Below are 57671 nucleotides of genomic sequence, written 5' to 3' on the forward strand. Positions count from 1 at the left end.
GCTTCAGGTGTTAGTGTCCTTACGGACGTGGGGGTTCAAGTCCCCCCCCTCGCACCAATTATCTTTACTTCCTTTCTTGTTTCTTCCTTGATTTTTCATCCCTGATTCAAATTCATTAGCATCAGCATGATGCCAGCACTAAGCGCCAGGCACGATGGTAGCAAAACGTAATGCCGTAACTGTTTGTGATACAGCATCACCGGCGTCAATACTAATCCCATCAGAATGACAATCCGCCACTGATCCGGCGATAAATCCGCATACATCAGCCCTGCAATCAGCAATCCTGGCAGCAACACTCCCCAGCCACTGCCCAGCGTACGTTGCAACATGGTTTCATCTCTTTCATTGATAATGATAACCAATATCATATGATAATTTTTATCATTTGCAAGCCAGAGAAATCCCTTGCTATCGGGTAAACCTATCGCTAGGATTAGCAATCATTATCATTTAGATTACTATCACGATTATGGCCTATCGTTCCGCACCGCTCTATGAAGATGTTATCTGGCGAACGCATCTCAAGCCGCAAGATCCCACGCTTGCACAAGCGGTTCGCGCGACGATCGCCGAACATCGTGAACATTTGCTGGAGTTTATCCGTCTGGATGAACCCGCCCCGCTTAGTGCCATGACGCTGGCGCAATGGTCCTCTCCCAATGCGCTAAGTTCTCTACTGGCGGTCTATTCCGATCATATCTATCGCAACCAACCAACGATGATCCGCGAGAAGAAACCGCTGATCTCACTATGGGCGCAATGGTATATCGGCCTGATGGTGCCGCCATTAATGCTGGCGCTGCTGACGCAGGATAAAGCGTTAGATCTTTCCCCGGAACATTTCTACGTTGAGTTTCACGAAACCGGTCGTGCTGCCTGTTTCTGGGTCGATGTATGTGAAGATAAAAACGCAACATCACATTCGCCACAGCAGCGAATGGAAACGTTAATCAGCCAGGCGCTGGTTCCGGTTGTGCAGGCATTAGAAGCGACAGGTGAAATTAACGGCAAACTTATCTGGAGTAATACCGGTTATTTGATTAACTGGTATCTGACCGAGATGAAGCAGTTGCTTGGCGAGGCGTTAGTTGAATCGCTCCGCCATGCCCTGTTCTTTGAGAAAACGCTCTCCAGCGGCGAAGATAATCCATTGTGGCGCACAGTCGTGCTGCGCGACGGCCTGCTGGTGCGCCGCACTTGCTGCCAGCGTTATCGGTTACCGGATGTGCAACAGTGTGGGGATTGCACGCTGAAATAAGCACGCTGCCGGGAGGATAAACCCGGCATTAAGTAGATTAATATGGATGCAACACATTACTTGTTTCTGAAATCCGCATACATAACAGAATATCTGCCGCCTCAAGCAATCCGGCATCAGAACTGACACCCAGTTTCGACATCACATTAAATTTATGCGCGCGGATCGTTTTTATATTCCGTTTAAGCTGTTCAGCAATTTGCGTCATTGAGTAGCCACGCGACATAAACCGTAATATTTCCCTCTCCGTCGGGCTCAGCGTCCGGCTTTGATTAATATACCACTGGTTGTTCAGTCGATCGGTCGCCTGACGTACGCCATTTAATGACAGAAACAGCTCCTGGTGAAAAACATCCAGCGTTGATGCTTTACTTAACACACCATCCAAAGGAGAAGGCGATAATGAGCCAATCAACCGCGCTTCAATATCATCATCCGCAATAACCAAACGCCGGGTACGTGGAAATTTAATTGCCAGCTCAGTCAGACAAGATAATCCCTCCCTGCGCTCAGTTCTCATGGCAGAAAAAGAAAAAATGACCGCCGCAAATGAAACCCGCGACATAGCATCCTGAAAAGCCTCCTGGCTGGTATACGTATAGAGTTTATAAGGATTACCCGCAAACTTTCTGAATAAACTCTCAATCCCGATACTGCTCATGACGCACTTTTCTATGAGTGCGACATTTCTCTTCTTAATTCGGTTGTGTTCCATTCCGCGGCATCTCCATAAACAGAAGGCAAGTTAAGTTCCCTTGCCCCCTGTGCGCTATTAATCCATGCATACATCTCAGCGTTACTGTGAATTGCCAGCCGACGCATCGCACTGTTTTTTTGTGCGCTGATGGTTTTATTGCTTTTCTTAAGCAATGAAGCTATTTGGTTGATGCCCCATCCTTTACCTAACAGCCGCAGTACCTTGCGTTCAGAAAGGGTAAGAATCACGGTGCGATAACCAAATTCCTGGATTTCCGGCATTGCAGGCGAAGTCAGCATGGCGCTGATGCGATCTGCATGGACATTGCCGGAACGAACGGTCTTGACCAGATTCTCAATGGGCTCGATATCGGACAGTAACGTCGCAGTTGGACACATGAGCAGTTCCACCGCCTGAGAGTACCAGGCTCGCGAAACCATGAAAACCCAATGAATTTCCCGGTATTGTGAGATCAATGAATAGTAATGTTCACAAACAGAACGCGGGTCTTCTGTTTGTCCGGCTAAATCGGCAATAACTAACCCAGCACGACGTAATTGTAATATGGTCAGCTCCTCCGCAGAGGTGCTACTCGTTATATCGTATTCAGGGAGATGGGTCCTCATGACCTCTTTTAACCCTGCCTGCATAACGGGTATTTTACTGATAACAATTCCATTTTTGCAGCATCCTGGCAACATATATCCTCCATATCCACTGTCTATAAATTATGATGGTTTATTCAGGATATTCACCCTTCAAATGATTCCAACAAATTAATAGATTGAGCGAATAATTTATCCTTAGCATTCACTTCATATCAGTTTACCCCAGCCACACAAAAAACCCTTTGTATGTTTCAGGAGACTAGCATCAAATAATAACCTGGAAAAATACCTCTGACACATTTAAAATATCTAAATTATGTTGTTAGAAATACTTAATCAAAACCCTCAAAATCAATCAGTTTAAGATATCATTTAAAATAACGAATAAAAGTTAAATGAAACGCCTTTAGCCAGAATATCAAGAAAAAAAACCAATAAAAACTGAAGGGTATTTCTTAACAGAAACCGAAAAAAATGATTTCACCGGCCATTACTCAAACGCGTAAAAACAAAACGATAAATTCATTTTAATGATAATATTCATGGAATTATTTATTCCACTCAAAACTTGCATCGCTTCCCTTCGGCGAACTCATCACCGCAACAAGGATTAATCAGCGCAATTTTGATCTTAACCTACGTCAAAACAGCCATGCTTCGTGATACAAAAGGGGTCTCATTTTTTGAAAAATACGCAACGCGTCTATGACAAAGGGCGAGTTATGCAAACAGAGCAACAGCGAGCCGTTACACGGCTATGTATCCAGTGCGGGTTATTTCTTTTACAACATGGTGCGGAAAGTGCGTTGGTTGATGAGCTTTCCTCACGACTGGGTCGGGCGTTAGAGATGGACTGCGTCGAAAGTTCTATCTCTTCGAACGCCATAGTGCTGACCACCATTAAAGATGGTCAATGTCTGACATCTACGCGCAAAAACCACGATCGCGGCATTAATATGCATGTGGTTACTGAGGTACAACACATTGTGATTCTGGCGGAACATAAGCTGCTGGATTACAAAGGTGTTGAGAAACGTTTTAGCCAAATACATCCCCTGCGCTATCCGCGTTGGCTGGTCGCTTTGATGGTGGGACTCTCTTGCGCCTGTTTCTGTAAACTGAATAACGGTGGTTGGGACGGGGCGTTGATTACATTCTTCGCCAGTATGATCGCCATGTATATCCGCCAGCTACTGGCACAACGCCACCTCCATCCACAAATAAACTTTTGCATCACTGCCTTCGCCGCCACCACAATTTCTGGCCTCCTTCTACAACTTCCGACATTCAGTCATACGCCTACTGTGGCAATGGCGGCCAGTGTTCTTTTACTGGTGCCAGGTTTTCCGTTGATAAATGCTGTAGCCGATATGTTTAAAGGTCATATAAATACCGGGCTGGCACGCTGGGCGATTGCCAGCCTGCTGACACTGGCAACCTGCGTAGGCGTGGTGATGGCACTCACAATTTGGGGGCTACGCGGATGGGTGTAATCGAATTTCTATTAGCATTAGCGCAGGATATGATTCTCGCGGCAATCCCAGCGGTCGGCTTTGCGATGGTGTTCAACGTGCCAATCCGGGCATTACGCTGGTGTGCGCTGCTTGGCGCGATGGGTCATGGTTCGCGAATGATTTTAATGACTACCGGACTCAATATTGAGTGGTCGACGTTTCTGGCTTCGCTACTGGTCGGCACCATTGGTATTCAGTGGTCGCGCTGGTATCTGGCGCACCCGAAAGTCTTTACCGTGGCGGCTGTCATTCCGATGTTCCCGGGCATCCCGGCGTATACTGCAATGATTTCAGCGGTAAAAATCAGTCAGTTGGGTTACAGCGAGCCGTTAATGATTACCCTGTTAACTAACTTTCTTACCGCTTCATCAATTGTTGGCGCGTTATCCATCGGTCTTTCCGTTCCTGGATTGTGGTTGTACCGCAAGCGCCCCCGCGTATAAAATTGCCTCGCTTAAAGCACATGGATGAGAGGCTGCCTGGCCTCATCCGTGTGTTACTATAAAAGTAATCTCCCTTCTCGTTCATCGTTCCATATTGAGAAACAGTATGTCCTCCAGAGTTTTGACCCCGGACGTCATTGGTATTGACGCCCTGGTACACGATCACCAAACCGTTCTGGCAAAAGCAGAAGGCGGCATGGTTGCCGTATTTGCCAACAATGCCCCGGCGTTTTATGCCGTTACGCCCGCGCGTCTTGCTGAACTGCTGGCGTTGGAAGAAAAACTGACGCGTCCGGGAAGTGACGTGGCCCTGGACGATCAACTCTATCAGGAACCGCAAGCCGCCCCCGTTGCCGTACCCATGGGCAAATTCGCCATGTACCCAGACTGGCAACCCGATACCGACTTTATCCGTCAGGCGGCATTATGGGGCGTGGCGCTAAAAGAACCGGTGACCGCCGAAGAACTGGCGTCATTTATTGCTTACTGGCAGGCGGAAGGCAAAGTCTTCCATCATGTGCAGTGGCAACAAAAACTGGCGCGCAGCCTGCAAATAGGTCGTGCCAGCAATGGCGGATTAACGAAACGAGATGTGAACACAGTCAGTGAACCTGACAGCCAAATTCCACCGGGATTCAGAGGGTAACGATGAAAAACGTTGGCGACCTGATGCAACGTCTGCAAAAAATGATGCCAGCCCATATCAAACCCGCCTTCAAAACGGGTGAAGAACTTCTGGCATGGCAGAAAGAACAAGGGGCGCTCCGCGCCGCCGCTCTTGAGCGCGAGAATCGGGCGATGAAAATGCAGCGTACCTTTAACCGCTCTGGCATTCGTCCACTGCATCAAAACTGCTCCTTTGAGAACTATCGTGTTGAGTGCGAAGGGCAGATGAATGCGTTGAGCAAAGCGCGCCAGTATGTCGAAGAGTTCGACGGCAACATCGCCAGCTTTATCTTTTCTGGCAAGCCTGGAACTGGCAAAAACCATCTGGCGGCGGCAATCTGCAACGAACTGCTGCTACGCGGTAAGTCCGTATTGATCATCACCGTGGCCGATATTATGTCGGCGATGAAAGATACCTTCAGAAATAGCGGTACCAGCGAAGAACAACTGCTTAACGATCTGAGCAACGTTGATCTGCTGGTGATCGATGAGATCGGCGTGCAGACCGAATCGAAATACGAAAAAGTGATCATCAACCAGATCGTCGATCGCCGCTCTTCTTCCAAACGCCCGACCGGGATGCTGACCAACAGCAATATGGAAGAGATGACCAAGTTACTGGGCGAACGCGTTATGGATCGTATGCGACTGGGTAACAGTCTGTGGGTTATTTTTAACTGGGAAAGCTATCGTAGCCGGGTAACGGGTAAAGAGTATTAATCCTCCTTTCCGGCGCTATACTGCGACACAATTCCACCTTGAGTAATGATGATGAAAACTATTAAACACCTTCTGTGCTGTGCAATTGCCACCAGCGCATTAATTTCCACCGGGGTGCATGCCGCGTCCTGGAAAGATGCGCTTTCCAGCGCCGCCAGCGAACTTGGCAACCAAAACAGCACCACACAGGAAGGCGGTTGGTCGCTCGCCTCATTAACTAACCTGCTTAGTAGTGGCAACCAGGCGTTAAGCGCAGACAACATGAACAATGCCGCAGGCATTTTGCAATACTGCGCGAAGCAAAAGCTGGCTTCCGTTACCGATGCGGAAAACATCAAAAATCAGGTCCTGGAGAAGCTGGGCCTGAACAGCGAAGAGCAGAAAGAAGATACCAACTATCTGGATGGCATTCAGGGTTTGCTAAAAACCAAAGATGGTCAGCAGCTTAATCTGGACAACATCGGTACGACTCCTTTGGCTGAAAAGGTAAAAACCAAAGCCTGCGATCTGGTGTTAAAGCAAGGTCTGAACTTTATTTCCTGATCCGCATAACGCCGCGTTTTAGCTATTAAAAAGCTAACGCGGCCCTTCCCCGCTCTTTTCCCTGTTTCTGGTCGTCTTTCCCTCTGTTACACGGGAAGCTTTCTTGCGCAAAAAAGCCTGTTTATAAACTAATTCCTAACAACATCGCATTTTTTTGACACTAGAATTGCAGCTATATGGCAGCACCATTACATTGTGTTTCTCAAAAAATCTTAAACATCGGCTAACCGGCCTGTTTTAGTGAGGATCGCCCGTTGTCAGAACTATTCTCTTTCGCCCTATTTCTCGCCTCTGTGCTGATCTACGCATGGAAAGCGGGACGTAACACCTGGTGGTTTGCCGCCACGTTAACGGTACTGGGGTTATTTGTCGTTTTAAACATTACCCTGTTTGCCAGTGACTATTTTACTGGCGACGGCATTAACGACGCGGTGCTCTATACCTTAACTAACAGCCTGACCGGTGCTGGCGTCAGCAAATATATCCTGCCGGGAGTGGGTATCGTGCTGGCACTGGCGGTAGTTTTCGGCGCGCTGGGCTGGATCCTACGCCGACGCCGTCATCATCCTCACCATTTTGGCTACAGCCTGCTGGCGCTCTTACTGGCGCTGGGTTCTGTGGACGCCAGCCCGGCGTTTCGCCAGATAACGGAGCTGGTAAAATCCCAGTCACGCGACGGCGATCCTGACTTTGCGGCTTATTATAAAGAACCGTCGAAAACCATCCCTGCCCCCAAACTTAACCTGGTTTATATCTATGGTGAGAGTCTGGAGCGGACCTATTTTGATAACGACGCTTTTCCGGACCTCACTCCCGAACTGGGCGCACTGAAAAATGAAGGGCTGGATTTCAGTCATACTCAACAACTGCCAGGAACGGATTACACTATCGCGGGCATGGTGGCGTCTCAGTGCGGGATTCCACTGTTTGCCCCGTTTGAAGGTAACGCCTCTGCCTCGGTTTCTAGCTTCTTCCCGCAGAACATCTGTCTTGGCGATATCCTGAAAAACTCCGGTTATCAGAACTATTTTGTGCAAGGGGCTAACCTGCGTTTTGCGGGTAAAGATGTGTTCCTGAAATCACACGGTTTCGACCATTTGTATGGTGCAGAAGAGCTGAAAAGTGTGGTGGCGGATCCGCATTATCGCAACGACTGGGGATTCTACGACGATACCGTGCTGGATGAAGCGTGGAAAAAGTTTGAAGAGCTTTCCCGCTCTGGTCAGCGATTCTCACTGTTTACTCTGACGGTCGATACCCATCACCCGGATGGTTTTATCTCTCGCACCTGCAACCGCAAAAAATATGATTTTGACGGTAAGCCGAATCAGTCATTCAGCGCGGTAAGTTGCAGCCAGGAGAACATCGCGACGTTTATCAATAAAATCAAAGCGTCACCGTGGTTTAAAGATACCGTCATCGTCGTCTCATCTGACCATTTAGCGATGAACAACACGGCGTGGAAATACCTTAATAAACAGGATCGTAACAACCTGTTTTTCGTCATCCGTGGCGACAAGCCACAGCAAGAGACGCTGGCGGTGAAGCGCAACACCATGGATAACGGCGCTACAGTGCTGGATATTCTTGGTGGCGATAACTTTATCGGCCTTGGGCGTAGTAGCCTCTCTGGTCAATCCATGTCGGAAGTGTTCCTCAACATTAAAGAGAAAGTGCTGGCGTGGAAGCCCGATATCATTCGTCTGTGGAAATTCCCCACCGAGATGAAAGAGTTCACCATTGATCAGAATAAAAACATGATCGCCTTCTCGGGTACCCATTTCCGTCTGCCGCTGCTGTTACGCGTGTCGGATAAACGTGTGGAACCACTGCCAGAAAGCGAATATTCTGCACCACTGCGTTTCCAGTTGGCCGATTTCGCCCCGCGCGACAATTTCGTCTGGGTTGATCGCTGCTACAAGATGGCGCAGCTATGGGCGCCAGAGCTGGCTCTCTCCACTGACTGGTGTGTTTCCCAGGGGCAGCTTGGTGGTCAGCAAATTGTTCAACATGTTGATAAAACAACGTGGAAGGGCAAAACCGCATTTAAAGATACCGTCATCGATATGGAACGCTACAAAGGCAATGTCGATACGCTGAAGATTGTCGATAACGATATTCGCTACAAAGCCGACAGTTTCATTTTTAACGTCGCGGGTGCACCGGAAGAAGTGAAACAGTTTAGCGGGATTTCTCGTCCGGAGTCGTGGGGACGCTGGTCCAACGCGCAGCTGGGCGATGAAGTGAAAATCGAGTACAAACATCCTCTGCCGAAGAAATTTGACCTGGTGATCACCGCCAAAGCATACGGTAATAACGCCAGCCGTCCCATTCCGGTACGCGTAGGCAACGAAGAACAAACCATCATGCTGGGCAATGAAGTGACCACCACCACGCTGCATTTCGATAACCCAACCGATGCCGACACGCTGGTAATTGTTCCGCCAGAACCTGTCTCAACCAACGAAGGGAATATCCTCGGACACTCGCCGCGTAAGCTCGGCATTGGCATGGTGGAAATCAAAGTGGTGGCGCGTGAAGGGTAATCACTGACTGATTTGTAGGTTGGATAGACGCGCAAGCGTCGCATCCAACATTGAGTACATAATGCCGGATGCGACGAAAACGCCTTCTCCGACCTACAAAACATTATTGAGAAACAGAAAAAACAGCGCCCAACATTTCCCCGGGCGCTGCATGGCAACTCGCATTATCAGAAAGTAATCACGCCCTTAATCAACTCACGATTGTTAATCACATCGCGCTCATAGATTTCTGCCAGCGTGGCGAATGGATAGCGATGGGTTAACATCATGTCGGCAGTAATTTTCCCTTCCGCCATCAGCCGCCCGACTTTCGCGAAATCTTCCGGCGTGGCATTTCGGCTGCCCATCATTGTGGTTTCTTTTTTATGGAATTCCGGATCAGAGAACTGCAACTCGCCTTTAAACAGGCCAACAAATACCACCGTGCCGCCATGACGAATCAGATTAACGGCGTTATTCATCGCATGTTGATTACCTGTTGCGTCGATCACTTTCTGCGCCAGCGAACCACCAAATTGCGCCCGCAACTGGTTGTCAAAATCCTCGGCTGACGGGTCCATCACGGGCAACTCCAGACGCGTTGCCACATGCTCACGCCGCGCCGGACTGGTATCCGCCACCACCACCTGTGCGCCATCGGCTTTGGCGATTGCTGCCGCGCCCAGACCAATTGGTCCCGCCCCGACCACCAGCACCTGCTCGCCGGGAGCAATGGCTGCGCGACGCACCGCATGAGCGCTAATAGCGAAAGGTTCAATCAACGCTGCCGCCTGCGGATCAATACCATCCGCAGGCAAAATGTTCGCCACCGGCACGCTCAAATACTCACTAAAACCGCCATCCTGATGCACGCCAATGACCGAAATTTTTTCACAGCAATTGGTGCGACCGCTTTTACACGCCGGACATTCCTGACAAGAAATATACGGAATTACCGCAACTTGCTGTCCAATATTAAAATTGTGAATGTTTTTTCCTGATTCAATAATTTCCCCACATATTTCATGGCCTAAAACGCGTGGATAACTAAAAAATGGCTGATTACCTGCCCAGGCATGAATATCAGTACCACAAATCCCAACAGACTTAATTTTTATTAATGCCTCATTATCACCCGGAATAGGTATCTCGCGTTGTTTCCAGATTAATTCTTTCGGCTGCTGGCAAATTAAAACATTCATCGTAGACATGATTCGGCTCTCCATTTTTTGTTGCAATAGATATCAATGAAAATTAAAAATGGCAGCGAAACAGAAAATCTATTTTGTGAAAACACACACATAAAAATGTTTTAAATATGGTTTTAATGGACTCACAAGGAGAAAATATGAGTCGTTCGCAAAATTTACGCCACAATGTGATTAACCAGGTCATTGGTGATATGGCGCGTGGTCATATCCCTTCACCACTTCCATCGCAAAGCGCGCTGGCGGAAATGTACAACATCAGTCGCACCACAGTGCGGCATATTCTCAGCTACTTACGCGAATGCGGCGTCCTGACACAGGTTGGAAATGACCATGTTATTACGCGCAAACCTGACTACGATGATGGTTTCGCCTGCACTATCGCTTCAATGAGTGAGCAAAACAAAGTGTTTGAGCAGGCTTTTTTCACAATGATAAACCAGCGCCAGTTACGCCCTGGGGAAACTTTTTCTGAACTGCAACTGGCGCGAGCCGCGTGTGTCAGCCCGGTGGTAGTGAGGGAATACCTTTTAAAATTCGGTCGGTATAATCTTATTCAAAGCGAAAAACGCGGTCAGTGGAGCATGAAGCAATTCGATCAATCCTACGCCGAGCAGCTGTTTGAACTGCGTGAAATGCTCGAAACACATTCACTTCAGCACTTTCTTAACCTGCCTGATCATGACCCACGCTGGCTGCAGGCGAAAACCATGCTCGAACGCCATCGCCTACTACGAGACAACATCGGCAATAGCTTTCGTATGTTTTCCCAACTGGACAGAGATTTTCACTCCTTATTGCTTTCAGCCGCCGATAATATCTTTTTTGATCAATCACTTGAGATAATATCAGTCATCTTTCATTTTCATTATCAATGGGACGAAAGAGATCTTAAACAGCGAAATATCATTGCCGTCGATGAGCACATGACCATTCTCAGCGCCCTGATTTGCCGCAGTGACCTGGATGCTTTACTTGCATTACGCACACATCTCGATACAGCAAAACAGTCAATGGTTCATTCAGTAAGACAAATTTGCGATTAAATTAAAAACACATTAAATACAGAAAAATGTAAATTGCACCACATTATTATAATCAGTTCACATTTCATTGTTTTGCGCACACATAAACTGAAGACGTCTTTTAGTTTTTATATTTTTTAATAGTAAAAAAACATCAATACAGGAGTCAGTATGGCAATTACTATCAAAGATATCAGCGTTAAGGACATTCGATTTCCAACATCCAGAAATTTGGATGGTTCTGATGCAATGAATGCAATTTCTGATTACTCTGCGACTTATGTTACCTTAATTACCGATTATTCTGATGATTTAAAAGGTTATGGATTGACATTTACGATTGGACGTGGAAATGACTTATGTGTAAGTGCCGTTAAATCATTAGCAGAATTGTTTGTAATAGGACGAACTCTAGAAGATATAACAGAAAACTTTGGGCAGTTTTGGCATGAACTAGTTTCAGGAGACTGTCAGTTGCGTTGGGTAGGTCCAGAGAAAGGAGTTATTCATCTGGCCACCGCTGCAATTATTAATGCACTTTGGGACCTTTGGGCCCGTTCTCAAAATAAAACAGTCTGGAAAATGCTGGTAGACATGTCACCAGAAGAAATCGTGCGTTGCATTGATTTTACCTACATTACAGATGTATTGACTCCAGAAGAAGCCATTGCATTACTTCGCCGTTCTGAAAAAGGTAAAGCACAGCGTGAAAGAGAAATGCTTGAGGAAGGTTTCCCTGGTTATACAACCGCAGCAGGGTGGCTCGGTTACTCTGAAGAAAAAATGCGACATCTGGCACGCCAGGCTGTTGCTGATGGATGGACTCACCTGAAACAAAAAGTAGGTGCAGATCTCGAGCAGGATATCCGCAGGGCGACAATCTTACGTGAAGAACTGGGCTGGGAACGCAAACTCATGATGGATGCTAACCAAACATGGGGGGTTGATCAGGCCATTACTGCAATGAGGAAATTGGCAAAATTTGATCCTTTATGGATTGAAGAACCTACTAGCCCTGATGATATTCTTGGTCATGCTGCAATCAAATCACGCATTGGTAATATTGGTATTGCTACTGGTGAACATGCACATAACAGAGTTATGTTTAAACAATTTTTTCAGGCCAATGCAATGGATTTTTGCCAGTTAGATCCCGCGCGACTTGGTGGTTTAAACGAAGTACTCGCAGTTGTACTTATGGCCGCAAAATTCAATATTCCAGTTTGTCCTCATGGCGGAGGGGTTGGTTTGTGTCAGTATTCACTGAATATTGTTCTTTTTGACTATATCTCAGTCTCAGCAACATTGGAAAATAGAGTTCTCGAGTATGTTGACCATTTACATGAGAATTTTGAAGAACCTTTGGTTATTAAGCGAGGCCGGTATTTCCCTCTTTTACAACCAGGATATGGTGTAAAAATGAAACCAGAAACTTTGGCATGTTACTCATGGCCAGATGGTCGTGAATGGGTCAATCAATAAAAATTAAATATCTAGCAGATGCAAAATGTTTATATTTTTTCATAACAAGAGATTATCCAGTAATACATAAAGATTACTGGATAGCAAAAATGTCCACCGTTTATTCGGAAGCACAATTATGAGTCAAACTGATGATGAAATTGTTGTCAACTCTGCAGTGCGAAAGTCAATAATAAGACTTCTACCTTTCTTAGCTCTTATGTACGTCATGGCTTATCTGGATCGTGCCAACATTGGTTTTGCTAAGGATGCTTTTCAGGTCGACACGGGATTAAGTAACGCTGCTTATGCATTTGGTGCCGGCGTATTTTTCATTGGATATGCGATTTTTGAAGTCCCCAGCAACATATTTTTATACAAAGTGGGAGCTCGCTTGTGGCTTTCACGAATCATGTTCACATGGGGACTTATTTCAGCAGCGATGATGTTCGCCCATACGGAAAAAACATTTATCATTTTGCGTTTTTTCTTGGGTGCTTCGGAAGCAGGATTCATGCCGGGCGTTATGTTATATCTAACATTTTGGTTCCCTCTTAATATACGAGCAAAAGTTGCGGGTTATTTTTGGTTTGGTCCACCGATTGCATTTATTCTTGGCGGCCCTATTTCTGGTGGTTTATTAACAATCCATGACCTATGGGGACTGCATAACTGGCAACTCATGTTTTTAGTCGAAGGATTATTAGCTGCGTTAGTTGGAGTAGTCGCATTTTTCTACCTGGACGATAAACCATCCGACAAACGTTGCACTTTCCTCACACCACAAGAAAAAGTAGCGCTCAGTCGCATAATGGAAATGGAGGAAAAAACAAAAATAAGTCACGGCCCTCAGGGTGTATTAAAGGCACTTTGCGATCCTCGCGTACTTTATTTATGCCTGATTTGTTTTACGATTCAAGTTGGCTCATACGGCATTGCCTTTTTTCTGCCATCACAGGTAGCAGCATTATCAGGGCAGGGAATTGGCTTTATTGTCGGTGTTTTATCCGGTATTCCATGGTTATGTGCCCTATTTGCGGCATGGTACATTCCTCATCTTTCAACAAAATTGAAAGAACGGCGTTGGATTAGCACTATTACTTTACTACTCGGAGGCTTTGGTGTTGCTTTATCAGGAATGCTTGCGGGAACGCCAATCCTGGCTTTTATCGCATTATGTATTGGATGTGCAGGTTTATTAGCCGTTCAACCTATTTACTGGACTTTCCCAACAAGCTATCTCGGTGGAGCAGCAGCCGCCTCAGGAATAGCTTTGATCAACTCACTTGGAAATCTCGGTGGATTCGTTGCTCCTAACATCCGGGTTTGGGCTGAAAATGTATTTGATTCAAATGTTGCAGGATTGTATTTACTTGGAGGTATAGCAATCATTGGTGCTCTCATGCTTGCGGGAATTTTCCAGATTGGCATCAGGCGCGATCTGGATTCATCAGATACAAAAAGCAATAAGACATCACTTACGAGTGCAAACGCATCAACAACAAAATAACTAAATAAACAACACATTGCCCGATAAGCCATCGCTTATCGGGCATTTTTCACGGCGATTAAAACGTTTCCCAGTTATCCCCGCTATCAGCGACGGCAATTTTGCGCGGCACAACCGGCAACGCTGCGTTTAACACTGGCAAAGCTTCATGCTGACGCTGTTGCGTTTGCTGTATACGGAACACCGCCACGGCTTCGGTCAGACGGCTGGCCTGCTCTTCCAGCGCGGCGGCAGCGGCGGCAGACTCTTCCACTAACGCGGCGTTCTGTTGCGTTACCCTATCCATTTCGACAACCGCTAAACCAACCTGATCAATGCCACGGCTTTGCTCATCAGAGGCTGAAGCTATTTCTCCCATAATGTCAGTAACGCGTGTTACGGCGCTGACAATCTCTGTCATGGTTTCCCCGGCACTTTCGACCTGCGTAGATCCGACATCCACTTTACCTACAGAGTCTTCAATCAGGCTTTTAATTTCACGGGCCGCCTGGGCGCTACGCTGCGCCAGGTTACGCACTTCCCCCGCAACTACCGCAAAACCACGCCCTTGCTCACCCGCGCGCGCCGCTTCAACCGCCGCGTTCAAAGCCAGAATGTTGGTCTGGAAGGCAATACCATCGATAACGCTGATAATATCGGCAATCTTCTGCGAACTGGTGGAGATATCGCGCATCGTCTGCACCACGTTATCCACTACCTTGCCGCCACGTTGCGCAGTTTCAGAAGCACTTAACGCCAGATGACTGGCCTGACGCGCGTTCTCGGCGTTCTGTTTCACCGTTGCAGTCAGTTGCTCCATGCTGGCCGCCGTCTCTTCCAGTGAAGCCGCTTGCTGCTCAGTACGTGATGAGAGATCGTTATTACCCGTGGCAATTTCGCTGACACCGCTATAAATGGCATTAGCACCGTTACGTACATCTCCGACAGTACGCATCAGTTCACCTTGCATATGGCGCAAACTCTGAGCCAGTTGTCCTACTTCGTTAGAACCATCCACCTCAATGGGTTTTACCAAATCCCCGCCAGCAATATGGCAGATGCTTTCGATCAGGCGATTCATTGGTGCTACCAGCGAGGCTTTAATACCAAACCAGACGGCCACAATGACGGCTAACACGACGATCAACACGCCCACCAGCACCCACATCGCCTGGTTGTAGGAAGCATTATTATCGCTGACGGCAATATCGTAGAGACGATCGTTTTGCTCCATATAAGCCATATACAGCTTCTCGAAACCGTCCTGATATCCCTGAGTCGGCTGCTCAAAGAACTCATTGATTTTGCCTGCGCCTAACAGCTGGATCAGCTCCGCCAGCGCATTGTGGTAAATATCGTAGTTACGTTTGATGTCCGCCGCTGCGGCTGTGCTCTGACGCGGGTCACGCGGCAATGCTTCGTAGTCCGCCCAGTTTTTTTCCGCTTGCTTCAGCGAAATACTGGCACTCTGCATCAGCTCGGCGACGGTTGAACCGCTGCCAATATTGTTCTGATCCATCATGTAGCGGATACCCGCGCGGTTGAGAGTGTTACGTGTCTGCAACAACGCGACCCAGCTGCCATTCAGCGTGGATTGCTGCTGACGAATGGTTTGTAAAACGGAGAAATTTTCTTTGTCATTTTTTAAGGCATTAAAGAACAAACCGCCTGATGTCAGTTGTAAAAGGCCAAAAACGGCCAAAACCAGCAATAAGCTGGTCACGATCTTAATACGTTTTAACATGGTTTCTCTTCCCTCCAGACCGGATACTCAGGTTGTCGGCCTGGCGGTAGAAAACTTTATGATCTGGAGCGGTGTTGAGCGTTTTTTTGTCGCTGCGTACTTACATTTTTTATGAGGGTCACACTCTGGAGCGATTTTTATGGTACAAAGTACCAGTTTTTACTGAATCAGTGATACTCCCATGGCTTATAGCATCGATATCATCTCCTGTATTACCGAGCGGTTTATGGCGTTAACCGCCACTGAAAAGCGTATCGCACAATTTATTCTTGATGACGTCTCCGCAGCCGTGGAACTGCCAATTGCCGAGCTGGCGCGGTTAACACAAACCAGCCAGGCGTCGGTGACGCGTTTTGCCCGTGCATTGGGTTGCAAAGATGTCCGCGAACTGAAAGTCAAACTGGCGCAGTCACTGGCTATCGGGCAGCGGTTTATTCTCGATGTACCGGATCTTGACGGCGTTCAGGGGATCTACGAATCAATTATCAGCGTGCTGGAAACGCATCGTCGCTCACTGGATATGAACGCCATCAGTCAGGCGGTCAGTTGGTTAAGTCAGGCGCGACAAATTCTTGCATTGGGAACGGGCGGCGGTTCTACCATCTGCTCGCAGGAGATCCAGTACCGTCTGTTCCGTCTGGGATTGCCAGTGGTCAGTCAGAACGATGCTCTCATGATGAGAATGATGTGCTCAGCCGTGATGCCGCAGGATGTGGTGATAGTTCTTTCACTCGGCGGCTATACGCCAGAAATCATCGAAAGTGCTGCTATCGCCCGTCAGTACGGCGCGCGAGTTATCGCCATTACGCCTGCACAAACACCACTGGCAGAACAGGTGGATCTGGTATTGCCGTTGCTGGTTCAGGAAAGTGATTACATTTTTAAGCCCACCCCTTCCCGTTACGCCATGCTCGCGATGATCGATGTGCTGGCAACAGAGCTGGCTATGGCAAATAAAGCGCAGGCGAAAGATCGCCTGCGGCGGATAAAACTGGCATTAGACAGCCACCGGGGTGGCGCTAACCGCCAGCCACTTGGCGATTAGCACTATTGGTTATGCCTCTTCAGGTTTGGTGATCACGACACTCTGGTTTTCACGCTCATTGGTGATAATAGCCAGAGCTTCTTCCCGGCTGATCTCGCTTGCTGGCGTTACCAGCGTCACCAGTACACCAGCGACCAGGCTTCCCAGCACTGACGGAATACACGGGTTACCCCAGTAAGCCAGCCAGTCGGCATTCATCAGCACCACAATTGACATCACCATACCGCTCACTAACGCTGCCAGCGCGCCCTGCCAGTTAAAGCGTAGCCAGAAGCGACCGAGAATCGAGCAGATAAATAGCCCGGACATCAGCATCGAAATCATTTTGGTAATGTAGCTGATGATGTCGTTAGAGGTCAGAGCAAAGACCAGCGCCAGGCCAATAACAAAGGTCAGCATCCAGCGTGAATAAGTGATTGCCTTGTTCTCCGGCGGCATTCTGCCGGTAATCATGGTGTAGACATCGCGCATCATAATCGCCACCGCTGCGATGGCATCGGAGCTGGCAGAAGACATGGTGGCAGAAAGCCCGGCAATCAGTACCACCAGGCCAAGCAATGGCGGCAGAAAACTGGTGGCGAACAAGAAGGCATAGTTACTGTTTTCCAGATTCGGGTTCATGGTGAACGCCGCCATGCCGATAATGGCAGGCAGAATCGAGAAGAACAGATACAACACGCCAGTAATAACAAACGAACGGCGTACAGAGGGAACATCTTTACCCGAGTAAATACGCTGGCGATAAGACGGTGTGGCCAGTACACCAACGCCAATAACCAGCGCCAGCGAAAGCGCAGGCAGTACGCCCATTTTATCAATCGCAAACAGGCTCATCGCTTTTGGGTCCATCGCCTGTTCAATCGCACTCCAGCCGCCAACGTGAACAACGGCAAGAATAGCCATCAATATAAAGCCAAAGAACAAAATTAAGGCCTGAATGGTGTCTGTCCACACCACCGCCGAATAACCGCCGATAATAACGTATATCGCAAAGGCTAAGGCGATAATTAATTTTGCCACAGTAAGATCAATACCTGTCGCCCAGGCAAGATACATACTGCCACCTAAAATATGTGCTCCCAGCCAGCCAATAGAAGCAATAAATATCATCAGACCGACAATATTTTTAATTAAATGACTCCCGCCAGTATAATAAGAGAGTTCTTCACTCATGGTCATAAAACGTAATTTACGTACCGGTGCAAACAGCCACGCCACCAGCAATATACCTACGGCCCCACCGACGCCATAAAGCATTCCGGCCCAGCCATTGCTGTAGCCAAAGCCCACTGCGCCCATACTGGAACCCGTGCCAACCATCGTGGCAACGGTTGAGCCCAGCGTCAGAAACAGCGGCAGCGAACGCCCGCCCAGCAGAAAATCTTCTCCGCTTTTCTGATTACGAGAAACAAACCAACCAAGCCAAATCATGGCGATGGCATAAATAATAAAGCCGACTAAAAAGATATGACTGTTCATAATTCACATCCTGCCAGTAGAGAGAAAATAATGTAAGAGTTCCCGGAGTGCTGAATGTATTCAGCACTCAATTGCGGTCTGTTTTTTTAATTCTTAAATTTATTAGCGGGTCGCGTTATAACAGGTCACATCGACTTCGACTTTACAATCGACAACCAGATCAGCCACACAACAAATACGTGCAGGCGGATTTTCGCCAAAAAATTCTCTGAATACTTTATTAAATGACTGGAAATAGCGGGCGTCGGTCAGGATCACTTTCACGTGAACCACATCCGCCAGGCTATAACCGGCTTCAGTCATGATGTCGACACAGTTTTGGATCGCCAGTCGTGACTGTTCAACGATACCGCCTTCTACCACTTCACCATTTTTCATGGGTGTTTGCCCGGAGACGTACAGCCAGCCGCCCGCCTCAACCGCCCTGGCAAACGGCAAATGCTGCCCGCCAGTGCCTGTTCCACCTTCCGTACCGTAACGTTTGATGCTCATATTCACTCCTTAATGTGAGGTCTGGCGGCGCAGGAAACGCCCCGCACGGCCTGTAATGTGTTTATCGCGACCATAGCTCATAACGCCATTTACCATCACCGCTTCAATGCCATCTGCCGGGCGTTTGGGATCAGAAAAACTGGCAACATCACGAATGGTTTGTGGATCGAACAGCACCAGGTCCGCAAAGTAGCCGACTTTCACCAGCCCACGCAGGGGCAGACGAAAACGGCTGGCAGAAAGCCCGGTCATTTTGTGGATAGCCGTGGTCAACGGGAATAAGCCTTCATCACGGCAATAGTGACCCAGCACGCGAGGGAAAGCGCCCCATAAACGCGGATGCGGCATGGGATCATTAGGCAGGCCGTCAGAGCCAATCATACTAACCGGATAACTCAACACTCGGCGGACGTCGCGCTCGTCCATGTTGTAATAGATAGCCCCGGCAGGCATCAGCAGCTTCGCGGCCTCCAGCATACTCATCTGCCAGTCGATGGCGATTTGTGCCAGTGTCTTCCCGGCCTGCTGCGGATGTGTTTGTGACCATGTGATCACAATATCGAATTCGTCGGTGACTTGTTTGAGATCCAGCGTTGAAGAGCTGGCCGAGTAAGGGTAGACATCGCAGCCAATTTCCTGGTGTTGACGCATTTGGTCAAAAAAAGCCAACGTTTCTTTTGTCCGCCCCCAGTTTTTCGCCCCAGCGCATTTATGGTGGGAAACCACGACAGGCACTTTGCCATGACGCCCAATACGAAACGCCTCATCCAGCGCATCCAGAATCGGTTCGAATTCAGAACGCAGATGAGTGGTATAAACCCCCTTCTCACCTGCCAGTTCTTCCGCCAGCGCCATCACCTCTTCGGTAGTCGCCTGAAATGCGGTGGCATAAGCCAGTCCGGAACTTAACCCCAGCGCCCCCTGACTCAACGCCAGACGTAAGTCGGCACGCATGGCGGCAATTTCATCCGCCGTCGCCGGGCGAAACAAGTCGTCCATATGATTATTACGCAGCGCCGTATGACCAATCAGCGTGCCAACGTTCAGTGACGGTCTGGCTGCTTCCACTGCCTGGGCATAGCTTTCAACGGTGGGATAAATAAAGTGCTCCGCTTCCCCCAACAGATTCATCGGGTCAGGGACTTCGCCTTTCATTTTCGCCGACGCTGCACTGATCCCGCAGTTGCCGACAATCACCGTGGTGATCCCCTGGCTGATTTTTGGCAGATATTCCGGGATACGGATAACGTTGATATCGTCATGGGTATGAACGTCGATAAACCCTGGTGCCAGCACCCGTCCTTCACCGTCAATGACCTGCTGCGCCGTAACGTTAAGCGCAGGGGCAATATCAACAATCCGATCACCTGTTATTGCCACGTCACCGCGAAATTCAGGGCCGCCGCTGCCGTCGATAACCGTCACATTTTTGAATAACCAGTCAACCTGCATGTTCGTCACTCCATTTCTGCAATGGTGACAAGTTAACCATTTACAAGGATGAAAAACAGTGGAAAACTACGCAAAAGCCAGATGATTTTCTGATACTTTTATTCATAAATCATAAGATAAATAAACTAAATATTTATATTTCATTTAGTTATAAATGATACTCACATCCGATACGGTGAAATCTTTAAAAGGTGAATGTTATGAAATACCACTCTGAGCCTCTGGTTCCCCATAAATCTGCACTGATGCAAATGCCCGCAAATATCCTTGCCGAAGATGTTTGTTTACCTGCCGCGATCATTAAAAAGCAGGCCCTGGAGAACAACATTACGTGGATGCAGCGTTATGCTGACGCGCGCGGCGTTTCACTGGCACCGCACGGTAAAACCACCATGACGCCGTGGATTTTTCAGGCGCAGCAGGCGGCAGGCGCCTGGGCAATAGGTGTCGGTAGCGCGTGGCAGGCTGGTGCAGCAATGGCGAGCGGTATTCAGCGAGTGCTGATGGTTAACCAGTTGGTCGGCAAGGCGAATATGCAATTGATTGCCCAGTTGCAACGGCATTACCCGACGGTCGATTTTATCTGCTGTATCGACAGCATTGAGAACGCCCGCGCTTTGTCCGCCTTTTTTGCCAGCCAGCAACAGACGCTGAACGTGATGATTGAACTGGGGGTTCCCGGCGGGCGCTGTGGTTGCCGCTCAACGGATGCCGCACTGGCACTGGCTAAGCAGGCGGCCCAATTACCAGGATTACGTCTGCGAGGGCTTGAGTTATATGAAGGTGTTTTACACGGTGACGATCCGCAACCGCAGGTAGAAGCTCTGCTGCGGGATGCCGCACAACTGGCCTGTGATATGGCGAGTCTGGTTGATGGCGAGTTTATTCTCACCGGAGCAGGCACGGTCTGGTATGACGTGGTGTGCAATATCTGGCTGGCGGCAGAAAAACCGACTAACTGCCGGATCGTCATTCGCCCAGGCTGCTACATCACCCATGACGCAGGGATCTACGACATCGCGCAACAGCAATTGATCGCCCGCGATCCTGTGGCTTGCGATCTGGCAGGCGATCTCACATCTGCACTGGAACTGGTCGCCATGGTGCAATCGGTGCCAGAGGCCGATCGTGCGGTAGTTAATTTTGGTAAGCGTGATTGCGCCTTCGACGCCGGACTGCCGCAACCAGTCGCCCACTACCGCAACGGCAAGCCACTGGCGTTTGATCCTGAGGCTATTCGCAGTGTCGGCATTATGGATCAGCACTGTATGTTGCAACTGTCAGCTAATAGCGACGTGCAGGTGGGGGATATTCTGGTGTTTGGCACATCGCATCCGTGCCTGACCTTCGACAAATGGAAAACGTTGTTATTAACTGATGACGACTACAACGTACTGGCAGAGCTGGATACGTTGTTTTGATAGCGCAGATGGCGGGATCCTTCCCGCCATTAATTGTATGTATATCCTTTAATATCTATCAGCTACTTAAGGATCGAATATCGTCATAGAGTGATTGGCTGATCTCTACACCCTGTTGCTCACTGCGCAATCGTGCCTGGTAGCGGCGTTCTCCCGGCAGGCGCACGCCCTGTGCCTGCATCTGACTAAACAGCGTTTCCGCCCTTGCCAGATGTCTCCCGGCATCCTCACCAAGAAAACGCTGCGGATCGAGTGCCAGGATCAACTCTCCACCATATGGCAAACCACCTGCACCGTTATCCCATGCAAGAGACTCAGCACTGGTCATATCGCCAATCAGTGGCCCCGCAATCAGCTCCACCATCGCTGCCAGTGCCGAACCTTTATGACCGCCGAAGGTTAACATTGCTCCGTCCAGCACAGCTTGTGGATCGGTGGTGGCATTGCCATTACTGTCGATCCCCCAACCTTCAGGAAGTGATTTCCCGGCTCGCTGATGTAACTGAATCTCCCCGCGTGCCGCCGCACTGGTCGCCATATCAAAAATAAATGGCGGCTGTTTGTCGCGCGGCCAACCAAACGCGATTGGGTTAGTACCAAAAAGAGGTTTGCGCCCCCCTTTCGGCGCAACCCAGGCATGGCTTGGCGTGGTCGCCAGCGCCACCAGTCCGACTTCAGTCAGCGGTTCAACATCCGCAAATAAGGCGGAGTAGTGAACACAATGATTAATCGCCAGTGCTGCAATCCCGCACTGACGCGTTTTCTCGATCAGTAACGGCAGTGCCTGCTGATAAGCCAACAGCGAATAGCCACCTTTGGCATCGGCCTTAACGATTGCCGGCGCCTGAGATTCCACTGTCGGCAGAGCATCGGCAGAGACTTTCCCTTTTCGCAGCGTGTCAACAATCCCCAGCAGTCGCCATAAACCGTGCGAGGCACAGCCGTCGCGCTCCCCGGCGGTAACGTTTTTCGCAATCACCACCGCATGTTGCTCACTAAATCCGTTACTGATGAGCGCATGATAGGCTAGTGCGTAAGCCTCTGATAATGAGAGGATTACTCTATCCATTTTCTACTCCTTTATTCTTCTTCATCCCCGTTAAAGTTCGCCCGAGGAAGACAGGTGTATGCGCCCCAGTAATAAATTCCCAACGACATCAGCGCGACGACGATAGTATCCCACGGGTGACCTATAATGCCGCTACCGCCAAAACTACCCAACCAGGAAAACAGCATAATCAGGGCATAGAAGGCAATAAGCCACAATGAAGATTTAATCTGCTGCGCCAGGCTGACATGCTGAACAGGCACTTTCGACTTACAAACCACGTAAACCACAAACATTACGATTTGTAGCCCCAGCAGCCAGGAAAGCGTTCCCCAACCAGACCAAAAAACAATCAGCGCGGAAATCATAAAAGAGAGTGGGCCGAGGACCGCAAAACCACGAACGCGGAACGGGCGCGGCATATCTGGTGCATTACGACGCAGCCCGGCAGCTGTCACTGGCGCGATGGCGTAGCTCAGTACCAGAGCCGCAGAAACCACGCTAATCAATTGCTCCCACGACGGGAACGGCAGCGTCCAGAAGATAGATAAACCAAACGTCAGCCACAGTGCCGGACGTGGAATACCTGACTCCTTATCGATATGAGTAAAGGTTTTAAAGAATGTTCCCGCCTTCGCCCAGCCATAGATCACGCGCGGTGTCGCATTCATGTAAATATTGCCAGTGCCGCTGGGAGACACAATAGCATCACATACCACCATAAATGCCAGCCAGCCCATCCCAAGGGTAATGGCGATATCACGATACGGCAGCGAATAGTTCTTACTGATCTCCGCCCAACCCCCACTTAGCGATTCAGTAGGAATGCTGCCCAAAAAGGCTATCTGCAGCAGAACGTAGATGATGGTCGAGAGAATTACCGAGAGGATCAGCGCAAATGGGATGGTACGTTGCGGATTTTGCGCCTCGCTGGCAACGGAGATAATCGGTGTCAGCCCAAGGTAAGCGAAGATAATCCCACCCGCGCTAATTGCCGCTTCCACTCCCGACATACCAAATGGAGCCATACCCTGTATATGCAGATTCTCCGGTTTGAAGAAGGCAAATAACGTTATTACCACCAGCAACGGCACCAGAAACTTCAGCACACTAATAAAATTGTTCGAGCGGGCGAACGTTTTGACACTGTAGTAGTTCAGGGCAAAAAAGAAGCACAACAGTAAGAACTGCACCACCCAGCCTAACAGCGTCGGGTCACTGCTCCCCGTCTGCGTCAGCGCCGGAAACCAGGCGGCAGCATATTGCCGTGCGGCTACAATCTCAATGGAGATCAGGCTGGAGAAGGCAATCAGGGTAATAAAACCCAGCAGATAGCCCATCAATTCACCGTGCGAAAATACCGGGTAACGAATAATACCGCCCGCGCGGGGAAGCGCCGCCCCCAGTTCGCAGTAAATAATCCCCAGTAGCAACACCGCAAAACCGCCAATAACCCAGGAAGCAATCCCGGCTGGGCCAGCGATCGATGCGACATGGCTGGCAGCAAACAGCCAGCCAGAACCAAAAATCGCCCCCAGACCAATAAAGGTCAAGTCGGTGAGCGTTAACTGCTTTTTAAACTTCCCCGACTCAACAACGACGGTTTGCGTGCTTTGGGTAGAAGGAATTGTCATAGTGATGCCCTTCAATGAGTCAACAAGGAGGAAATGGCTTCCCGGGTCCACTGGCCGTTAACCAGGCGCAGCAGGTTTAATGGATTACTGTCCTGCAACGCAGGCGGTAATAGCGCAGCGGGTGCATTTTGCAGGCATACCGGGCGCAGAAAACGAGTAATGGACAGCGTGCCTACGGACGTGCCGCGCGCGTCGGTGGTTGCCGGGAACGGACCACCGTGTACCATGGCATCGCAAACCTCGACGCCGGTGGGATAGCCGTTGAACAATACGCGTCCGGCTTTATCAGCCAACAACGGCAATAAACGACCAGCCAGTTGCCGGTCATCCTCATCCGCCTGAAGTGTGGCAGTAAGTTGCCCTTGCAGAGCGTTAATCACCTGCAACAACTCCGCTTCATCAGCGGCTTCAACCACAATCGCGAGCGGCCCGAACACTTCCTCCTGCAACAGAGGATCTTTTTCAAGTACGCTTGCCACCTGAGCCTGATAGAGACGAGCTTCTGCACGTCCGGCCTGATGATTATCGTCCCCCGCCAAACACTGAATTGTCGGATGTCCTGCCAGTTTCTCTACGCTGTGGCGATAGTGCTCAAGCGTGGAGGCGTTAAGCATGAGTTGCGGTGAGGCGGCATTCACTTTCTCAATCAGTTGCTGCAAAAAGTCCGCGTTTTTCTCCCCCTTCAGCAACACAACCAAGCCTGGTTTAGTGCAGAACTGTCCACATCCCAGCGTGAACGACGCGACTAAATCGCGGGCCAGCGTATCGGCACGTACTGATAGCGCCTGCGGCAGAATGAAAAAGGGATTGAGAGCCGACATTTCGGCAAAAACCGGTATCGGCTGTGGACGCTGTTGGGCCAAACGAAAGAGCGCCATGCCACCACGTAATGAGCCGGTAAAACCCACCGCCTGAATTGCGGGATGTTTCACCAGTTCAGCACCGATATCAGTACCGAAAATCATATTGAATACGCCTGCGGGCATGGCGCATTTAGTCACGGCACGAGCGATCGCTGACGCGATAATTTCTGCCGTTGCCATATGCCCAGGATGCGCTTTCACCACTACCGGGCATCCTGCAGCCAGTGCCGCTGCTGTATCACCACCGGCGGTAGAAAAAGCGAGTGGAAAGTTGCTGGCACCAAATACCGCCACCGGCCCGAGAGCCGTTTTATACTGGCGCAAATCCGGTCGAGGCAAAGGCTGACGCTCCGGCAACGCAGTATCAATTCTTACCTCAAACAGATCGCCCCGACGTAATAACCCGGCAAACATGCGCATCTGCCCGCTGGTTCTTGCCCGCTCTCCCTGTAAACGCGCCAGGGGTAACGCTGTCTCCTGATGTGCCGTAGCGAACAGTTCGTCGCCTGCCGCATCAAGTTCATCGGCGATGGTTTCTAAAAAATCGGCACGTTGCCCGGCACTGGTCTGTGAATAGCGCACAAAAGCCTGTTGCGCCGCAATAGCCGCCTGCGCGGCCTCCTCCACGGAGGCCGGGTAAAAACGTTGCCCGGTAGGTTCGCCATCCTGCGCTCGCAGGCTGACCAGCGACGGTTCACCGCTGGCAACACGTTGCCCGGCGATGAACTGTTGCCCGGTGAAAGGGAAAGTTTCAGTCATAGTCTCTCCCCACCTCAAAGGCCCACGTCCGGCAGCGCAGGGCGAGTCGCCAGCGCTTTCTCAACTATCGCCACAACCTGGGCACGCGTTTCACCTTCCAGCGCCAGACGCGGCGGGCGAGTAACCTCACTGCCACGCCCCAACAGGGCTTCGCACAGCTTGATACACTGCACCAAGTCAGGACGCGCATCGAGATGCAGCAGCGGCATAAACCAGCGATACAGCGCCATAGCCTCGTCAAAACGCTGTTGTTTTGCTAAACGGAACAACGTCTCACCTTCGCGTGGGAAGGCGTTTGACATCCCGGAAATCCAGCCTTCAGCGCCCACCGCAATGCTCTCAACCACGACATCATCCAGCCCTGCAAACAGCACAAAGCGATCTCCTACCGCATTGCGAAGATCGATAAAGCGACGAGTATCACCAGAGGAATCTTTAAAGCAGACAATATTTTCGCAATCAGCGAGTGTTTCCAGGATATCAGGGGTGACATCGTTTTTATAAATCGGTGGGTTGTTATAGACCATGATCGGCAGGTCGGTCGCCATTGCCACACTGCGGAAGTGCGCTGCAGTTTCATGGGGCTTAGACGAGTAAACCAAAGCAGGCATCACCATAACGCCATCAACACCGACCTTCTCGGCCTCTTTTGCCATCGTCCGGGCAAAGGCGGTGGTGAACTCAGCAACCCCGGCAATCACCGGAATTTTTCCGCCAGCAGCATCTTTCGCGACTTCGATGATTTGCAGTTTTTCCTGAGTGGTAAGTGACGTGTTTTCTCCTACGCTACCGCACACTACCAGGCCAGAAACCCCGTCTTTAACCAGGTTTTTCATCACCGCATGGGTGGCATCCAAATCAAGTGAGTAATCACTACGGAACTGAGTGCTAACCGCCGGAAAAACGCCACTCCAGTTAATCGCTTTATTGCTCATCTTTGGTTTCCTTATTGTCAACCTGTTGCGTTAATGTGAATTAAAAGTGAATTATCATTAACAGATTGACCTCTCCTTGCGCTGGCGGCTTGTCGGTTTTCTTTCCCCAGGATGACGAAATTAGCACAATGCCCGGTTGCGATTTGTCGTGCTACCCGACCAACGTCATCCGAAAATCACGCGGTGTTGAGCCTGTCATCGCCTTAAATTGACGGCTGAACGCACTGTGGTCGGTATAACCGCACTGCAAAGCGATATCGGTAATCGGCGTAGTTCCGGCAAGCAACTCCGTGGCCTTTTCCAGTCGAACTTTGTGGATCATCTGGCGAGGAGTCAGGTGAAAAATCCGCTTACAGTAGCGTTCAATTTGCGCCACAGACATTCCGCTCATTTCAGTCAACTCTTCCATAGAGATCGCGCGGTGGTAGTGATTGCGAATGTGCTCATCGATGATCGCCAGACGTTGCCAGGCAGGATGACGCGCATGTGCCTCCTGGAGATCATGTGATATCCCCGCCATTCCGATCACACGCCCCTGCATATCGCGCAGTGCCAGTTTCTGTGTCAGGCACCAGCCGCGTTCGCGCCCGTTATAGAGATGCATCTCCAGTTGATCACGTAACGCAACCCCTTCGCGTAGCACACGCAGATCCTGTTCGGTATATCCTCGTCCCAGCGCAGAAGGGAAAACATCTGCCGATGTCTTCCCCAGTAGCGATGTCACGTTTTTAAACCCGCAGCGTCGCGCCAATGTCATATTGACTAACAGATAACGGGCCTGCACATCCTTAATAAAAAACACCACATTAGGAATGGCGTTAAGAAGTGGCGCAATCAGCGCCAGTGCATTTAACAATGCCTGAATATTTTGTGGACGCTGCCGCGCCAGCCCCTCGCAAATTTGACTAAGTTCATCAACGGCCAGCGCAGTTTCTTCACAAGGGGAAAACTCAATAGTCTGATGACATATGCTGGACATAGCTGTTCCTCATAGCGATTGAGGATGAATGTTTATTAACCTTTAGTTAACATGACAAGTACTGAACGCGCATTTTGCGATCCTTCCGTGTATTTCCACTTTCCGTTGCTCTCACTACTGACGAACGCTTGTTCTTGGTCTAACACATCACTAACAAGATGATTAATATTAAAAAAATATGACCACTCCTGGTGTCGCGAAATAATTCACTGTGCTGATTTCGTCATTTCCCTTGCAGAAACCCTTCAAGCGATAAAGTTGCAATTACGCCAGCATTTAGAAACATTTCGTTAACCACATGGAGCCAGAGCATGCATGTTCCTCACCAAATCACTGAACTCAGGGCTATCGACTCCCATACCGGAGGCGAGCCGACCCGGTTGATTATTGATGGCTTTCCCGATCTCGGTAGCGGCAGCATGGCCGAACGGCGCGAACGTTTTGCCCGGGAATTTGACAGTTGGCGCAAAGCCATAATTCTTGAGCCACGCGGCAACGACGTGCTGGTCGGCGCGCTACTGTGTGAGCCGGTTTCCCCTCATGCCACGGCGGGTGTCATCTTTTTCAATAATGCCGGATACCTGAATATGTGTGGGCACGGCACTATCGGGCTTGTTGCTTCACTGGCCTGGTTAGGTCGTATTAAACCAGGCGTTCATCGCATTGAAACCCCTGTTGGAGATGTAAACGCCACATTGCATGACGATGGCAGTGTGTCAGTTGAAAACGTTCCGGCCTGGCGCTGGCAAAAACAGGTAAGTGTGGAAACGGCGGTGGGTACAGTTACAGGTGATATCGCCTGGGGTGGCAACTGGTTTTTTCTTATTAATGATCATCCATTTGATATTGTGCCGGAACAGATCCCGCAGTTAACTGAATACGCCTGGGCGGTACGGGAAGGACTCGATAATGCGGTGATCGTCGGTGAAAATGGTGGCATTATCGATCATATCGAACTTTTTGCCGATGACGATCAGGCGGATAGCCGTAGCTTCGTCCTTTGCCCAGGCAAAGCGTGGGATCGTTCTCCCTGTGGCACAGGTACCAGCGCCAAGTTGGCCTGTCTGGCAGAGGACGGAAAACTCGCCCCCGGCGATATCTGGCGCCAGGCCAGTATTATTGATAGCCAGTTTACGGCTCACTATGCCCGCCATGGCGAGAAGATTATCCCCACCATTCGTGGAGAAGCCTGGGTATGTGGCGACAATCGCCTGCTCCTTAATTCGGACGATCCCTTCTGCTGGGGGATTAGCCTGTGAACAGCACGGAGGTCATTGTCATCGGCGCAGGCATTATCGGGGCCGCCTGCACATGGCAACTGGCAAAACGTGGGGTGAGAGTCACGTTAATTGACGACGGCCGAGCCGGAGCTACGGCTGCAGGAATGGGGCATCTGGTCTGTATGGATGATGATCCCGCAGAACTGACGCTCTCTGCCTGGTCGCTGGAACTGTGGCGCACGTTGACGCCTCAGTTACCGGAAAGCTGTGCCTGGCGCGGCTGTGGCACATTGTGGCTGGCGGAAACACCAGAAGAACTGGAAATTGCCCGAGAGAAGCAGCGACGTCTGGCATCGCAGAAAGTAAACAGCGAAATGCAAAGCGCCGCACAATTGGCCGAGCGAGAAGTTATGCTACGCCCGGGGCTATCCGGCGGGTTATGGGTGCCGGGCGATGGCATCGTCTATGCCCCAAACGTTGCCCGTTGGTTTATTGCCAATGCGGGCGATAAGCTGACACATCTGGTTGATCCCGCCATTCGTCTGGAAGAACCAACAGTGACATTACAGAGCGGTCGCCAGGTACGCGCCGACGCGATCGTCATCGCCAGTGGTCTGGGGGCCAATACGTTACTGGGGGAGCCATGGCTGCGCGCGAAGAAAGGCCAACTGGCGATTACTGATCGCTATGGTCCACTGGTCAATCACCAACTGGTTGAACTTGGCTACGGCGCCAGTGCTCACGGCGGCGGCACGTCAGTGGCCTTTAATGTGCAGCCTCGTCCCACCGGCCAACTGCTGATTGGCTCTTCGCGTCAGTTCGATAACCAGGATCGCGAACTGGACCTTCCACTCCTGGCCGCGATGCTGTCCAGAGCGCAACACTTTCTGCCGTCTCTGGCAACGCTCAATATTATTCGTTGCTGGAGCGGTTTTCGCGCCGCCTCGCAGGATGGCAATCCCCTTCTCGGCCCGCATCCTTCCCGTGCTGGCGTCTGGCTGGCTCTTGGTCATGAAGGGCTTGGCGTGACCACTGCCCCCGCCAGCGCGTCGCTGTTAGCCGCACAGTTGCTGGGTGAACGTAGCCTCGTATCTCCTGCCCCCTGGCTACCCGCCAGACTTATCTCCCTGGAGGCCAGCGCATGAGTGGCACCATTCGAATTTTTATTGCCGGACAGCCCTGGTTTGTCCCGACGGGTATTAGCGTAGCGGCGGCACTGGCCTTAACTGATAACCCCATTACGCGCCTTTCGGTGAGCGGGCAACCACGTACACCCTTCTGCGGCATGGGCGTTTGCCAGGAGTGTCGGGTGAGCGTTAATGGTCGTCGGGTACCAGGTTGTCAGACCCTTTGCCAGCCAGACATGCAGATTGAAAGGAGCGGATATGCAGACCTTACAGTGTGACATTTTAATACTCGGTGCAGGCCCGGCGGGGCTATCAGCTGCTCTGGCCGCAGCAAAGTGCGATAAGCAGGTCATCATTCTTGATGATAATCCGCGTCCTGGCGGTCAAATCTGGCGCGATGGCCCACAAAGTCAGCTTCCTCCACTGGCCCGCCATTACCGCGATGCCGTTGCCAACGAATCGCGGATTCGTGTGCTCAACGGAGCGAGGTTAATCGCCCGCCGCAGCGAAAATTGTATACTGTTCGAAACTGCAGAAGACTACGGCACAGTAAGCTGGAATAAGCTGATTCTCTGCTGCGGTGCTCGTGAACTTGCATTACCGTTTCCAGGCTGGACGCTGCCCGGTGTCAGTGGCGCGGGTGGGTTACAGGCACAAGTGAAACAGGGGCTGCACATGGCGAATCAAAAAGTGGTTATTGCCGGAAGCGGGCCACTATTACTGGCCGTTGCTGACACCGTTCGCCGTGCCGGAGGCGAAGTGGTGGCGATTGTGGAACAAGCCCCACGCGCAGCGCTATTGCGCTTTGGCCTCGGGCTATGGCGTTGGCCGGGTAAGCTGCGCCAACTGGCGACACTATTTCCTCGTCGTTATCTCAGTGCAAGCCAGGTTATCGCTGCTCACGGCGACGCCACATTGCGTGCTGTTACCCTCCGACACAATGGTAGGGAAATCACACTGCCATGCGACAAATTGGCTATTGGCTATGGTCTGGTGCCTAATCTTGAACCAGGGTTGTTCTTCAATTGTGTCATCAGCAATGATGCCGTGCAGGTGGATGAACTTCAGCGAACCTCGGTTAAAAACATCTATGCAGCCGGTGAATGTACTGGATTTGGTGGCAGTGAACTGGCGCTGATAGAAGGTGAGATAGCCGGACTTTGTGCGGCCGATCGCGCCCATGAAACCAGGTTTCTGCAACAAAAACGTGCCGGGTGGCAGCGCTTCGCCCTTGCACTTCATAAAACCTTTGCCCTGCCCGAAAGTCTCAAGCGCGTTGCGACACCAGAAACGCTGCTTTGCCGCTGCGAAGACATTCGCTGTAGCGATGTAGAGCAAGCACAAAGCTGGCTGCAGGCCAAATTAACGACCCGCTGCGGCATGGGAGCCTGTCAGGGGAGAACCTGCGCCGCTACCGCTCGATGGTTGTACGGCTGGCCATTACCGCAACCGCGAGAACCCCTTTCCCCCTCTCGCAGCGAAACGTTAATTGCCCTGGCGCACCAGCCACCTTCACCACATTAAATCCCTGATAAGGATTTGACGTTAATGGCTTATCCGGTCTGGTAAATCCTACAAATTCAATACATTGCAGAATCTATCCAGGCCAGATAAGCATGGCGCATCTGGCAATTATTGAGGCGCAAACGAGAAATCTATCCAGGCAAAAAAAATTCGTGATCTCAATCACATATTAGCCTAATGAATAATTCTTGCCCAACCGCTCACCGCCATTCCTGACCGCTTACGTCCCTAATATAACCACTCAGTTATTTACCTTACTTTACGCGCGCGTAACTCTGGCAACATCACTGCAGGATAGCGGTCAATTTACCTCCTCAAACGCAACGCAAACCTAGAACGGCTTCGGCCTATGATTAACAAATTACTCTATGGATTTTGTTTTGCAGGAAGGCAGCAAGTGAGTGAATCCCCGGGAGCTTACAACAGTAAGTGACAGGGGTGAACGAACGCAGCTGCCGCACCTGTAAGCCAAAAGACGACGAGTAAAATGCCAGGTTTTACTATGGATACGAAAAAACTATTCAAGCACATACCCTGGGTGATTCTCGGAATCATCGGTGCATTCTGCCTCGCGGTAGTTGCATTACGTCGGGGGGAGCACGTCAGCGCCCTGTGGATCGTGGTCGCCTCTGTGTCGGTGTATCTGGTGGCGTATCGCTACTACAGTTTGTACATCGCCCAGAAGGTGATGAAACTCGACCCCACGCGCGCGACGCCTGCGGTTATTAACAACGACGGTCTGAACTATGTTCCGACCAACCGTTACGTGTTGTTTGGTCACCACTTCGCCGCTATCGCCGGTGCTGGTCCGCTGGTTGGTCCGGTGCTCGCCGCGCAGATGGGCTACCTGCCTGGCACGCTGTGGCTGCTGGCGGGGGTAGTGCTGGCCGGTGCGGTTCAGGACTTTATGGTGCTGTTTATCTCCTCTCGCCGTAACGGCGCATCTCTCGGTGAGATGATCAAAGAAGAGATGGGACCAGTACCGGGGACTATCGCGCTGTTTGGCTGTTTCTTAATCATGATCATCATCCTTGCCGTCCTGGCGCTGATTGTGGTTAAAGCCCTGGCCGAAAGTCCGTGGGGAGTCTTCACCGTTTGCTCAACCGTACCGATTGCGCTGTTTATGGGTATCTACATGCGCTTTATTCGTCCGGGGCGTGTAGGTGAAGTCTCTGTCATTGGTATCGTGCTGCTGGTTGCCTCTATCTACTTCGGTGGCGTGATTGCTCACGATCCGTACTGGGGTCCGGCACTGACCTTTAAAGACACCACCATTACCTTCGCGCTGATTGGCTATGCGTTTGTTTCCGCATTGCTGCCGGTGTGGCTGATCCTCGCACCGCGCGACTATCTGGCAACCTTCCTGAAAATCGGCGTTATCGTCGGCCTGGCGCTGGGTATCGTGGTGCTGAACCCGGAACTGAAAATGCCTGCGATGACCCAGTACATTGACGGTACTGGCCCGCTGTGGAAAGGCGCTCTGTTCCCGTTCCTGTTCATCACCATCGCCTGTGGTGCGGTATCTGGCTTCCACGCGCTGATCTCTTCCGGTACGACGCCGAAACTGCTGGCTAACGAAACCGACGCGCGTTTCATTGGCTACGGCGCAATGCTGATGGAGTCCTTCGTGGCGATTATGGCGCTGGTTGCTGCGTCCATCATCGAACCGGGTCTTTACTTCGCGATGAACACCCCGCCTGCGGGCCTTGGCATCACCATGCCTAACCTGCATGAAATGGGTGGCGAGAACGCGCCGATCATCATGGCGCAGCTGAAAGACGTTACCGCACACGCGGCAGCGACCGTCAGCTCCTGGGGCTTCGTGATTTCGCCAGAGCAGATCCTGCAAACCGCGAAAGACATTGGTGAGCCTTCTGTCCTGAACCGTGCAGGTGGTGCGCCGACGCTGGCGGTAGGTATCGCACACGTGTTCCACAAAGTGCTGCCGATGGCTGACATGGGCTTCTGGTATCACTTCGGTATTCTGTTCGAAGCACTGTTCATCCTGACCGCGCTGGATGCCGGTACCCGTTCTGGCCGCTTTATGCTGCAAGATCTGCTGGGTAACTTCATCCCGTTCCTGAAAAAAACCGACTCTCTGGTTGCCGGTATCATCGGTACTGCGGGTTGTGTGGGTCTGTGGGGCTACCTGCTGTATCAGGGCGTGGTCGATCCGCTGGGCGGCGTTAAGAGCCTGTGGCCGCTGTTCGGTATCTCCAACCAGATGCTGGCAGCCGTAGCGCTGGTACTGGGTACCGTTGTGCTGATTAAGATGAAGCGCACCCAATACATCTGGGTAACTGTTGTTCCGGCTGTATGGCTGCTTATCTGCACCACCTGGGCGCTGGGCCTGAAACTGTTCAGCACCAACCCGCAGATGGAAGGCTTCTTCTACATGGCGAGCCAGTACAAAGAGAAGATTGCTAACGGTACTGACCTGACGGCGCAGCAGATTGCCAACATGAACCACATCGTTGTGAACAACTACACCAACGCAGGTCTGAGTATTCTGTTCCTGATTGTGGTGTACAGCATCATCTTCTACGGTTTCAAAACCTGGCTGAAGGTGCGTAACAGCGACAAACGTACTGACAAAGAAACACCGTACGTTCCAATCCCGGAAGGCGGCGTGAAGATCTCTTCACACCACTAACCGTGTTTAGCCCCGCTTCGGCGGGGCTTTGTTCTTATCAGAGTGAACTATGTTTGGTAACTTAGGACAGGCAAAAAAATATCTCGGCCAGGCGGCGAAGATGTTGATTGGCATTCCAGACTACGACAACTACGTCGAGCATATGAAGACCAACCATCCCGACAAGCCGTACATGAGCTATGAAGAATTCTTCCGCGAACGCCAGAACGCGCGCTACGGCGGCGATGGTAAAGGCGGTATGCGCTGTTGTTAATGGAGAGAGCATGAACCCGATTGCAGTTACCCTACTCACCGGTTTTTTAGGCGCGGGCAAAACCACCCTGCTGCGCCATATTCTTAACGAACAACACGGCTACAAGATTGCCGTGATTGAAAACGAATTCGGCGAAGTCTCCGTTGATGATCAACTGATTGGTGACCGCGCCACGCAGATCAAAACGCTGACCAACGGCTGCATCTGCTGTTCGCGCTCCAACGAGCTGGAAGACGCACTACTCGACCTGCTGGATAATCTCGACAAGGGCAATATTCAGTTCGATCGTCTGGTCATTGAATGCACCGGCATGGCCGATCCCGGCCCGATTATTCAGACCTTTTTCTCCCATGAGATTTTATGCCAGCGTTACCTGCTGGACGGCGTGATTGCGCTGGTGGATGTGGTACATGCCGATGAGCAGATGAACCAGTTCACCATCGCCCAGTCCCAGGTTGGCTATGCCGACCGTATTCTGCTGACTAAAACCGACGTCGCAGGCGAAGCAGAAAAACTGCGTGAACGTCTGGCGCGCATCAACGCCCGCGCACCGGTCTACACCGTTACCCACGGCGACATCGACCTGGGCCTGCTGTTCAACACCAACGGTTTTATGCTGGAAGAAAACGTTGTCAGCACCAAGCCACGTTTTCACTTTATCGCGGATAAACAAAACGATATTTCGTCGATTGTGGTGGAACTGGACTACCCGGTAGATATCAGCGAAGTTTCCCGCGTGATGGAAAACCTGCTGCTGGAATCGGCAGATAAACTGCTGCGTTACAAAGGGATGCTGTGGATTGACGGCGAACCTAACCGCCTGCTGTTCCAGGGCGTCCAGCGCCTCTACAGCGCCGACTGGGACAGACCGTGGGGCGATGAAAAACCGCATAGCACGATGGTGTTTATCGGGATTCAGCTGCCGGAGGATGAGATTCGGGCGGCGTTTGCGGGGTTGAGGAAGTAATCGTGAAAGGTTGAGTGTAAAGCAAACCAATGCCCCATTTAGCAGTGAGGGGGAAACAGAACGACGTGCTCCCCTCCGCTAAGTTTTATTGCGCGTGAATACCTGGATCTGGCAAAAAATTGCCGCGTTTGGCGTCAGACCATGCTTCGCTACCAGACGCAGGAATGTCGCTGTAATCAATATGTTCGTCGGATTTATTAACCAAAGCCATGAGTTCAGCTTCTTGCTGCACATCAAATGTGTAGAGTGCGCCCCGTTTATGTTTAACCATGCTCATTTATGACCAGAACCTTTACTATATAATTTATAAAGATATCTTATTTCAGCCATCCAGGCACGTTATATTCTGAGACATTCTCAATGGAATATGCATCTCTCCTGTCAGAACCTTTCTTACATTTCAACTCATCAAAACCCCATTTACCCTCTCTATTGGAATAAAATACAGTATATTTATCAGTATTAAACCCAAAATACTTTTCATTCGAACGTGAAATATTCAACTGGCCACATTTAATCTGATTACGCCATTCAAAATCTATGGTGCTTTTTAAAACGTAGTACGAAATACCTTCTACATTTTTTGAAGCAAAAGCCACTAAAATAGTAGATGCGATAAATGCTCCGGCAAGTATAAATAACCTATACACATTTAATTTAGTCCCCAGAGTTAAAAAAGCAAAATAGATAATAAGTTGCATTAACATGAAGAAAAGCAACATAAAAGCCATCCCTTTCCAGAAATACTCAACCCATGGAGTTAGCGTGATGTTTAGATTACTCAAACTTAAAAATAAACTGGAAGCATAACTACTTGTGAATAAATATATAATTGGCATGACTGCTATAGTCACAGACCTAATAATCATTAATTTTTTATTTTCTTTAAACTCTAACTCTAATATAATAAAAATACCTCCCAGAAAAACAAATAATGAAAAAGCACTAAAAATATATACAGAGGCACTGACTGGAAAAATATTAATTGAAAGCACAAAAAACAAAAATATAAACCATGCAATAAGTGAACACCAGGCAGCACAACTATTCAACCTGTTTTTATTACTGAACTTAACAAAATACCCCATATATTCTGTAATGCGATTTTCTTCCACTAATGCATAAAGAAGAATACCAACAAAGTACAGAGATAAAATAATATCTTTCCACAGATATTTATAAGGGAGAAGTATAAAACCAAGGAGTAGATAAATTAGCAGAATGACATCTAATGCCTTAGTACAAAAATATTTTTTCACTCCTTGCAAGAACCGAACATTCCCCATATGAATCCTTATCCAGCTATTGATGAAACTCAAGAATACCTTTAAAACAGTGACTTAACGCTGATAATACTCTTTGAACAGATGAATTCATCTATTTTTCTGTGTAGAATTTGCGCATCGCATTTAGATGAGAACACCCCATGGCGGAACTGAACCTAAGTAACCTGACGGAAGCAGACATCATTACCAAATGCGTTATGCCAGCCATTCTCAATGCAGGCTGGGACAACACAACGCAAATCAGACAGGAGGTCAAACTCCGGGACGGTAAAGTCATCGTACGTGGTAAAGTTGCGGCACGCAGAACGGTAAAATCTGCTGACATCGTGCTGTATCACAAACCAGGCATTCCCTTAGCCGTGATTGAAGCAAAAGCCAACAAACATGAAATTGGCAAAGGGATGCAACAGGGCATTGAATATGCGCGCCTGCTGGACGTTCCTTTTGTTTTTGCCACCAACGGTGATGGCTTTATCTTCCGCGATGCCACCGCAGCCGAAGGTGAATGCCTTGAAAAGCAAATAACGCTGGATGACTTCCCCTCCCCCGCTGAACTCTGGCAAAAATTCTGCCTCTGGAAAGGATACACACAAGCTCAGCTTCCGGTGATTACTCAGGACTATTACGACGATGGCAGCGGTAAATCACCACGTTATTACCAGCTTCAGGCAATCAACAAAACCATTGAAGCCGTCTCCAACGGGCAAAACCGCGTTCTGCTGGTCATGGCGACCGGAACAGGGAAAACCTATACCGCATTCCAGATCATCTGGCGCCTGTGGAAATCAAAAAATAAAAAACGCATTTTGTTCCTTGCCGATCGCAACATTCTGGTCGACCAAACCAAAAATAATGATTTCCAGCCATTTGGTACGGCAATGACCAAAGTCAGCGGACGCACCATTGATCCCGCTTATGAAATTCACCTCGCGCTCTATCAGGCTATAACTGGCCCGGAGGAAGACCAAAAAGCGTTTAAACAAGTCGCACCAGATTTCTTCGATCTGATCGTGATCGACGAATGCCATCGCGGCAGCGCATCCGAAGACAGCGCCTGGCGAGAGATCCTTGATTATTTCAGTTCCGCCACCCAAATTGGCTTAACCGCCACGCCAAAAGAGACGCATGAAGTCTCCAGCACGGATTACTTCGGCGATCCGGTTTACGTCTACTCGCTAAAAGAAGGGATCGAAGACGGCTTCCTCGCCCCTTATAAAGTTGTCCGTGTTGATATTGATGTTGATCTGCAAGGCTGGCGCCCAACCAAAGGGCAAACTGACTTAAACGGCGAAGTGATCGACGATCGTATCTATAACCAGAAAGATTTCGATCGCACGATGGTAATCGACGAACGCACAGAACTGGTTGCCAGAACCATTACCGATTACCTCAAGCGCACCAATCCGATGGATAAAACCATCGTCTTCTGTAACGACATCGATCATGCAGAACGTATGCGCCGCGCCCTGGTTAATCTCAACCCGGAGCAGGTGAAAAAGAACGACAAATACGTCATGAAAATCACCGGCGATGATGAAATTGGCAAAGCTCAGTTGGATAACTTCATCAACCCGAAAAAACCGTACCCGGTTATCGCGACCACTTCAGAGCTGATGACCACCGGTGTAGATGCTAAAACCTGCAAACTGGTAGTACTGGACCAGAACATCCAGTCGATGACCAAATTCAAGCAGATTATCGGTCGTGGTACACGCATCGACGAACGTTACGGCAAACTCTGGTTTACCATCCTCGACTTTAAAAAAGCCACCGAACTGTTTGCTGATGAGCGTTTCGATGGCATTCCCGAAAAAGTCATGGATACCACACCAGAGGATATCGCCGATCCAGAATCTGATTTTGAAGAGAAACTCGAAGAAATCAGCGAACACGACGAAGAACAGGTAACAGGCGTTGATGAACCGCCTGCGCCGCCATACCAGGTTACCGATACCGATGATGTCGGCCCACTTCCGGAAGAAGACGAGAAGAAAATCCGCAAGTTTCACGTCAACGGTGTAGCGGTGGGCGTTATTGCGCAGCGTGTTCAGTATTACGATGCCGACGGTAAACTGGTTACCGAATCTTTTAAAGATTACACCCGCAAAACACTGCTCAAAGAATATGCCTCGCTGGATGACTTTACCCGCAAGTGGCAGGACGCCGATCGCAAAGAAGCGATCATTCACGAGCTGGAGCAACAGGGGATCATCTGGGAAGTACTGGCAGAAGAAGTCGGTAAAGATCTCGACCCATTCGACATGCTTTGCCACGTAGTGTATGGTCAGCCGCCGTTAACCCGCAAAGAGCGCGCCGAGAACGTGCGCAAGCGGAACTACTTCACAAAATACTCTGAAGCAGCGCAAGCCGTGCTCGATAATCTGCTGGATAAATACGCCGATGCGGGCGTACAGGAGATCGAAAGTATTCAGGTGCTGAAACTTAAACCATTCGACAGCATGGGCACTTTACCGGAGATTATTAAAACCGGATTTGGCGACCGTAACGGGTATAATCAGGCGCTCAGCGAGCTGGAAAACGAAATCTACCAATTACCGCCCCGCTCTGCTTAACAACTCTCTTTTGTGCCTTCTGCAACCATCATGTTGCAGAAGGCCTTGTTTTTCATGGAATACAACATGTCTATCAGTTCAGTAATCAAATCATTACAAGATATTATGCGCAAAGATGCCGGTGTGGACGGCGATGCGCAGCGTCTCGGTCAGCTCTCCTGGCTGCTGTTTTTGAAAATCTTCGATGCCCAGGAAGAGGCGCTGGAACTGGAGCAGGATAACTATCAATATCCGATCCCACAGCGTTATTTGTGGCGCAGTTGGGCCGCAAACGCGCAGGGCATTACCGGTGATTCCCTGCTGGAATTCGTTAATGATGATCTGTTCCCGGCGTTGAAAAACCTCACTGCGCCTATCGATAAAAACCCACGCGGCTACGTGGTGAAGCAGGCGTTCAGCGATGCCTATAACTATATGAAAAACGGTACGCTACTGCGTCAGGTGATCAACAAGCTGAACGAAATTGACTTTACCAGCGCCAGCGAACGCCATCTGTTTGGTGATATTTACGAACAGATCCTTAAAGATCTGCAATCTGCGGGCAATGCTGGCGAATTCTATACTCCACGCGCCGTCACTCGCTTTATGGTGGATCGCGTTGATCCGAAACTCGGCGAATCCATTATGGACCCGGCCTGCGGTACGGGCGGTTTTCTTGCCTGCGCGTTCGATCATGTAAAGAACAAATACGTGAAGAGCGTCGCCGATCATCAGACGCTGCAACAACAGATCCACGGTGTCGAGAAAAAACAGCTTCCGCACCTGCTGGCGACCACCAATATGCTGCTACACGGCATTGAAGTGCCAGTGCAAATTCGTCACGACAACACTCTGAACAAACCGCTTTCCTCCTGGGATGAGCAACTGGATGTCATTGTTACCAACCCGCCGTTTGGTGGCACGGAAGAAGATGGTATTGAGAAGAACTTTCCAGCAGAGATGCAAACCCGCGAAACGGCGGATTTGTTCCTGCAACTGATTGTGGAAGTACTGGCGAAAAACGGTCGCGCGGCGGTGGTATTGCCGGATGGCACACTATTTGGCGAAGGCGTTAAAACCAAAATCAAAAAGCTACTTACCGAAGAGTGCAACCTGCATACCATCGTGCGCTTACCGAATGGTGTGTTTAACCCCTATACCGGCATTAAAACCAACCTGTTGTTCTTTACCAAAGGTCAGCCAACCAAAGAGATTTGGTTCTATGAGCATCCGTATCCGGCGGGCGTGAAAAATTACAGTAAAACCAAGCCGATGAAGTTTGAAGAGTTTCAGGCGGAGATCGACTGGTGGGGCAACGAGGCTGATGGTTTTGCCAGCCGCGTCGAGAATGAGCAGGCTTGGAAAGTCAGCATTGATGATGTCATTGCGCGTAACTTCAATCTGGATATTAAAAACCCACATCAGGCGGAAACCGTCAGCCATGATCCAGATGAATTGTTAGCGCAGTATGCAAAGCAGCAGGCGGAGATCCAGACGCTGCGTAATCAACTGCGCGATATTCTCGGCGCTGCGCTGTCTGGCAAGGAGGTTCACTGATGAGTGTGGAAAAGCTGATCGTTGATCATATGGAAACCTGGACCTCGGCGTTGCAAACCCGTTCCACCGCCGGGCGCGGCAGCTCCGGTAAGATTGATTTGTATGGCATTAAGAAATTGCGTGAGCTGATTCTGGAACTGGCTGTGCGCGGTAAACTGGTGCCGCAGGATCCGAACGATGAACCAGCGTCGGAGCTGCTGAAGCGTATTGCGGCGGAAAAAGCAGAACTGGTGAAGCAAGGAAAAATTAAAAAGCAAAAACCACTGCCAGAAATTAGTGAGGAAGAGAAGCCGTTTGAATTGCCAATTGGGTGGGAATGGGTACGGTTAGGTGATATTGGATTTACGCAAACAGGAGGAACTCCGTCAAAATCTAAACCCGAATATTTTGGGAACGATATTCCTTTTATTAAACCAGCAAATATCACTTCTCAAGGTGTCGATTACCAAGATGAAGGCTTAACAATACAAGGGGCGAATGAGCTTGGAAGACTTGCACCGGCTGGTTCAGTCTTAATGGTTTGCATTGGTACAATAGGAAAGTGCCAAGTTGTGAATCAACCATGTACATTTAACCAACAAATAAATTCAGTTACACCATTTATAGATAATTCTGAATTTATATTTCTTTGTTTATCTTCAGCATATTTCCAATCTTTAGCTTGGTCTAAATCGTCAAGTACAACAATTGCTATACTTAACAAAGGAAAGTGGGAGTCTTTATTATTACCTCTCCCTCCATTAGAAGAACAATTAAAGATAATTAAAACTGTTAAGCAACTCATGTCCCTCTGTGACCAACTGGAACAGCAATCCCTGACCAGTCTGGACGCACATCAGCAACTGGTTGAAACCCTATTGGGAACACTTACAGACAGCCAAAACGCCGAGGAACTGGCTGAAAACTGGGCGCGTATTAGCGAGCATTTCGACACACTTTTTACCACCGAAGCCAGCGTAGATGCGTTAAAACAGACCATTCTGCAACTGGCCGTAATGGGTAAACTTGTGCCGCAGGATCCGAATGACGAACCTGCCTCTGAACTGCTCAAACGAATTGCGCAGGAAAAAGCTCAACTGGTGAAAGAAGGGAAAATAAAAAAACAAAAACCGTTGCCGCCAATTAGCGATGAGGAAAAACCGTTTGAACTGCCGGAAGGGTGGGAGTGGTGTTTATTTGAAGATATTATTGATATTCAAAGTGGTATCACTAAAGGAAGAAATTTATCAAATAGAACTTTGGTAAAAGTTCCTTATTTACGTGTGGCAAACGTCCAACGCGGATATCTTGATCTTACGGAAATTAAACAGATTGAAATCCCTATTGAGGAAAAAGAAAAATATCAAGTAGTCAAGGGAGATTTATTGATCACAGAAGGCGGCGACTGGGATACAGTCGGGAGAACTACAGTATGGTGTCATGACTGGTATATAGCAAATCAAAACCATGTATTCAAAGGACGAAATATAGGGCAAGATGTTGATCCATATTGGTTAGAAACATATATGAATAGCCCATTCTCAAGACAATATTTTGCTAACGCAAGTAAGCAAACCACTAATTTAGCCTCTATTAATAAAACCCAGCTCAGAGGTTGTCCTGTTGCTATTCCGCCTAGCTCAGAAGCAAAAAAAATAATGAGTAAACTACATATTTTTTATAAACTATGTGAAGAATTAAAGAATCATATCCAATCCGCCCAGCAAACCCAACTGCACCTTGCAGACGCACTCACTGACGCGGCAACAAACTAATTTTATCGCCCTCAAAAAACCAATAAAGCGGCTAAATAGCCGCTTTATTCACATCACCGAAAATTATATTTCACGCTAATTTTTATCTTATTTTTCATTAATTTTTAGCTGGACTTTCCCCATATTTACTGATGATATATCCAGGTATTTAGCGCGGTGCGGATGTGCGCCAACACACCCGCACCGCTAATCACAATCCCTATTTCTAAGGAATAGTAATCATGACTGACACGCATTCTATTGCACAACCGTTCGAAGCAGAAGTCTCCCCGGCAAATAACCGTCAATTAACCGTGAGTTATGCGAGCCGCTACCCGGATTACAGCCGTATTCCCGCCATCACCCTGAAAGGTCAGTGGCTGGAAGCCGCCGGTTTTACCACCGGTACGGCGGTAGATGTCAAAGTGATGGAAGGCTGTATTGTCCTCACCGCCCAACCACCCGCCGCCGAAGAGAGCGAACTGATGCAGTCACTGCGCCAGGTGTGCAAACTGTCGGCGCGTAAACAAAAGCAGGTGCAGGATTTTATTGGGGTGATTACAGGTAAACGGAAAGTCGCCTGATACATTGACCCGGTAGCGCCAGTGCTACCGGGCATTTTTCGCCGCGTTATACCAACGCGCTCTCCATCTGTTTTTCAAATGCCTGACGAATTAATCCCATAATGTAAGGAAGTTGTGCGAGGTCGCTGAAACCAATTTCCACATCGCCATTGCCCCATCGCCCAACATTTGTCACATCTTTGGCAATACCTTTCGGATCGACCAGTTCATGAAACTGCATATTAAGCGACAATCGCAGTCGGCTTTTTTGCGGCACAACATCAACAAAATTCGTTTCAGCTTTAAACGCAATATACAGCTTTAAAACTTCCTGCGTGATCCCTGCGTCCAGGCGCATAACTTCATCGCGAAGATGATCGAATAACACCCGGCTATGCGAACCATCAGCAAGAAAAGGATAATCATTCAGGCTGTAACTGGTTTTGTTCTCCGGCTGCGCCCGATAAACAGCTAAAACCTCTTCAGGAAGGGAAGGCGCTTGCCAGACCTGAACCGCGAGATCGGCCAGACGATCGGCACGGGCGCGAATGGCGGCTTCATCCCATTTTTTGCACTGTCCAAGACCGATATTCAAATAGAGCGGGCTATGCTTAAAGCCGTCTTCAATATCGCGTTTTTCCGCGAAAGGTCTGTCACTGTAGCGGGAGTTATAGCGCGTTAAAGTGAGATTCCCCAACGTATGCAACAGTTCTTTATGCACACGCTGCCAGTCGCTTCCCAGCTCTTCGCGCCATTTAGCCGACAGATTTTCGTTCTGCGGCATAATGTGCTCAATCGTAAACTCTTCCACGCGCTCTCTGCGTTTATCGTTTTCCAGTCGTCGTAACCAGTAGCTGCGGCTGCGGAAGTTATAGAGATCGCGAATTTTTAATTCTCGTTTAAATTCATCATCGTTGGGGAAACGACGATATGAAGGCAGGTTCATAAAATGCACCTGAATACTTTCCAGATAATTTTCTTTATTAATGACCTTATAAAAAGTAGCAAACGTCTTGTTAAGAGAATTCGTCGGAATCGCACATACTGCACGGCGGAAAACATAAGATTCAATTAAACGAATTATGCTCAGGAAATCTTCGTGAGACAAATCGTCATTTTTATAGTCATGATAAAGCGCCAGTAAGAAAGGATACGCCACATCGACTTTTAACTCGCGCAAATCCTGAAAAGCCGTAGCAAGCGATTTGTCACTTTCTTTACCCAATGCCATTGCACAGTAATACTCCGCGTAGATATGAATATCTTCAACCAGCCGATCTACGCCTTTTTCAGCAACACTCTGGCTGCGGGCATGGAGTTTAAATGCCTCATAGACTTCATCTGTCCGAGGGATCTCCCCCGTTTTTACCGTCAGATAATGACGCATAAAACTGTCAAAATATTCGCTGTAACCTTGCTGACCAAAGGCAACTTCCATTGGACGCCAGTGATCTTCATACAACCGGGTTTGATGCTCTGGTTCGAGGCCCATCAGAATAAAATTGCGCACCAGATCGGCCTGACTTAATGCCTTACCGGTGGAGTTCATACTTTCAAAAATCAGTTGCGGATTATCCTGACCACGATTAAGCGCCACATCGACAATTAATAACTTTGCTAACCCACGACATAAGGGGATCAAGTCATCCCCGAGTTTGGCAATTTGTTCATCAAAGAAAGTAAAGTTTTCCATTATTCGATGGGAATAGTTTTCTGGCATTGGTCTTTGTTTTATTAACGCCAGCAAACTGTCTTTATCAGTCTCGGTCAGCAGTAATTTAAAACCTTTCTCACCGGACTCATAAGGATTGAGTAAATAATAATTACGCAATTTCATTGCTGAAAAGCCATCAAAAACTTCGTCTTCGCCAAGATGGCGCGATAAAGCCTCAATCAGCAACATTGCGGTCGTCAGCCGTTGTTGACCATCAATGACCAGCAACGGAGAAATACCAGAAACCTGATACAACCCCTGCTCAATATAAACAACCGAACCGATAAAATGCGCTGATATATCGTTACGCTTTCCGGCACGAATGATATCGTCCCAAAGTTGCCGACATTGTTGTTCCGTCCATGAATAGGTGCGTTGATAAATGGGAATAACAAACTGCTGCGAACGTTTTAAAAAATCGAGTAAGCGGGCTTCTGTTGCTTTCATTCTGACGTCTTTCCGTAAAGCGATGATTTCGCAATAATAACCACTTCCTTGTGGAGGTTATAGAGAAATCCTGTTTATCCGCGACGAACTGCCCCCTCACTCCACATCCTCCCTGCGTAACCCAATATCCCTCAACCGCTCATCACTCATCTGCTGTAACACGCGCCGGGTCTGCTTTTTCAGCCACCAGGTCCTCACCGCCTGCCAGAGTTGTACGATGCCAGTAAACGGCGCTTTGGCCTTGTTTTCGTGAAATTCCATCTGCTGCCTCCTCATCTTTCAGAGGCTTCATCATCCGCCTTCTGGCAGTTCACAATACAGATTCAAATATTACTTTTATTTAACATACAGACAGGTTAAAACAGCATCTGCATCCGGTTTTTTAGCCTCATCTGTACCGGTTTTTCTCTCTGTATGGTCCAAATAAGGAGTACAGCATGACGCGTTATCAACATCTGGCGACTTTGCTTGCCGAGCGGATTGAGCAAGGGCTGTATCGCCACGGGGAGAAATTGCCGTCGGTGCGCAGCTTAAGTCAGGAGCACGGCGTCAGCATCAGTACCGTGCAGCAGGCGTATCAGACGCTGGAGACGATGAAGCTCATCACTCCGCAGCCGCGTTCGGGTTATTTTGTCGCACAACGTAAAGCCCAGCCGCCAGTACCGCCGATGACGCGTCCGGTGCAGCGCCCGGTGGAGATTACCCAGTGGGACCAGGTACTGGATATGCTGGTAGCGCATAGCGACAGTTCCATTGTTCCGTTAAGCAAAAGCACGCCGGATGTCGAAACGCCCAGCCTGAAACCGCTGTGGCGGGAGCTAAGCCGGGTGGTGCAGCATAATCTGCAAACCGTTCTCGGTTATGACTTGTTAGCCGGTCAGCGAGTGTTGCGAGAGCAGATTGCCCGCCTGATGCTCGACAGCGGCTCGGTAGTCACCGCCGATGACATCATCATCACCAGCGGCTGCCATAACTCGATGTCGCTGGCGTTAATGGCGGTGTGTAAACCGGGCGATATTGTTGCGGTCGAATCCCCCTGTTATTACGGTTCAATGCAGATGCTGCGCGGTATGGGTGTGAAAGTGATTGAAATCCCAACCGATCCAGAAACAGGCATCAGCGTTGAAGCGCTGGAACTGGCGCTGGAACAGTGGCCGATTAAAGGTATCATTCTGGTGCCAAACTGTAATAATCCGCTGGGATTTATTATGCCGGACGCGCGCAAACGGGCCGTTCTCTCTCTCGCTCAGCGTCATGATATTGTGATTTTTGAAGATGATGTCTACGGCGAACTGGCAACGGAGTATCCGCGCCCGCGGACCATTCATTCCTGGGATATCGACGGCCGGGTGCTGCTGTGCAGCTCGTTCAGTAAAAGCATTGCGCCTGGCCTGCGCGTGGGTTGGGTCGCGCCGGGACGTTATCACGATAAACTGATGCATATGAAATATGCCACCAGCAGCTTTAATGTACCGTCCACGCAAATGGCGGCGGCAACGTTTGTGCTGGAAGGTCACTATCATCGCCATATCCGGCGGATGCGGCAGAACTATCAGCGCAATATGGCGCTTTATACCTGCTGGATACGGGAATATTTTCCCTGCGAAATCTGTATTACGCGCCCGAAAGGCGGATTTTTACTGTGGATAGAATTGCCTGAACAGGTCGATATGGTCTGCGTCGCGCGGCAACTGTACCGCATGAAAATCCAGGTGGCGGCAGGCTCGATTTTCTCGGCTTCCGGCAAATACCGTAATTGTCTGCGCATCAACTGCGCTTTGCCGCTCAGCGAAACCTATCGCGAAGCACTGAAGCAAATTGGCGAGGCAGTGTATCGGGCAATGGAATAAATTCGAATTAGTGGCGAAGCACCTGATTTCCTCTCACGAATAGCGTGTGACTCGTTTTATCTTTATAGCGACATCGCCACGTTCCAGCATGACTTAGGCAAAGTGCGCTTTGTTCATGCCGGATGCGGCGTGAACGCCTTACCCGGCCTACAAACCGCGCAAATTCAATAGATTGCAGAGATAATGTAGACCTGATAAGCATAGCGCATCAGGCAGCTTTGCGTTTGTCATCAGTCTCTGATTAGTATTCGATCCATGGATCGCGCTTGCTTTCAGGCAAGGGCTGCTCTAATGCCTGCATTTGCTCTGCTGAAAGTCCAGTATATCGTTGTATCCATTCAGGATCTGCCCCATTCTGCAACAACAATCGGAGGAGGCGCTGTTCCCCTTCTTCTTTCCCTTTCTCCCTCCCCAACAGCCATCCATCATTATGAATTCGCTCTGCAATCGTCATTATTCGCTCCCTTTGTTGTGGCATTCGACGGGTAAGTTCGCTGATAAACTTCTTAAAACGCGCTTCATCGCCAGTCAGTAAAATGTAATTTAACAGCGCAGTTATCTGGCTGTCATTAGCACACTCTGTAACCAGTAATACTACCAGTTGGTCGATAAGTCCCATCAGATCGCGCTGGCGAATATGCTTTTGGATCAACTCCAACAGGGCGACTCTGCGATGCTGCACAATCTCGTCGTCTGGCACGACAGTGATATCCACCAGCGGGAACGCGGCGGTATAAAGCTTCCGTGCGATAGTCGGGTCGGCAAATTCGTCCAACCAGCACAAAGACCAGGGATAAGGACTACGGCTACCGTGATAGAACAGCATCGGGATGACCAGCGGTAGCGGCCGGCGTTTATCATGTTCTATATGGCGCTGCATCACCGCCATGGAATAGCGCATCAGGCGAAACGCCATATGGATATCCTCGCGGCTCTGATGTTCAATCACCACATAGATATAACCATCACCTTCGCGGGTCTTTACCGACCACAGAATATCGGAATGTAGCGCCCGCAATTTTTCATCGACAAAGCTGGCGGATTCCAGTTTTAAGGTGTCGAGATCGCACAGTTCACGTAAATCTTTAGGTAAGTGGATCTCCATAAAATCCCGCGCGGTGTCAGGGTGCGTGAGAAAGGATTTAAATAATGCGTCATGCGGCGTGCTGGTCGTGAAGTTTGTCATGGCGATCCGTCACCTGTTGATAAGATGGCCCGACTTTAGCGACTAACAAAACCATTCTCACCTGGCAATTTCCCATTCCCCGAGGCACTTTCCAGGCTATTTTTGTTCTCCTGCAAGCGATACATTTTTATGGAAGATATCTCGCTTTTTGCGTTTTCTTACCGTCAGGCTCTATTCTTACGATATGAATAAAATCATTGAACTCCGACGCGCCAAAATGCTGGCGCTCTCTTTGCTGCTCGTTGCTGCCGCGACTTTTATCGTTACGCTGTTTTTGCCGCCCAATTTTTGGGTGAGCGGCGTGAAGGCGATTGCCGAAGCGGCGATGGTCGGCGCGCTGGCGGACTGGTTTGCGGTGGTGGCACTGTTTCGCCGCGTGCCGATACCGATTATTTCTCGTCATACAGCAATTATTCCGCGTAATAAAGACCGGATTGGCGAAAATCTCGGCCAGTTCGTGCAGGAAAAATTTCTCGATACTCAGTCGCTGGTAGCGCTAATCCGGCGTCATGAACCGGCGTTGTTAATCGGCAACTGGTTTAGTCAACCGGAAAACGCCCGTCGCGTTGGGCAGCATCTGTTGCAGATCATGAGTGGTTTTCTCGAACTGACCGATGATGCGCGTATTCAGCGTCTGCTTAAGCGCGCGGTGCACAAGGCGATCGATAAAGTGGATCTTTCCGGCACCAGTGCACTGATGCTGGAGAGCATGACCAAAAACGATCGTCATCAGGTACTGCTCGATACGTTGATCGCACAACTGATCGCCCTGCTTCAGCGCGATAAATCGCGCAAGTTTATTGCCCAGCAAATTGTTCGCTGGCTGGAGAGCGAGCATCCGCTGAAAGCCAAAATTTTGCCCACTGAATGGCTGGGCGAACATAGCGCAGAGTTGGTTTCTGACGCCGTGAATTCTTTGCTTGATGATATCAGCCGCGATCGCGCACATCAGATCCGCCATGCGTTTGATCGCGCTACCTTCGCTCTGATCGAGAAACTGAAAAACGATCCGGAAATGGCGGCGCGGGCCGACGCCGTGAAAAGTTATCTGAAAGAAGATGAGGCATTTAACCGCTATCTTGGTGAATTGTGGGGAGATTTGCGGGAGTGGTTGAAAGCGGATATCAACAGCGAAGATTCTCGCGTGAAGGAACGCATCGCGCGAGCGGGACAGTGGTTTGGCGAGACATTAATTGCCGATGATGCCCTGCGCGCCTCGTTAAATGGTCATCTGGAACAGGCCGCGCACCGCGTCGCGCCAGAGTTTTCGGCATTCCTGACTCGCCACATTAGCGATACGGTAAAAAGTTGGGATGCGCGGGATATGTCCCGGCAAATCGAGTTAAATATCGGCAAAGATCTCCAGTTTATCCGCGTTAACGGCACGCTGGTCGGCGGTTGTATTGGGCTGATATTGTATCTTTTATCGCAAATTCCGGCCTTGTTACCCCTCGGCAACTTTTAGAAATCGATGATAAAAGCTAAATGGCTAACCGCGAGAGAGATCAAATAAACCACACTTAAAACATGGTAATAATGTGGCCTCTTTTCATTATCTCCCGTGTTACGGGGAAGGAAAATCATGTCACTTGTCACCGATCTACCCGCCATTTTCGATCAGTTCTCCGAAGCTCGCCAGAAAGGCTTTCTCACCGTTATGGATCTCAAAGAGCGCGGCATTCCGCTGGTTGGCACCTATTGTACGTTTATGCCGCAAGAGATCCCGATGGCTGCCGGTGCTGTTGTGGTTTCGCTCTGTTCCACCTCTGATGAAACCATTGAAGAAGCCGAGAAAGATCTGCCGCGTAACCTCTGCCCGCTGATTAAAAGCAGCTACGGCTTCGGTAAAACCGACAAATGCCCCTACTTCTATTTTTCTGATCTGGTGGTCGGTGAAACCACCTGCGACGGCAAAAAGAAAATGTACGAATACATGGCGGAGTTTAAGCCCGTTCATGTCATGCAATTACCAAACAGCGTGCAAGACGATGCCTCGCGTGCGTTATGGAAAGCCGAGATGCTTCGCTTACAAAAAGCGGTGGAAGAACGTTTTGGGCACGAGATCACCGAAGACGCGTTGCGCGATGCCATTGTACTGAAAAACCGCGAACGTCGCGCACTGGCCAACTTTTATCATTTGGGGCAGTTAAATCCTCCGGCGCTTAGCGGCAGCGACATTCTGAAAGTGGTTTATGGCGCAACTTTCCGGTTCGATAAAGAGGCGTTGATCAATGAACTGGATGCGATGACTGCCCGCGTTCGTCAGCAATGGGAAGAGGGCCAGAGACTGGACCCGCGGCCACGAATTTTAATTACCGGTTGCCCGATTGGTGGTGCGGCAGAGAAAGTCGTGCGTGCGATTGAAGAGAATGGCGGCTGGGTGGTTGGTTATGAAAACTGCACCGGCGCGAAAGCGACCGAGCAATGCGTGGCGGAAACGGGCGATGTGTATGACGCACTGGCGGATAAATATCTGGCAATTGGCTGTTCCTGTGTTTCGCCAAACGATCAACGCCTGAAAATGCTCAGCCAGATGGTGAAGGAGTATCAGGTCGATGGCGTGGTCGATGTAATTTTACAGGCGTGCCATACCTACGCGGTGGAATCGCTGGCGATTAAACGCCACGTTCGTCAGCAGCATAACGTTCCTTACATCGCCATAGAAACAGACTACTCCACATCGGATATCGGGCAACTCAGTACTCGCGTCGCAGCCTTTATTGAGATGTTGTAAGGAGCGGTGGTGACATATGCGATTGGCATTGATTCCGGTTCTACCGCCACCAAAGGGATCTTACTGGCAGACGGCGTGATTACGCGCCGTTTCCTTGTTCCTACGCCATTTCGTCCGGCAACGGCAATTACTGAAGCCTGGGAAACTCTGCGTGAAGGGTTAGAGACAGTGCCGTTTCTGACGCTGACCGGTTACGGGCGGCAACTGGTGGATTTTGCCGATAAACAGGTGACGGAAATCTCCTGCCACGGGCTGGGCGCACGCTTTCTTGCGCCAGCAACGCGCGCGGTGATCGACATCGGCGGTCAGGACAGCAAAGTCATTCAGCTTGATGCCGACGGTAACCTGTGCGACTTCCTGATGAATGACAAATGCGCGGCAGGCACCGGGCGTTTTCTGGAAGTCATTTCCCGCACATTGGGCGCCAGCGTCGAGGAACTCGACAGCATCACCGAAAATGTCACGCCGCACGCCATCAGCAGCATGTGTACTGTGTTTGCCGAATCGGAAGTGATCAGTCTGCGTTCTGCGGGCGTACCAGCGGAATCGATTCTCGCCGGAGTGATTAACGCGATGGCGCGGCGCAGCGCCAATTTCATTGGCCGCCTCTCTTGTGAAGCGCCGATTCTGTTCACTGGCGGCGTGAGTCACTGTCAGAGGTTTACCCACATGCTGGAAAGCCATCTGGGAATGCCGGTACAAACTCACCCTGATGCGCAATTCGCTGGCGCAATTGGCGCGGCGGTGATTGGTCAGCGGCAGAGAAAACGCACATGAAAGAGTATCTGTTTTTATTTCACTCAACCGTCGGCGTTGTACAAACTCGTAAGGCGTTACAGGCAGCAGGGATGACTTTTCGCGTCGCCGATATTCCCCGAGAGTTACGCGGCGGCTGTGGGTTATGCATCTGGCTGACCTGTCTTCCTGGCGAAGAAACACAATGGGTAATCCCCGGTCATACGGAATCAGTTTATTGCCAGCAGGATGGTGGCTGGCGCTGCATTGCACATTACGGGGTTTCTCCGCGTTAAGGATTCATTAAGATCGCTACGTATACTTCTCGATATCTTATTGATTTGCCTTAAAGGGATTACCGTGACAAAAAGTATTTCGTTAAGTAAACGCATCTCCGTTATTGTGATTCTTTTTGCCATTGTGGCAGTGTGTACTTTCTTCGTGCAATCTTGCGCCCGTAAAAGCAATCATGCAGCATCATTTCAGAATTACCACGCCACCATTGATGGCAAAGAAATTGCAGGCGTAACGAATAATATCTCCTCGCTGACCTGGTCGGCACAGAGCAATACCCTGTTTAGCACTATCAACAAACCTGCCGCCATTGTTGAAATGACCACCAATGGCGATTTGATCCGCACTATTCCTCTGGATTTTGTTAAAGATCTCGAGACGATCGAATACATTGGCGATAATCAGTTTGTCATTAGCGATGAGCGCGATTATGCCATTTATGTGATTTCACTAACCCCAAACTCGGAAGTAAAAATCCTCAAAAAAATAAAAATCCCGCTGCAGGAATCCCCAACCAATTGCGGTTTTGAAGGGTTAGCCTACTCTCGCCAGGATCACACTTTCTGGTTTTTTAAAGAGAAAAACCCGATTGAGGTCTACAAAGTTAACGGGCTGTTAAGTAGCAATGAATTGCACATCAGCAAAGACAAGGCACTACAACGGCAATTTACTTTAGATGATGTGTCCGGCGCGGAATTTAACCAACAAAAAAATACGCTTCTGGTGCTGTCTCATGAATCACGCGCACTCCAGGAAGTAACACTGGCTGGCGAGGTTATCGGTGAAATGTCACTGACCAAAGGCAGTCGAGGTTTGTCGCATAACATCAAACAGGCCGAAGGGGTTGCGATGGATGCCTCTGGTAATATTTATATCGTTAGCGAACCAAATCATTTTTATCGCTTTACCCCTAAATCATCACATTAACAGGCTGGCATGTTTCACCTTTTTGTTATTAACTTGTTAACTACAAAAAAATACAAACAAGGTGAAACATGCCCCCGTCCTCGCATCCCGTAGAACGCTTTTCTTTCAGCACCGCGCTTTTCGGGATGCTGGTTCTGACCTTAGGTATGGGATTAGGTCGCTTCCTTTATACACCTATGTTGCCCGTCATGATGGCGGAAGGGGCGTTTTCATTTAGCCAGCTCTCGTGGATTGCCAGCGGCAACTATGCGGGGTATCTGGCTGGCAGTCTGCTATTTTCGTTTGGCGCATTTCACCAGCCGTCGCGCCTGCGCCCATTTCTGTTGGCTTCTGCCCTGGCGAGCGGATTGTTGATCCTCGCAATGGCATGGTTACCGCCATTTATTCTGGTGTTGTTGATTCGCTTCCTGGCGGGTGTCGCCAGCGCCGGAATGCTGATTTTTGGTTCGACGCTGATTATGCAGCACACGCGCCATCCTTTTGTGCTGGCAGCTTTGTTTTCTGGCGTTGGCATTGGCATCGCGCTGGGCAATGAATATGTTCTGGCAGGCCTGCATTTTGCCCTCTCCTCGCAAACGTTATGGCAAGGCGCCGGGGCGCTTTCTGGCATGATGCTGATTGCACTTACGCTTTTAATGCCCTCGAAAAAACACGCCATCGCACCAACGCCATTGGCAAAAACGGAGCAACAGATAATGAGCTGGTGGTTACTGGCTATTCTGTACGGCCTGGCGGGATTTGGTTATATCATCGTCGCGACTTACCTGCCGCTCATGGCGAAAGATGCAGGCTCACCATTGTTAACCGCCCATCTCTGGACGTTAGTCGGCTTATCAATTGTGCCTGGTTGCTTTGGCTGGCTATGGGCAGCCAAACGTTGGGGGGCTTTACCCTGCCTGACGGCGAATTTACTGGTGCAGGCTATCTGTGTGCTGCTTACTCTCGCCAGCGACTCGCCTCTCTTGCTTATCATCAGTAGTATCGGTTTTGGCGGTACCTTTATGGGCACGACATCTCTGGTGATGACTATCGCCCGCCAACTGAGCGTACCGGGAAATCTCAATCTTTTAGGCTTTGTGACGCTCATTTACGGCATTGGGCAAATTCTCGGCCCGGCGCTGACCAGTATGCTCGGCAATGGAACATCGGCGCTTGCCAGCGCCACTCTCTGCGGCGCGGCGGCGTTGTTTATTGCTGCGCTTATCAGCACAGTGTAATTATTTAAGCTACAAGTGGTCGCTTCATAAGGGCTGTTTCCCTTACCACTCAAGAAACTCAACCGCAACCGTTGATGTCAGCCAGACCCCGTTTTCCGCTTGCCAGAAAGGGATCCCTCGTTTCGCCATTTCCTGTGCTTTGACGGTTAAGATAACCGGCGAACCGTGTCTTGCCCCGACTTTGCGGGCCGTTGCTTCATCAGCAGAGAGATGCACATGATGACGCTCCCCTGCAATCAGCCCCTGTTTTTTTATCGCCTCAAGAAAACGGCTTGCCGTACCGTGGTAGAGAAATTGTGGCGGTGTTTTTTCGATGAAGGCAATGGCGACCTGCGAAGTCGAATGCCCCTGAACGGCGCGAATACACGTACCATCACTGGAATAACTAAAGCGCTTCTTATCGCTGGTTGCGACCACAGTCTCCAGTAATGCGCGGGTTAACCGCTTGCCCGCTTTTTGTGCACAGAGTATGAGCTTATCGATATCCGCCCATCCTTCACGGTCCAGCACGATGCCAATCGCCTCCGGTTTATGTCGGAGGACAAAACTTAAAAACTTGCTCGTCTCTGCCAGCTCTTTGTCGTTGTATTTTGCCATTTTGCATTCGTCCTTGTATTCGCCGCCTTTACTCACCAGCCGTTATTGTCATCGTGTTTATGAATTTTCTGCAACTCAATCCTTACAGGAAGGTTCTCCTCGCAGCGTAATTTTTCCACTATGCAAAAAACGCATAGCCAGAAACATACTTGCATTTTCCCCATACCCACATGGCTGATAAGGTTTTTCAGCTCCAGGAATTTTCCTGGTAGTCACAACACACATACACAAAAAAACAATGGGGATTGTTATGACACAACAAGGGGATGCTGTAGCTGGGGAGCTGGCGACAGAAAAAGTGGGTGTTAAAGGGTATCTGGCCTTTTTTCTCACGATTATCTTTTTTTCCGGAGTTTTTTCCGGGACAGACAGTTGGTGGCGCGTTTTTGACTTTTCCGTTCTGAACGGATCGTTTGGGCAACTGCCTGGTGCGAATGGAGCTACCACCTCGTTTCGCGGCGCAGGTGGCACAGGAGCTAAAGATGGCTTTCTCTTCGCGCTGGAACTGGCACCGTCAGTGATTCTCTCGCTGGGAATTATCTCGATTACTGATGGTCTTGGCGGATTGCGCGCCGCGCAGCAGTTAATGACGCCCGTGCTAAAACCGTTGTTGGGCATTCCAGGCATCTGTTCACTGGCGCTCATCGCCAACCTGCAAAACACCGATGCCGCCGCTGGTATGACTAAAGAACTGGCGCAGGAAGGGGAAATTACCGAGCGCGATAAAGTGATTTTCGCCGCTTATCAAACCAGCGGTAGCGCCATCATCACCAACTATTTCTCTTCTGGCGTCGCCGTATTTGCCTTTCTGGGGACGTCCGTAATCGTACCTTTAGCTGTCATCCTGGTGTTTAAATTTGTCGGTGCCAACATTTTGCGCGTCTGGCTTAACTTCGAAGAACGTCGCAACCCAACGCAAGGAGCGCAAGCATGACAACTCAGGTCCGCAAAAATGTCATGGATATGTTTATCGATGGCGCACGCCGTGGCTTTACTATCGCCACCACCAACCTGCTGCCGAACGTGGTGATGGCATTTGTCATTATTCAGGCGCTGAAAATTACTGGTCTGCTCGACTGGGTGGGACATATCTGTGAACCGGTGATGGCGTTGTGGGGATTGCCCGGCGAAGCGGCAACTGTCCTTTTAGCCGCATTGATGAGTATGGGCGGCGCAGTCGGCGTTGCCGCCAGCCTGGCGACCGCTGGCGCATTAACCGGCCACGATGTCACGGTATTACTTCCCGCGATGTATTTAATGGGCAACCCGGTGCAAAATGTTGGTCGCTGCCTGGGAACAGCCGAAGTGAATGCCAAATATTACCCGCATATCATTACGGTCTGCGTGATTAACGCATTGCTGTCGATCTGGGTTATGCAGCTTATTGTTTAACAAGGAGTTACCATGATTGATTATTCCGCAGCCGGTTTTACCCTGCTGCAGGGAGCGCATTTGTATGCGCCGGAAGATCGGGGAATTTGCGATGTCCTCGTTGCTAACGGCAAGATTATTGCCGTTGCCAGTAACATCCCTTCTGACATCGTACCGGACTGCACGGTTGTCGATCTCAGCGGGCAGATCCTCTGCCCAGGTTTTATTGATCAACACGTCCATTTAATTGGCGGCGGCGGCGAAGCTGGCCCTACCACACGTACGCCGGAAGTGGCATTAAGTCGTCTGACAGAAGCGGGCGTCACGTCAGTGGTTGGTCTGCTCGGCACCGACTCTATCTCTCGCCACCCGGAATCTTTACTCGCCAAGACTCGTGCGCTCAATGAAGAAGGCATCAGCGCCTGGATGCTGACCGGTGCTTATCATGTGCCTTCCCGTACCATTACAGGCTCGGTGGAAAAAGATGTGGCGATTATCGATCGCGTGATTGGCGTGAAATGCGCCATCTCTGATCACCGCTCGGCCGCGCCGGACGTTTATCACCTGGCCAATATGGCGGCGGAATCCCGCGTTGGAGGTTTGCTCGGCGGTAAACCTGGCGTCACCGTGTTCCACATGGGCGACAGCAAAAAGGCTTTACAGCCCATCTATGACCTTCTTGAGAACTGTGACGTCCCCATCAGCAAGTTGCTGCCGACCCACGTTAACCGCAACGTCCCGTTGTTTGAGCAGGCGCTGGAGTTCGCGCGCAAAGGCGGCACCATCGATATCACCAGCAGCATTGACGAACCGGTCGCCCCTGCCGAAGGTATTGCCCGCGCCGTTCAGGCGGGTATTCCGCTGGCCCGCGTCACCCTCAGCTCCGACGGCAACGGTAGCCAGCCGTTCTTCGATGACGAAGGGAATTTAACCCATATCGGTGTTGCCGGTTTTGAAACGTTGCTGGAAACCGTGCAAGTGTTAGTCAAAGACTATGGCTTTAGTATCAGCGATGCCCTGCGTCCACTCACCAGCAGCGTCGCTGGTTTCCTCAACCTGACCGGTAAAGGCGAAATTCTGCCGGGCAATGACGCAGATCTGTTAGTGATGACACCGCAGTTGCGTATTGAGCAGGTATACGCTCGCGGCAAAC

At 49.9% G+C, this 57671-nt stretch carries 52 protein-coding genes and 1 pseudogene (1 of these 53 cut by a window edge); 33 read left to right on the plus strand and 20 right to left on the minus strand.

What is annotated here, in order from left to right; genetic code table 11:
- Positions 1-95 precede the first annotated feature (95 nt).
- Positions 96-332, minus strand: coding sequence for a DUF1435 domain-containing protein (locus FEK47_RS13245; RefSeq protein ID WP_128248607.1), 237 nt, complete (start codon positions 330-332; stop codon positions 96-98).
- 140 nt (positions 333-472) lie between these two features.
- Between FEK47_RS13245 and fhuF the strand changes: the two genes are divergently transcribed.
- Positions 473-1261, plus strand: coding sequence for a siderophore-iron reductase FhuF (fhuF, locus tag FEK47_RS13250; RefSeq protein ID WP_135486705.1), 789 nt, complete (start codon positions 473-475; stop codon positions 1259-1261).
- Between the two features lie 37 nt (positions 1262-1298).
- Here fhuF and bglJ read toward each other — a convergent pair whose 3' ends face one another.
- Entirely contained in the window at positions 1299-1976 is a 678-nt protein-coding gene (gene bglJ, locus FEK47_RS13255; RefSeq protein WP_130204762.1) for a DNA-binding transcriptional activator BglJ, read from the minus strand.
- Positions 1934-2659: a response regulator transcription factor gene (locus tag FEK47_RS13260; RefSeq protein ID WP_130216547.1), complete on the minus strand. Its 726-nt coding sequence runs from the start codon at positions 2657-2659 to the stop codon at positions 1934-1936. The genes bglJ and FEK47_RS13260 overlap by 43 nt, the downstream gene beginning before the upstream one ends.
- A 629-nt stretch (positions 2660-3288) precedes the next feature.
- Here FEK47_RS13260 and FEK47_RS13265 point away from each other — a divergent pair.
- The 6 genes from FEK47_RS13265 to opgB all read left to right on the plus strand — a co-directional run bounded on the left by FEK47_RS13265 (position 3289) and on the right by opgB (position 8998).
- Positions 3289-4059, plus strand: a complete 771-nt coding sequence (locus FEK47_RS13265) for a threonine/serine exporter ThrE family protein (protein ID WP_135486741.1) — start codon at positions 3289-3291, stop codon at positions 4057-4059.
- A complete protein-coding gene (locus FEK47_RS13270) occupies positions 4050-4523 on the plus strand; it encodes a threonine/serine exporter (protein WP_130216551.1) in 474 nt (157 codons plus the stop codon). The genes FEK47_RS13265 and FEK47_RS13270 overlap by 10 nt, the downstream gene beginning before the upstream one ends.
- 106 nt (positions 4524-4629) lie before the next feature.
- Positions 4630-5169, plus strand: coding sequence for a primosomal protein DnaT (gene dnaT / locus FEK47_RS13275; RefSeq protein WP_138183207.1), 540 nt, complete (start codon positions 4630-4632; stop codon positions 5167-5169).
- A gap of 2 nt (positions 5170-5171) precedes the next feature.
- Entirely contained in the window at positions 5172-5909 is a 738-nt protein-coding gene (gene dnaC / locus FEK47_RS13280; protein WP_130216555.1) for a DNA replication protein DnaC, read from the plus strand.
- 48 nt (positions 5910-5957) lie between these two features.
- Entirely contained in the window at positions 5958-6452 is a 495-nt protein-coding gene (gene yjjA / locus FEK47_RS13285; RefSeq protein WP_130205058.1) for a DUF2501 domain-containing protein YjjA, read from the plus strand.
- Between the two features lie 254 nt (positions 6453-6706).
- A complete protein-coding gene (gene opgB / locus FEK47_RS13290; protein WP_135486706.1) occupies positions 6707-8998 on the plus strand; it encodes a phosphatidylglycerol--membrane-oligosaccharide glycerophosphotransferase in 2292 nt (763 codons plus the stop codon).
- Positions 8999-9165: 167 nt separating this feature from the next.
- Here the strand turns inward: opgB and lgoD are convergent, their stop codons facing one another.
- The gene (gene lgoD / locus FEK47_RS13295) at positions 9166-10188 is read right to left on the minus strand and encodes an L-galactonate oxidoreductase (protein WP_135486707.1); all 1023 of its coding nucleotides are present in this window, start codon (positions 10186-10188) and stop codon (positions 9166-9168) included.
- A 137-nt stretch (positions 10189-10325) separates the two neighbouring features.
- Here lgoD and FEK47_RS13300 point away from each other — a divergent pair, with 137 nt between their 5' ends.
- The 3 genes from FEK47_RS13300 to FEK47_RS13310 all read left to right on the plus strand — a co-directional run bounded on the left by FEK47_RS13300 (position 10326) and on the right by FEK47_RS13310 (position 14181).
- Entirely contained in the window at positions 10326-11231 is a 906-nt protein-coding gene (locus FEK47_RS13300; protein ID WP_135486708.1) for a GntR family transcriptional regulator, read from the plus strand.
- A gap of 150 nt (positions 11232-11381) precedes the next feature.
- On the plus strand, positions 11382-12692 hold the full coding sequence (locus FEK47_RS13305; protein ID WP_138183208.1) for an enolase C-terminal domain-like protein: 1311 nt from the start codon (positions 11382-11384) through the stop codon (positions 12690-12692).
- Positions 12693-12810: 118 nt separating this feature from the next.
- Positions 12811-14181, plus strand: coding sequence for an MFS transporter (locus FEK47_RS13310; protein ID WP_135486709.1), 1371 nt, complete (start codon positions 12811-12813; stop codon positions 14179-14181).
- A 58-nt stretch (positions 14182-14239) separates the two neighbouring features.
- On the opposite strand, the gene tsr is transcribed toward FEK47_RS13310, so the two are convergent.
- Positions 14240-15904 carry a methyl-accepting chemotaxis protein gene (gene tsr, locus FEK47_RS13315; RefSeq protein WP_135486710.1) on the minus strand — a complete coding sequence of 555 codons (1665 nt, stop codon included), beginning with the start codon at positions 15902-15904 and terminating at the stop codon, positions 14240-14242.
- Between the two features lie 181 nt (positions 15905-16085).
- Between tsr and FEK47_RS13320 the strand changes: the two genes are divergently transcribed.
- Positions 16086-16949: a MurR/RpiR family transcriptional regulator gene (locus FEK47_RS13320; RefSeq protein ID WP_130216569.1), complete on the plus strand. Its 864-nt coding sequence runs from the start codon at positions 16086-16088 to the stop codon at positions 16947-16949.
- 9 nt (positions 16950-16958) lie between these two features.
- Here FEK47_RS13320 and FEK47_RS13325 read toward each other — a convergent pair whose 3' ends face one another.
- From FEK47_RS13325 to FEK47_RS13335, 3 genes are all read right to left on the minus strand, one after another.
- On the minus strand, positions 16959-18428 hold the full coding sequence (locus tag FEK47_RS13325; RefSeq protein ID WP_130216571.1) for a sodium:solute symporter family protein: 1470 nt from the start codon (positions 18426-18428) through the stop codon (positions 16959-16961).
- A gap of 102 nt (positions 18429-18530) precedes the next feature.
- Positions 18531-18920 carry a RidA family protein gene (locus tag FEK47_RS13330; RefSeq protein ID WP_000023754.1) on the minus strand — a complete coding sequence of 130 codons (390 nt, stop codon included), beginning with the start codon at positions 18918-18920 and terminating at the stop codon, positions 18531-18533.
- A gap of 9 nt (positions 18921-18929) precedes the next feature.
- Positions 18930-20372, minus strand: a complete 1443-nt coding sequence (locus FEK47_RS13335; RefSeq protein WP_135486711.1) for a D-aminoacylase — start codon at positions 20370-20372, stop codon at positions 18930-18932.
- A 200-nt stretch (positions 20373-20572) separates the two neighbouring features.
- Between FEK47_RS13335 and FEK47_RS13345 the strand changes: the two genes are divergently transcribed.
- The gene (locus tag FEK47_RS13345) at positions 20573-21793 is read left to right on the plus strand and encodes an amino acid deaminase (protein WP_135486712.1); all 1221 of its coding nucleotides are present in this window, start codon (positions 20573-20575) and stop codon (positions 21791-21793) included.
- A gap of 58 nt (positions 21794-21851) precedes the next feature.
- On the opposite strand, the gene FEK47_RS13350 is transcribed toward FEK47_RS13345, so the two are convergent.
- The 5 genes from FEK47_RS13350 to FEK47_RS13370 all read right to left on the minus strand — a co-directional run bounded on the left by FEK47_RS13350 (position 21852) and on the right by FEK47_RS13370 (position 28011).
- Positions 21852-22862, minus strand: a complete 1011-nt coding sequence (locus FEK47_RS13350; RefSeq protein WP_135486713.1) for an Ldh family oxidoreductase — start codon at positions 22860-22862, stop codon at positions 21852-21854.
- A gap of 11 nt (positions 22863-22873) precedes the next feature.
- Positions 22874-24475 (minus strand): APC family permease, encoded by a 1602-nt coding sequence (locus FEK47_RS13355; protein ID WP_130204740.1) that lies wholly within the window; start codon positions 24473-24475, stop codon positions 22874-22876.
- Between the two features lie 11 nt (positions 24476-24486).
- On the minus strand, positions 24487-26097 hold the full coding sequence (locus tag FEK47_RS13360; protein WP_135486714.1) for an aldehyde dehydrogenase (NADP(+)): 1611 nt from the start codon (positions 26095-26097) through the stop codon (positions 24487-24489).
- Between the two features lie 14 nt (positions 26098-26111).
- On the minus strand, positions 26112-27032 hold the full coding sequence (locus FEK47_RS13365; protein WP_130204736.1) for a dihydrodipicolinate synthase family protein: 921 nt from the start codon (positions 27030-27032) through the stop codon (positions 26112-26114).
- A gap of 151 nt (positions 27033-27183) precedes the next feature.
- On the minus strand, positions 27184-28011 hold the full coding sequence (locus FEK47_RS13370) for an AraC family transcriptional regulator (protein WP_130221703.1): 828 nt from the start codon (positions 28009-28011) through the stop codon (positions 27184-27186).
- Between the two features lie 311 nt (positions 28012-28322).
- Between FEK47_RS13370 and FEK47_RS13375 the strand changes: the two genes are divergently transcribed.
- From FEK47_RS13375 to yjiA, 7 genes are all read left to right on the plus strand, one after another.
- Positions 28323-29270 (plus strand): 4-hydroxyproline epimerase, encoded by a 948-nt coding sequence (locus FEK47_RS13375; protein ID WP_135486715.1) that lies wholly within the window; start codon positions 28323-28325, stop codon positions 29268-29270.
- Entirely contained in the window at positions 29267-30376 is a 1110-nt protein-coding gene (locus FEK47_RS13380) for an FAD-dependent oxidoreductase (RefSeq protein WP_135486716.1), read from the plus strand. The genes FEK47_RS13375 and FEK47_RS13380 overlap by 4 nt, the downstream gene beginning before the upstream one ends.
- Positions 30373-30636, plus strand: a complete 264-nt coding sequence (locus FEK47_RS13385) for a (2Fe-2S)-binding protein (RefSeq protein ID WP_000017085.1) — start codon at positions 30373-30375, stop codon at positions 30634-30636. Before FEK47_RS13380 ends, FEK47_RS13385 begins: the two co-directional genes overlap by 4 nt.
- Positions 30617-31882 carry an FAD/NAD(P)-binding oxidoreductase gene (locus tag FEK47_RS13390; RefSeq protein WP_135486717.1) on the plus strand — a complete coding sequence of 422 codons (1266 nt, stop codon included), beginning with the start codon at positions 30617-30619 and terminating at the stop codon, positions 31880-31882. The genes FEK47_RS13385 and FEK47_RS13390 overlap by 20 nt, the downstream gene beginning before the upstream one ends.
- Positions 31883-32384: 502 nt before the next feature.
- The gene (gene btsT / locus FEK47_RS13395; protein WP_001309197.1) at positions 32385-34535 is read left to right on the plus strand and encodes a pyruvate/proton symporter BtsT; all 2151 of its coding nucleotides are present in this window, start codon (positions 32385-32387) and stop codon (positions 34533-34535) included.
- A 49-nt stretch (positions 34536-34584) separates the two neighbouring features.
- The gene (locus FEK47_RS13400) at positions 34585-34788 is read left to right on the plus strand and encodes a YbdD/YjiX family protein (RefSeq protein ID WP_000467859.1); all 204 of its coding nucleotides are present in this window, start codon (positions 34585-34587) and stop codon (positions 34786-34788) included.
- Positions 34789-34798: 10 nt separating this feature from the next.
- The gene (yjiA, locus tag FEK47_RS13405; RefSeq protein ID WP_135486718.1) at positions 34799-35755 is read left to right on the plus strand and encodes a GTPase; all 957 of its coding nucleotides are present in this window, start codon (positions 34799-34801) and stop codon (positions 35753-35755) included.
- Between the two features lie 85 nt (positions 35756-35840).
- Here yjiA and FEK47_RS13410 read toward each other — a convergent pair whose 3' ends face one another.
- A complete protein-coding gene (locus tag FEK47_RS13410) occupies positions 35841-36032 on the minus strand; it encodes an antitoxin (RefSeq protein ID WP_135486719.1) in 192 nt (63 codons plus the stop codon).
- Between the two features lie 40 nt (positions 36033-36072).
- A complete protein-coding gene (locus tag FEK47_RS13415) occupies positions 36073-37041 on the minus strand; it encodes a hypothetical protein (RefSeq protein ID WP_138183209.1) in 969 nt (322 codons plus the stop codon).
- Between the two features lie 140 nt (positions 37042-37181).
- Here FEK47_RS13415 and FEK47_RS13420 point away from each other — a divergent pair, with 140 nt between their 5' ends.
- The 4 genes from FEK47_RS13420 (at position 37182) to symE (ending at position 43467) form a co-directional block, all read left to right on the plus strand.
- A complete protein-coding gene (locus FEK47_RS13420; protein WP_000819019.1) occupies positions 37182-39614 on the plus strand; it encodes a DEAD/DEAH box helicase family protein in 2433 nt (810 codons plus the stop codon).
- 66 nt (positions 39615-39680) lie between these two features.
- Positions 39681-41150 (plus strand): type I restriction-modification system subunit M, encoded by a 1470-nt coding sequence (locus tag FEK47_RS13425; RefSeq protein WP_016159453.1) that lies wholly within the window; start codon positions 39681-39683, stop codon positions 41148-41150.
- Entirely contained in the window at positions 41150-42904 is a 1755-nt protein-coding gene (locus FEK47_RS13430; RefSeq protein WP_135486720.1) for a restriction endonuclease subunit S, read from the plus strand. Before FEK47_RS13425 ends, FEK47_RS13430 begins: the two co-directional genes overlap by 1 nt.
- A gap of 221 nt (positions 42905-43125) precedes the next feature.
- A complete protein-coding gene (gene symE, locus FEK47_RS13435) occupies positions 43126-43467 on the plus strand; it encodes an endoribonuclease SymE (RefSeq protein WP_135408813.1) in 342 nt (113 codons plus the stop codon).
- A gap of 46 nt (positions 43468-43513) precedes the next feature.
- On the opposite strand, the gene FEK47_RS25425 is transcribed toward symE, so the two are convergent.
- The 3 genes and pseudogenes from FEK47_RS25425 to FEK47_RS13450 all read right to left on the minus strand — a co-directional run bounded on the left by FEK47_RS25425 (position 43514) and on the right by FEK47_RS13450 (position 45902).
- Complete coding sequence (locus FEK47_RS25425; RefSeq protein WP_135486721.1) at positions 43514-44677, minus strand: DUF1524 domain-containing protein; 1164 nt, start codon at positions 44675-44677, stop codon at positions 43514-43516.
- 47 nt (positions 44678-44724) lie between these two features.
- Positions 44725-45607, minus strand: a pseudogene (locus FEK47_RS25430) (DUF262 domain-containing protein).
- Between the two features lie 142 nt (positions 45608-45749).
- Positions 45750-45902 carry a cytoplasmic protein gene (locus tag FEK47_RS13450; RefSeq protein WP_236928526.1) on the minus strand — a complete coding sequence of 51 codons (153 nt, stop codon included), beginning with the start codon at positions 45900-45902 and terminating at the stop codon, positions 45750-45752.
- 142 nt (positions 45903-46044) lie between these two features.
- On the opposite strand from FEK47_RS13450, the gene FEK47_RS13455 reads away from it, so the two are divergent.
- Positions 46045-47457, plus strand: a complete 1413-nt coding sequence (locus FEK47_RS13455) for a PLP-dependent aminotransferase family protein (RefSeq protein WP_135486722.1) — start codon at positions 46045-46047, stop codon at positions 47455-47457.
- 241 nt (positions 47458-47698) lie between these two features.
- Here FEK47_RS13455 and FEK47_RS13460 read toward each other — a convergent pair whose 3' ends face one another.
- Positions 47699-48643, minus strand: a complete 945-nt coding sequence (locus FEK47_RS13460) for an Rpn family recombination-promoting nuclease/putative transposase (protein WP_135486723.1) — start codon at positions 48641-48643, stop codon at positions 47699-47701.
- 184 nt (positions 48644-48827) lie between these two features.
- Here FEK47_RS13460 and FEK47_RS13465 point away from each other — a divergent pair, with 184 nt between their 5' ends.
- From FEK47_RS13465 to FEK47_RS13490, 6 genes are all read left to right on the plus strand, one after another.
- A complete protein-coding gene (locus FEK47_RS13465; RefSeq protein ID WP_130221719.1) occupies positions 48828-50108 on the plus strand; it encodes a DUF445 domain-containing protein in 1281 nt (426 codons plus the stop codon).
- Between the two features lie 117 nt (positions 50109-50225).
- Entirely contained in the window at positions 50226-51377 is a 1152-nt protein-coding gene (locus FEK47_RS13470; protein ID WP_135486724.1) for a double-cubane-cluster-containing anaerobic reductase, read from the plus strand.
- A 9-nt stretch (positions 51378-51386) separates the two neighbouring features.
- On the plus strand, positions 51387-52154 hold the full coding sequence (gene yjiL / locus FEK47_RS13475) for a putative 2-hydroxyacyl-CoA dehydratase activator YjiL (RefSeq protein ID WP_135486725.1): 768 nt from the start codon (positions 51387-51389) through the stop codon (positions 52152-52154).
- Positions 52151-52408, plus strand: a complete 258-nt coding sequence (locus FEK47_RS13480; protein WP_130221721.1) for a DUF3343 domain-containing protein — start codon at positions 52151-52153, stop codon at positions 52406-52408. Before yjiL ends, FEK47_RS13480 begins: the two co-directional genes overlap by 4 nt.
- Before the next feature lie 64 nt (positions 52409-52472).
- The gene (locus FEK47_RS13485; RefSeq protein ID WP_130221722.1) at positions 52473-53333 is read left to right on the plus strand and encodes a YjiK family protein; all 861 of its coding nucleotides are present in this window, start codon (positions 52473-52475) and stop codon (positions 53331-53333) included.
- Between the two features lie 68 nt (positions 53334-53401).
- Entirely contained in the window at positions 53402-54550 is a 1149-nt protein-coding gene (locus tag FEK47_RS13490) for an MFS transporter (protein ID WP_135486726.1), read from the plus strand.
- A 42-nt stretch (positions 54551-54592) separates the two neighbouring features.
- On the opposite strand, the gene kptA is transcribed toward FEK47_RS13490, so the two are convergent.
- Positions 54593-55147 carry an RNA 2'-phosphotransferase gene (gene kptA / locus FEK47_RS13495; protein ID WP_130216607.1) on the minus strand — a complete coding sequence of 185 codons (555 nt, stop codon included), beginning with the start codon at positions 55145-55147 and terminating at the stop codon, positions 54593-54595.
- A 250-nt stretch (positions 55148-55397) separates the two neighbouring features.
- Here kptA and FEK47_RS13500 point away from each other — a divergent pair, with 250 nt between their 5' ends.
- The 3 genes in view from FEK47_RS13500 to iadA are tightly spaced (at most 12 nt apart) and all read left to right on the plus strand, a layout consistent with a single transcriptional unit that may run on beyond the window.
- Positions 55398-56081, plus strand: coding sequence for a nucleoside recognition domain-containing protein (locus FEK47_RS13500; RefSeq protein WP_001298014.1), 684 nt, complete (start codon positions 55398-55400; stop codon positions 56079-56081).
- Positions 56078-56539 (plus strand): YjiG family protein, encoded by a 462-nt coding sequence (locus FEK47_RS13505; RefSeq protein WP_000211971.1) that lies wholly within the window; start codon positions 56078-56080, stop codon positions 56537-56539. The genes FEK47_RS13500 and FEK47_RS13505 overlap by 4 nt, the downstream gene beginning before the upstream one ends.
- A gap of 12 nt (positions 56540-56551) precedes the next feature.
- Positions 56552-57671 carry the 5' portion of a beta-aspartyl-peptidase gene (gene iadA / locus FEK47_RS13510; RefSeq protein WP_130204694.1) on the plus strand. The gene runs 53 nt beyond the window's last position, so the window shows 1120 of its 1173 coding nt (coding positions 1-1120); it begins with the start codon at positions 56552-56554; its stop codon lies beyond the right edge, outside the window.

The organism is Escherichia sp. E3659 (assembly GCF_005781135.1).
GTDB lineage: Bacteria > Pseudomonadota > Gammaproteobacteria > Enterobacterales > Enterobacteriaceae > Escherichia.

What these genes read in the sequence shown, in the direction of transcription:
- FEK47_RS13245 (WP_128248607.1), bottom strand. Translation starts at nt 332, where the DNA reads ATGTTGCAACGTACGCTGGGCAGTGGCTGGGGAGTGTTGCTGCCAGGA.
- fhuF (WP_135486705.1), top strand. Translation starts at nt 473, where the DNA reads ATGGCCTATCGTTCCGCACCGCTCTATGAAGATGTTATCTGGCGAACG.
- bglJ (WP_130204762.1), bottom strand. Translation starts at nt 1,976, where the DNA reads ATGGAACACAACCGAATTAAGAAGAGAAATGTCGCACTCATAGAAAAG.
- FEK47_RS13260 (WP_130216547.1), bottom strand. Translation starts at nt 2,659, where the DNA reads ATGTTGCCAGGATGCTGCAAAAATGGAATTGTTATCAGTAAAATACCC.
- FEK47_RS13265 (WP_135486741.1), top strand. Translation starts at nt 3,289, where the DNA reads ATGCAAACAGAGCAACAGCGAGCCGTTACACGGCTATGTATCCAGTGC.
- FEK47_RS13270 (WP_130216551.1), top strand. Translation starts at nt 4,050, where the DNA reads ATGGGTGTAATCGAATTTCTATTAGCATTAGCGCAGGATATGATTCTC.
- dnaT (WP_138183207.1), top strand. Translation starts at nt 4,630, where the DNA reads ATGTCCTCCAGAGTTTTGACCCCGGACGTCATTGGTATTGACGCCCTG.
- dnaC (WP_130216555.1), top strand. Translation starts at nt 5,172, where the DNA reads ATGAAAAACGTTGGCGACCTGATGCAACGTCTGCAAAAAATGATGCCA.
- yjjA (WP_130205058.1), top strand. Translation starts at nt 5,958, where the DNA reads ATGATGAAAACTATTAAACACCTTCTGTGCTGTGCAATTGCCACCAGC.
- lgoD (WP_135486707.1), bottom strand. Translation starts at nt 10,188, where the DNA reads ATGTCTACGATGAATGTTTTAATTTGCCAGCAGCCGAAAGAATTAATC.
- FEK47_RS13300 (WP_135486708.1), top strand. Translation starts at nt 10,326, where the DNA reads ATGAGTCGTTCGCAAAATTTACGCCACAATGTGATTAACCAGGTCATT.
- FEK47_RS13305 (WP_138183208.1), top strand. Translation starts at nt 11,382, where the DNA reads ATGGCAATTACTATCAAAGATATCAGCGTTAAGGACATTCGATTTCCA.
- FEK47_RS13310 (WP_135486709.1), top strand. Translation starts at nt 12,811, where the DNA reads ATGAGTCAAACTGATGATGAAATTGTTGTCAACTCTGCAGTGCGAAAG.
- tsr (WP_135486710.1), bottom strand. Translation starts at nt 15,904, where the DNA reads ATGTTAAAACGTATTAAGATCGTGACCAGCTTATTGCTGGTTTTGGCC.
- FEK47_RS13320 (WP_130216569.1), top strand. Translation starts at nt 16,086, where the DNA reads ATGGCTTATAGCATCGATATCATCTCCTGTATTACCGAGCGGTTTATG.
- FEK47_RS13325 (WP_130216571.1), bottom strand. Translation starts at nt 18,428, where the DNA reads ATGAACAGTCATATCTTTTTAGTCGGCTTTATTATTTATGCCATCGCC.
- FEK47_RS13330 (WP_000023754.1), bottom strand. Translation starts at nt 18,920, where the DNA reads ATGAGCATCAAACGTTACGGTACGGAAGGTGGAACAGGCACTGGCGGG.
- FEK47_RS13335 (WP_135486711.1), bottom strand. Translation starts at nt 20,372, where the DNA reads ATGCAGGTTGACTGGTTATTCAAAAATGTGACGGTTATCGACGGCAGC.
- FEK47_RS13345 (WP_135486712.1), top strand. Translation starts at nt 20,573, where the DNA reads ATGAAATACCACTCTGAGCCTCTGGTTCCCCATAAATCTGCACTGATG.
- FEK47_RS13350 (WP_135486713.1), bottom strand. Translation starts at nt 22,862, where the DNA reads ATGGATAGAGTAATCCTCTCATTATCAGAGGCTTACGCACTAGCCTAT.
- FEK47_RS13355 (WP_130204740.1), bottom strand. Translation starts at nt 24,475, where the DNA reads ATGACAATTCCTTCTACCCAAAGCACGCAAACCGTCGTTGTTGAGTCG.
- FEK47_RS13360 (WP_135486714.1), bottom strand. Translation starts at nt 26,097, where the DNA reads ATGACTGAAACTTTCCCTTTCACCGGGCAACAGTTCATCGCCGGGCAA.
- FEK47_RS13365 (WP_130204736.1), bottom strand. Translation starts at nt 27,032, where the DNA reads ATGAGCAATAAAGCGATTAACTGGAGTGGCGTTTTTCCGGCGGTTAGC.
- FEK47_RS13370 (WP_130221703.1), bottom strand. Translation starts at nt 28,011, where the DNA reads ATGTCCAGCATATGTCATCAGACTATTGAGTTTTCCCCTTGTGAAGAA.
- FEK47_RS13375 (WP_135486715.1), top strand. Translation starts at nt 28,323, where the DNA reads ATGCATGTTCCTCACCAAATCACTGAACTCAGGGCTATCGACTCCCAT.
- FEK47_RS13385 (WP_000017085.1), top strand. Translation starts at nt 30,373, where the DNA reads ATGAGTGGCACCATTCGAATTTTTATTGCCGGACAGCCCTGGTTTGTC.
- FEK47_RS13390 (WP_135486717.1), top strand. Translation starts at nt 30,617, where the DNA reads ATGCAGACCTTACAGTGTGACATTTTAATACTCGGTGCAGGCCCGGCG.
- btsT (WP_001309197.1), top strand. Translation starts at nt 32,385, where the DNA reads ATGGATACGAAAAAACTATTCAAGCACATACCCTGGGTGATTCTCGGA.
- FEK47_RS13400 (WP_000467859.1), top strand. Translation starts at nt 34,585, where the DNA reads ATGTTTGGTAACTTAGGACAGGCAAAAAAATATCTCGGCCAGGCGGCG.
- yjiA (WP_135486718.1), top strand. Translation starts at nt 34,799, where the DNA reads ATGAACCCGATTGCAGTTACCCTACTCACCGGTTTTTTAGGCGCGGGC.
- FEK47_RS13410 (WP_135486719.1), bottom strand. Translation starts at nt 36,032, where the DNA reads ATGAGCATGGTTAAACATAAACGGGGCGCACTCTACACATTTGATGTG.
- FEK47_RS13415 (WP_138183209.1), bottom strand. Translation starts at nt 37,041, where the DNA reads ATGGGGAATGTTCGGTTCTTGCAAGGAGTGAAAAAATATTTTTGTACT.
- FEK47_RS13420 (WP_000819019.1), top strand. Translation starts at nt 37,182, where the DNA reads ATGGCGGAACTGAACCTAAGTAACCTGACGGAAGCAGACATCATTACC.
- FEK47_RS13425 (WP_016159453.1), top strand. Translation starts at nt 39,681, where the DNA reads ATGTCTATCAGTTCAGTAATCAAATCATTACAAGATATTATGCGCAAA.
- FEK47_RS13430 (WP_135486720.1), top strand. Translation starts at nt 41,150, where the DNA reads ATGAGTGTGGAAAAGCTGATCGTTGATCATATGGAAACCTGGACCTCG.
- symE (WP_135408813.1), top strand. Translation starts at nt 43,126, where the DNA reads ATGACTGACACGCATTCTATTGCACAACCGTTCGAAGCAGAAGTCTCC.
- FEK47_RS25425 (WP_135486721.1), bottom strand. Translation starts at nt 44,677, where the DNA reads ATGGCATTGGGTAAAGAAAGTGACAAATCGCTTGCTACGGCTTTTCAG.
- FEK47_RS13450 (WP_236928526.1), bottom strand. Translation starts at nt 45,902, where the DNA reads ATGATGAAGCCTCTGAAAGATGAGGAGGCAGCAGATGGAATTTCACGA.
- FEK47_RS13455 (WP_135486722.1), top strand. Translation starts at nt 46,045, where the DNA reads ATGACGCGTTATCAACATCTGGCGACTTTGCTTGCCGAGCGGATTGAG.
- FEK47_RS13460 (WP_135486723.1), bottom strand. Translation starts at nt 48,643, where the DNA reads ATGACAAACTTCACGACCAGCACGCCGCATGACGCATTATTTAAATCC.
- FEK47_RS13465 (WP_130221719.1), top strand. Translation starts at nt 48,828, where the DNA reads ATGAATAAAATCATTGAACTCCGACGCGCCAAAATGCTGGCGCTCTCT.
- FEK47_RS13470 (WP_135486724.1), top strand. Translation starts at nt 50,226, where the DNA reads ATGTCACTTGTCACCGATCTACCCGCCATTTTCGATCAGTTCTCCGAA.
- FEK47_RS13480 (WP_130221721.1), top strand. Translation starts at nt 52,151, where the DNA reads ATGAAAGAGTATCTGTTTTTATTTCACTCAACCGTCGGCGTTGTACAA.
- FEK47_RS13490 (WP_135486726.1), top strand. Translation starts at nt 53,402, where the DNA reads ATGCCCCCGTCCTCGCATCCCGTAGAACGCTTTTCTTTCAGCACCGCG.
- kptA (WP_130216607.1), bottom strand. Translation starts at nt 55,147, where the DNA reads ATGGCAAAATACAACGACAAAGAGCTGGCAGAGACGAGCAAGTTTTTA.
- FEK47_RS13500 (WP_001298014.1), top strand. Translation starts at nt 55,398, where the DNA reads ATGACACAACAAGGGGATGCTGTAGCTGGGGAGCTGGCGACAGAAAAA.
- FEK47_RS13505 (WP_000211971.1), top strand. Translation starts at nt 56,078, where the DNA reads ATGACAACTCAGGTCCGCAAAAATGTCATGGATATGTTTATCGATGGC.